We start from the raw sequence: 57,671 nt of genomic DNA, 5'->3' as shown, positions 1-57,671 counted from the left end.
CCGAGTCCGGCGACGATCCGCTCCACCCGCCCCTGGTGGTCACCGAGGGCGATGTCGGTGACCGCGTCGATGTCCGTGGAGAAGAAGACCACCGGGACCGTGCCGTCGTCGTCGAGATGCGCCGACAGGCCGAGCACCCGGTCCGCGAGCGCCTGCACACTGCCGTCGCGGTAGTACGGCTTCATCGACCCGGAGTGGTCGACCACCAGGTACACGGCGGCCCGTTGCCCCTCCAGCCCGTGCCGGGCGAGGGAGACACCGGCGCTCTTGTACAGACTGACCAGCGCGGGCGCGGTCTCCTCCACCTTGCTGAGGCTGATCCCGGGCACACGGGCTCCTTCGGCGCTTGGGTACTTCGGTACGGGTTCGGTGCGTCGAGCTGGGTGGGAGTGACGAGGGTACGTCACCACGACCGACCCCTGCCGTCCCACCCGTACACCCACGTTCGCTATTTTGTTCGCCGCCGACCCCACCGGCTCGCCCTTCCCTCCCGCATGTCCGTACCGCCAAGGAGCCGGCCGTGGAATCCGAGTCCGCCGCGTCCACCCCACCCGTCACGTCGGCCGGGCCCGCCGGGCCGCCCGCCACCACCTGCTACCGCCACCCCAAGGTGGAGTCGTACGTGCGCTGCACCCGGTGCGACCGCTACATCTGCCCCGCCTGTATGCGCGAGGCGGCCGTCGGCCACCAGTGCGTGGAGTGCGTGAAGGAGGGCGCCCGGTCCGTCCGGCAGGCCCGCACCGCGTTCGGCGGACGCATCACGGCGGTGCCCGTGGTCACGTACGTCCTGATCGCGCTGAACGTACTGGCGTACGTGGGCGAGGTGGTGCGCCCGGCGGTCGTCGACCGCTTCGCGATGCTGGGCGCGAGGCTGGTCGCACCGGACGGCGGGCACTACCTCTGGCAGTCACCGCACCCCGCGGTCCTCCGGCCGGAGGGCGTGGCCGGCGGGGAGTGGTACCGGATGCTGACCGGCGCGTTCCTCCATCTCCCGCCCACCGAGGGCACGTTCGGGATCACGCACCTCGTGATGAACATGCTCGTGCTGTGGAATCTGGGCCGGATGGTGGAGGTCCAGCTCGGCAGGGTCCGGTACGTCGCCCTGTACCTGCTGTCGGCGCTCGGCGGGTCCGTCCTGGTACTGCTGGCCGCGCCGGACGACCTCACGCTGGGCGCGTCGGGCGCGATCTTCGGACTGGGCGCCGCGTACTGGGTCATGGGCCGCCGACTGGGCGCGGACATGAACGGCGTCAACCGGTTCATGGCGGGCCTGCTGCTGTGGATGCTGATCTCGGCGGCCCTCACCTCCTGGGAGGCGCATCTCGGCGGGCTGCTGGCCGGCGGTGTGGTCACCCTCGCCTACGCCTACGCGCCCCGAGACGGGCGGCGCGCCCTGGTCCAAGGCGCCGCCTGCGCGGGCCTGTTGGTGCTGCTGGTCGGGCTGGCCGTCGCGAAGACCGTCGCACTGCGGAACGGAGCGGCCTGAGGAAGGACCCCCGCGCACGCCGGACGGACTCCCCCACCCGATTCATCCGCCACCTCTCACCACCCGTCACCTGCCCCCGCCCGTCACCTCTCGGCCCCGGCCCACACCTTCCAGCCCGTCCGGCGCTTGAGGACGAGGCCGTCCAGGCCGATGCGGGCGCTGGGGCGATGCGGGGTCTGGGGCGACAGCCCTGCGGGGGCGCGGGCCCGGTCCGGCCGACGGAGCGCGCCGCAGCCGTCGACCGTCCGGGCGCCGGAGCGGGCCCGCTCCGGCCCGCCCCTACGCTGAGGACATGAAACGCGCACGCCTCCTTCTCCTCGCGGTCCTCCCCCTGACCGCGGCGGCGCTCTGGTTCGCCGTCCCGGGGTTCCTCGGCGCGGACGAGGCGGCCGGGTCCCCGGGCCGGGAGGCCACCCGGCGCACGGAAGGCCCCGGCCTCGCCGCGCCGGACAGGAAGGAGCTGGCCCAGGAGCTCGTGGCGAGCGCCGAGAACTCCACGCTGAACTGGCGCGGCGCGTACGGCTACATCGAGGACATCGGCGACGGCCAGGGGTACACGGCGGGGCTCATCGGCTTCTGCACCGGCACCCACGATCTGCTCTCGCTGGTCGAGCGCTACACGAGGGACCACCCGGGCAACGGCCTGGCCCGCTATCTGCCCGCGCTGCGCCGGGTCGACGGCACCGACTCCCACGCGGGGCTCGACCCGGGGTTCCCGGAGGCCTGGCGCGAGGAGGCGAAGGCGGCCGCCTTCCGCGAGGCCCAGGACGCGGAGCGCGACCGTGTCTACTTCGACCCCGCCGTCCACCGTGCCGAGCTCGACGGCCTCGGCACACTGGGGCAGTTCATCTACTACGACGCCATGGTGATGCACGGCCCCGGCAACGGCCCCGACGGCTTCTACGGGCTGCGCCGGCGCGCCCTGGCCGAGGCCGACACCCCCGCCGAGGGCGGCTCCGAGACGGTCTGGCTCGACATCTTCCTGGACGTCCGCCGCGCCGCGATGAAGCGGGAGCGCGCCCACCACGACACGTCCCGCATCGACACGGCCCAGCGGACGTTCCTCGACGACGGCAACCTCGGCCTGGACACACCGCTGGAATGGAAGGTGTACGGGGAGACGTACCGGGTCGCGCGGTAGCGGCGGCCGGGCCGGGACGCACCACGGCGCCCACCACCGTCCGGTCGGGGACAAGGCGGGCGCCGCGTTCAGTTCCGTACGCCTTTGTACGGGACGTCTGTTGGGGTGGAGCGTCAGACCATCAGGGAGCGGTCCGTGGGACGGATCGGGGCCGGCAGTCCGCTGGCGCCCGTCAGGAAGCGGTCGACCCCGCGGGCGGCCGAGCGGCCCTCCGCGATGGCCCACACGATCAGGGACTGGCCGCGGCCCGCGTCACCGGCGACGTACACGCCGGGCACGTTGGTCGCGAAGTCGGCGTCGCGGGCGATGTTGCCGCGGGCGTCGAGCTCCAGGCCGAACTGGGCGACCACGCCGTTCTCGACGTCGGTGCCGGTGAACCCCATGGCCAGGGTGACCAGTTGGGCGGGGATCCGGCGCTCGGTGCCGGGCTTCTGGTTGAGCCGGCCGTCGACGAACTCGACCTCGGCGAGGTGCAGCCACTGGACGTTGCCGTCCTCGTCGCCCTCGAAGTGGGTGGTGGAGACCGAGTAGACGCGGTCGCCGCCCTCCTCGTGCGCGGAGGTCACCTTGTAGAGCATGGGGAACGTCGGCCAGGGCTGGCCGGGGTTCCGCTCCTCGCCGGGGCGGGGCATGATCTCCAGCTGCGTGACCGACGCCGCGCCCTGGCGGTGGGCGGTGCCCACGCAGTCCGCGCCGGTGTCGCCGCCGCCGATGACGACGACGTGCTTGCCCTCGGCCGTGATCGGGGGCGCCACGTAGTCGCCCTCCTGGACCTTGTTGGCCAGCGGCAGGTACTCCATGGCCTGGTGGATGCCCTTGAGTTCACGGCCGGGGACCGGGAGGTCGCGCGCCGTCGTGGCACCGGCGGCGATGACCACGGCGTCGTACCGCCTGCGCAGGTCGGTCGCCTTGAGGTCGCGGCCGATCTCGATGCCGGTGCGGAAGCGGGTGCCCTCCGCGCGCATCTGCTCGATACGGCGGTTGATGTGCCGCTTCTCCATCTTGAACTCGGGGATGCCGTAGCGCAGCAGGCCGCCGACGCGGTCGGCACGCTCGTACACGGCGACGGTGTGGCCGGCCCGGGTCAGCTGCTGGGCGGCGGCCAGGCCCGCGGGGCCCGAGCCGATGACCGCGACGGTCTTGCCCGACAGGCGCTGGGGGATCTGCGGGGCGACGTCCCCGTTGTCCCACGCCTTGTCGATGATCGAGACCTCGACGTTCTTGATGGTCACGGCGGGCTGGTTGATGCCGAGCACGCACGCCGACTCGCACGGGGCGGGGCACAGCCGGCCCGTGAACTCCGGGAAGTTGTTCGTGGCGTGCAGACGCTCGGACGCGGCCTGCCAGTCCTCGCGGTAGGCGTAGTCGTTCCACTCGGGGATCAGGTTCCCCAGCGGACAGCCGTTGTGGCAGAACGGGATGCCGCAGTCCATGCAGCGGCCGGCCTGCTTGGAGATGATCGGGAGGAGCGAGCCCGGGACGTAGACCTCGTTCCAGTCCTTGACGCGTTCCTCGACGGGGCGGGTCGTGGCGACCTCGCGGCCGTGGTTCAGGAAGCCCTTGGGATCAGCCATTGGTCGCCGCCTCCATCATCTTCTCGGTGATCTCGGACTCGTCGAGTCCGGCTCGCTCGGCGGCGTCCTTGGCGGCGAGCACTGCCTTGTACGTGCTGGGGATGATCTTGCTGAAGCGGTCGACGGCGGTGTCCCACTCGGCCAGGAGCTTCCCGGCGACCGTCGAGCCGGTCTCCTCCTGGTGGCGGCGCACCACGTCGCGCAGCCACTGTCGGTCGGCGTCGTCGAGCGCCTCGACGGCGTCCAGGTTGCCCGCGTTGACGTTGTCGCGGTCGAGGTCGACGACGTAGGCGATGCCGCCGGACATGCCGGCCGCGAAGTTGCGTCCGGTCTCGCCGAGGACGACGGCGTGGCCGCCGGTCATGTACTCGCAACCGTGGTCGCCCACGCCCTCGGAGACGACCGTCGCGCCGGAGTTGCGGACGCAGAAGCGCTCGCCGGTGCGGCCGCGCAGGAAGAGTTCGCCGCCGGTCGCGCCGTACGCGATGGTGTTGCCCGCGATGGTCGAGTACTCGGCGAGGTGGTCGGCGCCCCGGTCGGGGCGGACGACGATCCGGCCGCCGGAGAGACCCTTGCCGACGTAGTCGTTGGCGTCGCCCTCCAGGCGCAGGGTGACTCCGCGCGGGAGGAAGGCGCCGAAGGACTGGCCCGCCGACCCCGTGAAGGTGATGTCGATGGTGTCCTCGGGCAGTCCCGCGCCGCCGAACTTCTTCGTCACCTCGTGGCCGAGCATGGTGCCGACCGTGCGGTTGATGTTGCGGATCGCGACCTGGGCGCGGACCGGCTGGGCGTCGGCCTGGGAGTTCGCGGCCAGCGCGTCGGCGGCGAGCTTGATCAGCTCGTTGTCGAGCGCCTTCTCCAGACCGTGGTCCTGGGCGACGACCCGGTGGCGCACCGCGCCCTCGGGCAGCTCGGGCACGTGGAAGAGCGGGGACAGGTCGAGGCCCTGTGCCTTCCAGTGGTCGACGGCCCGGGTGACGTCGAGGTGCTCGGCGTGGCCGACGGCCTCCTCGACGGTGCGGAAGCCGAGCTCGGCGAGGATCTCGCGGACCTCTTCGGCGATGAACTTGAAGAAGTTCACGATGTACTCGGCCTTGCCGGCGAACCGCTCGCGCAGCACCGGGTTCTGGGTGGCGATGCCTACCGGGCAGGTGTCCAGGTGGCAGACGCGCATCATGACGCAGCCGGAGACGACGAGCGGCGCGGTCGCGAAACCGAACTCCTCGGCGCCGAGGAGGGCGGCGATGACGACGTCGCGGCCGGTCTTGAGCTGGCCGTCGGTCTGGACGACGATGCGGTCGCGCAGGCCGTTGAGCAGCAGGGTCTGCTGGGTCTCGGCGAGACCGAGCTCCCAGGGGCCGCCCGCGTGCTTGAGCGAGGTGAGCGGGGAGGCGCCGGTGCCTCCGTCGTGGCCGGAGATGAGGACCACGTCCGCGTGCGCCTTGGAGACGCCCGCGGCGACCGTGCCGACGCCGACCTCGGAGACCAGCTTCACGTGGATGCGGGCCTGCGGGTTGGCGTTCTTGAGGTCGTGGATCAGCTGGGCCAGGTCCTCGATGGAGTAGATGTCGTGGTGCGGCGGCGGGGAGATCAGGCCGACGCCGGGGGTGCTGTGCCGGGTCTTGGCGACCCAGGGGTACACCTTGTGACCGGGGAGCTGGCCGCCCTCGCCGGGCTTGGCGCCCTGCGCCATCTTGATCTGGATGTCGTCGGCGTTGACCAGGTACTCCGAGGTCACGCCGAAGCGGCCGGAGGCGACCTGCTTGATCGACGAGCGGCGCGCCGGGTCGTAGAGCCGGTCCGCGTCCTCGCCGCCCTCACCGGTGTTGGACTTGCCGCCCAGCTGGTTCATGGCGATGGCGAGGGTCTCGTGCGCCTCCTTGGAGATGGAGCCGTACGACATGGCGCCGGTGGAGAAGCGCTTGACGATCTCGCTGACGGGTTCGACCTCGTCGATCGGGATCGACGGGCGGTCGGAGGTGAAGCCGAACAGGCCGCGGAGCGTCATCAGGCGCTCGGACTGCTCGTTCACCCGGTCCGTGTACTTCTTGAAGATGTCGTAGCTGCCGGAGCGCGTCGAGTGCTGGAGGCGGAAGACCGTCTCCGGGTCGAACAGGTGCGGCTCGCCCTCGCGGCGCCACTGGTACTCGCCGCCTATGTCGAGGGCGCGGTGGGCGGGCGCGATGCCGGAGGCCGGGTAGGCCTTGGCGTGCCGGGCGGCGACCTCCTTGGCGATGACGTCGAGTCCGGCGCCGCCGATCTTGGTCGCGGTGCCGCTGAAGTACCGGGCGACGAACTCCTCGTCCAGTCCGACGGCCTCGAAGACCTGGGCGCCGCGGTAGGAGGCGACGGTGGAGATGCCCATCTTGGACATGACCTTGAGGACGCCCTTGCCGAGCGCGTAGATCAGGTTGCGGATGGCCTGCTCGGCCTCGATGCCCTGCAGGAAGGTGCCGGCGCGGACCAGGTCCTCGACCGACTCCATCGCGAGGTAGGGGTTGACCGCCGCGGCGCCGAAGCCGATGAGGAGGGCCACGTGGTGGACCTCGCGGACGTCGCCCGCCTCGACCAGCAGGCCCACCTGGGTGCGCTGCTTGGTGCGGATGAGGTGGTGGTGGACGGCCGCGGTGAGCAGCAGCGAGGGGATCGGCGCGTGCTCGGCGTCGGAGTGACGGTCCGACAGGACGATCAGCCGGGCGCCGTTCTCGATGGCGGTGTCGACCTCGACGCAGATGTCGTCGATCCGGGCGGCGAGCGAGTCGCCGGCGCCGGAGACGCGGTAGAGGCCGGAGAGGGTCGCGGCCTTCATCCCGGGCATGTCGCCGTCGGCGTTGATGTGGATGAGCTTGGCCAGCTCGTCGTTGTCGATCACCGGGAAGGGCAGGGTGACGCTACGACAGGAGGCGGCCGTCGGTTCGAGGATGTTGCCCTGCGGACCGAGGGAGGAGCGCAGGGAGGTGACCAGCTCTTCACGGATCGCGTCCAGCGGCGGGTTGGTGACCTGCGCGAAGAGCTGGGTGAAGTAGTCGAAGAGCAGGCGCGGGCGCTGCGAGAGCGCGGCGATCGGCGTGTCCGTGCCCATCGAGCCGATCGGCTCGGCGCCGGCCTTGGCCATCGGCGCGAGGATGATCCGCAGCTCCTCCTCGGTGTAGCCGAAGGTCTGCTGGCGGCGGGTGACCGAGGCGTGGGTGTGCACGATGTGCTCGCGCTCGGGCAGGTCGGAGAGCTCGATCTCGCCGGCTTCCAGCCACTCCGCGTAGGGCAGGTCGGCGGCGAGGCCGGCCTTGATCTCGTCGTCCTCGATGATGCGGTGCTCGGCGGTGTCGACGAGGAACATGCGGCCGGGCTGCAGGCGGCCCTTGCGGACGACCCGGGCGGGGTCGATGTCGAGGACGCCGACCTCGGAGCCGAGGACGACGAGGCCGTCGTCGGTGACCCAGTAGCGGCCGGGGCGCAGACCGTTGCGGTCGAGGACCGCGCCGACCTGGGTGCCGTCGGTGAAGGTGACGCAGGCCGGGCCGTCCCAGGGTTCCATCATCGTGGAGTGGAACTGGTAGAAGGCGCGGCGGGCCGGGTCCATGGAGCCGTGGTTCTCCCAGGCCTCCGGGATCATCATCAGCACGGAGTGCGGGAGCGAGCGGCCGCCGAGGTGGAGGAGTTCGAGGACCTCGTCGAAGGAGGCCGAGTCGGAGGCGTCCGGCGTGCAGACGGGGAAGATCCGCTCCAGGCCCTTGTCGCCGAACAGGTCGGAGACGAGCTGGGACTCGCGGGCCTTCATCCAGTTGCGGTTGCCCTTGACCGTGTTGATCTCGCCGTTGTGCGCGACGAAGCGGTACGGGTGGGCGAGCGGCCAGCTCGGGAAGGTGTTGGTGGAGAACCGGGAGTGCACGAGCGCGATCGCGGAGGCGAAGCGGCGGTCGGACAGGTCCGGGAAGAAGGGTTCGAGCTGGCCGGTGGTCAGCATGCCCTTGTAGACGATGGTGCGCGCGGAGAGGGACGGGAAGTAGACGCCGGCCTCGCGTTCGGCGCGCTTGCGCAGCACGAACGCCTTGCGGTCCAGGTCGATGCCGGTCGAGACGCCGTCCGCGACGAAGATCTGGCGGAAGACGGGCATCGTGGAGCGGGCGGTGGCGCCGAGGAGCTCGGGGGCGACGGGCACCTCGCGCCAGCCGAGGACGGTCAGGTCCTCGTCGGCGGCGATCGTCTCGATCCGTGAGACGGCGTCCTCGGTGCCGTCGCCGGGCAGGAAGGCGATGCCGACGGCGTAGGCGCCGGCCTCGGGCAGCTGGAATCCGGCCACCTCGCGGAGGAACGCGTCCGGGACCTGGGAGAGGATGCCCGCGCCGTCGCCCGAGTCGGGCTCGGCGCCGGTGGCACCGCGGTGTTCCAGGTTGCGCAGCACGGTGAGCGCCTGCTCGACCAGCGCGTAGCTCGCCTCGCCGGTGAGGGTCGCGACGAAGCCGACGCCGCAGGCGTCGTGTTCGTTGCGGGGGTCGTACATACCCTGAGCAGCAGGGCGAGCATCCATGAAGGACCAGTTCTGGCCATGCGTGGAGTGCTGGGACGGCTGGCGCGGCGAACGCATCGGCTCTCCCGTCGTCGTCGTGGCTGGGGGCACCTCCCAGCGCTTTCGAAGGCGTCTGGGGGAGCGTGTGCCGAGGGACGACGTTGGCCCTCTGCTGGGGGGATGCAAAATTTCGTGCAGGTTACATGATGGAGCCGTTCCCGGGAACCGGATACTGCGTTCCAACATGCGGACACCGGGGGGCGCGGCGTGGGTACGGCGCGCGTCACTGGAGTGAAAGGGGACCCAGGCGGACAGATCGGTGTCCGTGGGGCCGGGGCGCGGCAGGCAACGTCGCCCGCCGCGGTGGTGCGGAACAGGCCTCATTGCCCGCAGCGCTTACGGCTCATGCCCAGTGGTTAAGTATTCGAAACCAGCGAGTAACGGCTACTTATGCAGTCCCTTGCATAGCTCCGCGCCTACCCTCATCCTACGGCGGTACCGAACAGGCTGCCCAGGGCGTACGTCACACCCGCGGCGGCGCCTCCGAGCGCGAGCTGCCGGATTCCGCTGTACCACCAGGAGCGCGCCGTCACGCGGGCCACCACGGCACCGCAGCCGAAGAGCCCGACGAGCGCGAGCAGCAGCGCGGGCCACAGGACGGTCGCGCCGAGCAGGTACGGGAGCAGCGGGAGGAGCGCGCCGAGGGCGAAGGAGCCGAAGCTCGACACGGCGGCGACGGCGGGCGAGGGCAGGTCGCCGGGGTCTATGCCCAGCTCCTCGCGCGCGTGGATCTCCAGGGCCTGCTCGGGGTCGCGGGACAGCTGCCGGGCGACCTCGCGGGCCAGCGCGGGCTCGACGCCGCGGGTCTCGTAGAGCGCGGCGAGCTCACGCTCCTCGTCCTTCGGGTGCTTCCTCAGCTCCCGGCGCTCCACGTCCAGCTCGGCCTCGACGAGTTCGCGCTGCGAGGCGACGGAGGTGTACTCGCCCGCGGCCATGGAGAAGGCGCCCGCGGCCAGGCCGGCGAGGCCGGTGATGACGAGCGTCCGGTGGGACACGTCGCCGCCGGCGACGCCGGTCATCAGGGCCAGGTTGGACACGAGCCCGTCCATCGCGCCGAACACCGCCGGGCGCAGCCAGCCGCCGTTCACATCGCGGTGGGTGTGGTTGTCCCGGTGCGCCTCGTGCAGCGCGGCTTCGGTCTCGATGATGGACATACCGGTCCCCCAGAACATGCGATTGGACTGCTTCTACTTTTCGACAACAGCAAAAGTACGCCTGGAATTTCCTGGCCGCCAGCAAGGAAAGGCTCGGCTAACCTGCGGCTTTACCCTTTCTTGCTCATTCGTGAGCAGGTCCGCACAGATGTCGACCGGGTGAATACGGGACCGTACGAGGCTCCGCCTGCCCCCTCCGGTGGGACACATCCCCAAAGGGCTCTGGGCCCTGAGAGGAGTGGCACCGAATGGCTTCCATCGCCTGCATCCCCTCCGTCCCTGCGCCCGGGGACGCCACCGGTCCGCGCGAACGGGCACGCGGCGCGCTGCTCGGCCTCGCCGTCGGGGACGCGCTGGGCGCGCCCGCCGAGAACATGCGGCCGTCGGAGATCCGCGCGAAGTGGGGCCGGATCACGGGCTACGTCGCCGAACACCCCGCGGGTACGGACGACACGGAGTACGCGATCTTCTCCGGACTGCTGCTGGCCCGGCACGGCTCGGCGCTCACCGTGGCGCACGTCGAATCGGCCTGGCACCAGTGGATCGCGGACCGTGACGAGGGTCCGTTCCGCGGCGCCGGCTTCAGCGAGCGCGGCACCCTGGAGAACCTGCGCCGGGGGCTGGCCGCCCCCATCTCGGCCCAGCACCGGCACGCGTGGAGCGACGGTCTGGCGATGCGCGCGGCTCCCTTCGGCGTGTTCGCGGCGGGGCGGCCCGCGGAGGCCGCGCGACTGGTGGCGATCGACGGTTCGGTGAGCCATGACGGTGAGGGCATCTACGGTGGCCAGGCGGTCGCGGCGGGTGTCGCGGCGGCGATGGCGGGGGCCTCGACCATCGCTGTCGCCGCCTCCGCGCTCGCGGTGATCCCGGACGACTCCTGGACGGCCCGCTCGCTGCGCCGCGCGATCGCGGTCGCGCACCGCGGCGAACGCGCGGTGCGCTCGGCGGTCGTCATCGGCGGCTACCCCTGGACGGACCTGGCGCCGGAAGCCGTCGCCCTGGCCTTCGGCGCGTACGCCGCCGCCGACGGCGACTTCACCGAGTCCGTCCTCACCGCCGTCAACATGGGCCGCGACGCCGACACCACCGCGGCGGTGGCGGGCGCGCTGGCCGGGGCCACCCGGGGCGACCACGCGATCCCGGCCGAATGGGCGGCGGCCATCGGCCCGGCACGCGGCAGCTGCCTGCCGTCGATGGAGGGCCATCACGTGCTGGACGTGGCGGAACTGCTGACCCCCGGGGACGACAGGAAGTGGCGCCCGGGCACCGCGCGGGAGCCGGTCCCGGACGACGGCCCGCACGCGCGGGACCGAAGACGGCCCGCACGCGGCCCGGACCCCACGCCCCCGCCTCCGGAACCCCACCCCGCCCCGGACCGCCGCCCTCTGCCCACGAGCCCCGCCCACACCCCGGCCCGGACCCGCACCGCCACCGGCCCCCGCCCGGCCACGGCCGTCCTCTCCGCCGCCGACAAGGAGGTACGTCCATGAGTCCCGGACTCGTGGGGGACGAGACCGGCGTCGGAGCGGTCTCGGCGCCCGACGTCCTCGTCACGGAGGCCGACGGCCCGGCGCCCGGCCCGCGCCCGCGCCGTATCGAGGGCCTCCTGCTCGGCCTCGCCGCGGGCGACGCCGCCGGCTGGCCCGCGGCCCGGCACCGTGCGGCCCGGATGCCCGAGTGGACCCGGCGGCTGACCAGGGAACTGGACACGTTCGCCGAACAGAACGCGACGACGACCCTGCCGGTGCCCATCGCCCTGAACCAGCCGCCCGAGCCCCTGCGGCTCGGCCCTTCGGACGACGCCGAGTGGGCGGCGTTCGCCGCCGAGGCCCTGCTGCGCGCCGAGGACGCCGGCGCGCTCGGCGACCTCGGCCGGGCGCGGCGGATGCGGGCGTCCATCGACCTGTCCTGGAACGCCGTCGCCAGCGAGGTCGCCGCGGCGGCCGAACGCGCCCCCGAGGTCGAGTCCGCGCTGCTGCCGCTGCGCGCCCGGATCTCCGTACGGGCCGGACTCGGCAACCTCGCCACCGGTCTGCGCCCGCCCGCCACCGGCCACGACAACCCGCACTACTTCGACGACGCGGCCTGTGTCCGCGCCTGCGTGCTCGCCGTCGCCCACCCGGGCGACGCCCGGCTCGCCGCGGAGCTGGCCGAGTTCGACGCCCGCTACACCCAGGACGGCGACGGTGTGCACGGCGCCCGCGCCATGGCCGCGGCCCTGGCGCTCGCCCTGGCCGGGGCCGACGTCGACACCTGCGCGGACGCCGCGCTCGCCGAGCTGCCCGAGGAGACGGAGATCGGCCGCAACGCGCGCCACGCGCTGCGGCTCGCCCGCGACAGCGAGGGCACCTTCGCCCTGGTCCCCCTCCTGGAGCACCAGATCGTCGACCACGTCTACAGCTACGGCGTCGCGGCGGCGGAGACCGTCCCGGTCGCCCTGGCCCTCGCCACCGTGGCGCGCGGCCGGATCGCGGAGGCGGTGCCCGCCGCCGCCTGTCTCTCCCGGGTCGCCGACTCGGCCCCGGCCCTGGCGGGCGCCCTGACCGGTGCGCTCGGCGGCGGCGCCGCGATCCCGGCCACCTGGCGCGACGCCTGCCGGGTCCTGTCGGGCTGCGCGCTTCCCCGGCTCTCCGGCACGGACCTCGTCGGACTCGCCGATCTGCTCGAAGCGACGGAACTGGCCCTCCCAGAGGGATGATTCGGGCATGACGCCCAAAAGAGTAGAAATGAGAACCCTCGACGAACGGATCACGGGAGCCCTCGTCGGGGCCGCCGTCGGCGACGCGCTCGGCGGCCCCGTCGAGGGCTACACCCCCGAGCAGATCACCGAACGGCACCGCGGCCGCGTGCACGGCGTCGTCGGCCCCTGGAACGGCGACGCCTGGCGCACCGCCCGCCCCATCGCCCCGTACCACAAGGGCGACGGGCACGTCACCGACGACACCCTGATGACCCACGCGCTGATCCGCGTGTACACCACGGTCCGTGACCACCTCGACGCCTACGCCGTCGCCGGACACCTGGTCCCCGACCTGATGACAGCCCCCCGCTGGATCCCCGAACTGGAGACGGAGGCGCTCCCGCTCCAGCGGATCTTCCTCGCCGAGAAGTGGCTGGTCGCCCGGCTCCACTACGGTCATGTCGACCCGCGCGAGGCGGGCGTCGGCAACATCGTCAACTGCGGCGCGGCGATGTACATGGCGCCGGTGGGACTCGTGAACGCGGGCAACCCGGCGGGCGCCTACGCCGAGGCGCTGGACGTCGCCGGCGCGCACCAGTCCTCGTACGGCAGGGAGGCGGCGGGCGTGCTGGCGGCGGGCGTCGCGGCGGCCTGCGCGCCGGGGGCGACCCCGGACTCGGTGGTCACGGAATGTCTGGCCCTGGCGAAGGACGGCACCCGGGAGGCGATCGACGCGGTCTGCGAAGTCGCCGTCCGGTACTCGGACTTCGAGTCCGCGCTGCGCCCGCTGCGGGAGGCGGTGGCCCCCTACGACACGGTCGGCCCGGACTACCGCGCCCCGTCGCTCGGCGCCCGCCGGCCCTCCCGGCTGCACTCCATCGAGGAACTCCCGGTCGCGCTCGGCATGCTGGTGGTCTCCGGCGGCGACTTCCGGCACGCGGTCCTCGGCGCGGTGAACTACGGGCGGGACTGCGACTCCATCGCCACCATGGCCGGGGCCCTGGCCGGCGCGCTCGGCTCCGAGATCCCGCACGACTGGGCCAAGACGGTCGGGGAGGCCAGCCGTCTCGACCTGCACGCCCCGGCGACGGCCCTCGCGGCGGTGACCCGCGAGATCTTCGACCGGGACGTACGGCGCCGACGGGCGCACGAGACGGCCTACGCCGAGCTTGCGGGGCTCTCGTGCTCCGACTGACCTGGGTCCAGCCCGAGGACCTCCTCGGGCACGAGCTCCACCAGGCCGCCCAGGACGGCCGCGACGCCGAACCGATCGCGGCGCGCTGGCGCGCGGCCGGCGGCGCACCGGCCCCCCTCCGGGCCGGTGCCTCCCCCACTCCCGCCGCACCCCACCTGCGGGTCCTGGCCGGCGATCTGCTGGACGAACTCGCCGACCTGCCCGGCGGGCCGGCGGATCACGAACCGACGGAACTGGCCTCCGTCATGGACCTCTGCCCGGACTGGCCCGCGCGGCGGCCGGACCCGCCAGCGGACGGCGACCGCACATCCTCCGCCGCCCCCGTGGCCCCGCCCGCCGCCACGCTCCCGGCCGCCGCCCCGGCCGTCGCCGTGCCCCGCCTGGAAGCCGCCTGGCTGGGCCGCGCCGTGGGCTGTCTGCTGGGCAAACCCGTCGAGAAGATCCCCCTGCGGGGCATCCGCGCCCTGGCGAGGGCCACCGGGAACTGGCCTCTCCACACCTGGTTCACGGCCCGCGGTCTGACCCCCGAACTGACCGCCGCGTACCCCTGGAACAGGCGCTCGGCGGCCACCTCGCTCGCCGAGAACATCGACGGGATGCCCGAGGACGACGACCTCAACTACCCCCTCCTCAACCTCCTGTTGCTCCAGCGCCACGGCAGGGGGTTCACCACCGCGGACGTGGCCCGCCTGTGGCTCGACGAACTCCCCGCGGGGCGTACCTTCACCGCGGAACGCGTCGCCTACCGCAACCTCCTCGCCGGCGTGGAACCCCCGCGCACGGCCCGCCACCACAACCCCTTCCGCGAATGGATCGGCGCTCTCATCCGCGCGGACGTGCACGGCTGGACGAACCCCGGCGACCCGGCCGCCGCGGCCGCGCAGGCCCACCGCGACGCCACCCTCACCCACACCGCGAACGGCGTGTACGCGGCCATGTTCACCGCCGCCACCATCGCCGAGGCGGCCACCGGCCGCAGCGACATCCACGCCTGCCTGCGCACCGGCCTGACCGTCGTACCGCCCGCCTCCCGGCTGGCGAAGGCGGTCCACCACGCCGTCCGGCTCGCCCACTCGACCGTGGAGTTCGAGAAGGTCGTCGACATCCTGCACACCACCTACGGCGACCACCACTGGGTGCACTCCCTGCCCAACACGGCCCTCATCGCCGCGGCCCTCACCCACGCGGACGGCGACTTCACCGGATCGATCTGCCGCGCGGTGTCCGGCGGCTGGGACACCGACTCCAACGGCGCCACGGCGGGCAGCGTCGCGGGCCTGCTCGCCGGCACCCCCGCCGCCCTGCCGGAGCGCTGGACCACGCCCCTCAAGAACCGCCTGGCCACCTCCCTCGCCGACTTCAACGGGATCGGCTTCGACACCCTCGCCCAGCTCACGTACCGGGAGACCCGTCACCCATGACCCACATCGCCGTGCTCGGCAGCACGAACATGGACCTCGTCACGTACGTCGCCAAGGCCCCGCAGCGCGGAGAGACCGTGACGGGACGGGAGTTCCGTACGATTCCCGGCGGCAAGGGCGCCAACCAGGCGGTCGCCGCGGCCCACGCCGGTGCCGACGTCACGCTGATCGGCGCCGTCGGCGTCGACTCGTTCGGCTCCCAGCTCCGCTCCGCGCTGGAGCACTCCGGGGTGGACACCGACCATCTGCGCACCACCGAAGGCCCCTCCGGCACCGCGCACATCGTGGTGGACGACGAGGGCGGCAACGCGATCGTCGTCATCCCCGGCGCCAACGGCACCGTCGACCACCTCGCCCCCGGCGACGAGGGCCTCATCACCACCACGGACGCGCTGCTGCTCCAGCTGGAGATCCCGCTCGCCGCCGTCGTCGCCGGCGCCGAGGCGGCCCGCCGGCACGGCGTCCGCACCATCCTGACCCCCTCCCCCGCCCAGCCCCTCTCCCGTCAGCTCCTCTCCTCCATCGACCTGCTCGTGCCCAACGAGTACGAGGCGGCCGCGCTGACCGGCACCCCCGACCCCCGCGAGGCGGCCACCGCGCTGCTCGACCGGGTGCCGGAGGTCGTCATCACCCTGGGCGCCGCCGGCAGCCTGTACGCGGCCCGGGGCGCCGCCCCGCTCACGGTCCCCGCGCCCCGCGTCACCGCTGTGGACTCGACCGGCGCGGGCGACACCTTCGTCGGCACCCTCGCGGTCGCGCTCGCCGAGGGCCGGCCGATGCCCGAGGCGCTCGTCTGGGCGTCGGCCGCCGCCGCCCTGTCGGTGCAGCGCAGCGGAGCCACGTCCTCGATGCCGTACCGCGCCGAGATCGACGCCCAGGCCTCGCTGGACCCGCACCCCGCGCAGTCCACGTCATGACCGCGCGTCCGGGGCCCGGCCCGCTCGACGGCCTGCGCGTCCTCGACCTCGCCACCCTCTTCGCCGGCCCGCTCGCCGCCACCCTGCTCGGCGACTTCGGCGCCGAGGTCGTCAAGGTCGAACACCCCGCGAAGCCCGACCCGTCCCGGGGCCACGGCCCCTCGAAGAACGGCATCGGCCTGTGGTGGAAACTCCTCGGCCGCAACAAGCGCACGATCACCCTCGACCTGTCGAAACCCGGCGGCCGCGCCACCCTGCTGCGGCTGGCCGCCGGGACCGACGTGATCATCGAGAACTTCCGCCCCGGCACCCTGGAGAAGTGGGACCTGGGCTGGGAGGAACTGTCGGCCGTCAACCCCCGGCTCGTCCTCGCCCGGGTCACCGCCTTCGGCCAGTTCGGCCCCTCCGCCCACCGCCCGGGCTTCGGCACGCTCGCGGAGGCCATGAGCGGCTTCGCGGCGATCACCGGCGAACCGGACTCACCCCCCGTCCTGCCCCCCTTCGGCCTGGCCGACTCGATCGCCGGCCTGACGACGGCGTACGCCGTGATGACCGCCCTGCGCGCCCGCGAGACCTCGGGCCTCGGCCAGGTCGTCGACATGGCGATCATCGAACCGATCCTCACCGTGCTGGGCCCGCAGCCCCTCTGGTACGACCAGCTCGGCCATGTCCAGCCCCGCACCGGCAACCGCTCCGCGAACAACGCGCCACGCAACACCTACCGCACCGCGGACGGCTCGTGGGTCGCCGTCTCGACCTCGGCGCAGTCGATCGCCGAGCGGGTGATGCGGCTGGTCGGACGCCCGGACCTGATCGACGAGCCGTGGTTCGCGACCGGGGCGGACCGTGCCCTGCACACGGACGTCCTCGACGAGGCGGTCGGTGCGTGGATCGCCCGCCGCGACCGCGCCGAGGTGCTGGAGGCCTTCGAGAAGGCGGAGGCCGCGGTGGCCCCGATCCAGGACGTCGCCGAGGTGATGGAGGACGCCCAGTACGAGGCACTGGACACCATCACCACCGTCGCCGACCCGGAACTCGGCCCCCTGCGCATGCAGAACGTCCTGTTCCGGCTCTCGTCCACCCCCGGCGCGATCCGCTGGGCGGGCCGTCCGCACGGCGCCGACACGGACGCGGTTCTCACCGAACTCGGACTCTCCACCACCGAGATCACGACCCTCAGAACGGAAGGCGCCCTGTGACGGTCCCGGCCTTCCCGCTCACCTGGCTGTACGCCCCCGGAGACCGGCCGGACGTGGTGGTCAAGGCCCTTGCCTCGGGCGCGGACATCGTCCTGGTCGACCTGGAGGACGCGGTCGCCCCGGACCGCAAGGAGTACGCCCGCGACGCCACCGCGGAACTGCTCTCGGACCCTCCCCCCGTCCCCGTCCACGTCCGGGTGAACACACTGGACGGGCCCCTGGCGGAGGCCGACCTCAAGACGCTCTCCGCGCTCCGGGGCCTGTCCGGTCTGCGGCTGCCCAAGGTGGCCTCGCCCACGGACGTCACCCACGTCGCCCGGCACGCCGCACCCGCCGAGGGCGACGGCATCCCGCTCTACGCCCTGCTGGAGACGGCCCTGGGCGTCGAACACGCCTTCGCCATCGCCTCGGCCCACCCGTCCGTGCGGGGCATCGGGCTCGGCGAGGCGGACCTCCGGGCCGACCTGGGTGTACGCGAGGACGCCGGCCTCGACTGGGCCCGCGCCCGGATCGTGCTCGCCGCCCGCGCCGCCGGACTCTCGCCCCCCGCGCAGTCCATCCACCCGGACATCCGCGACCTGGAGGGGCTGGCGGCCTCCTGCGCCCACGGGCGCACCCTCGGCTTCCTCGGCCGTGCGGCCATCCACCCCCGTCAGCTCCCGGTGATCGAACGCGCCTACCTGCCGACCCCGGCCGAGGTCGAGAGCGCCGAGGCCGTCGTGGAGGCGGCCGGCATCGAGCCGGGGGCCCAGGCCCTGCCCGACGGCCGTTTCGTGGACGCGGCGGTCGTGGCGTGCGCCCGACGCACCCTGGCGCTGGCCCGCCGCGAGGCGCTGACCGCATGAACGAGGGGGCGCCGCGTCGTCGGACGCGGCGCCCCCTCGGCGTACTCGTGCGGTCAGCCCTTGTTGGCGGACTCCGCCTCGCTCCTCAGGGCGCCGTCGGCGTCCTCGGGGCCGTCCGCGGCTCCCTCGGACTCCGGCGCGGACTTCCCGCCGCCGGACGTCACCGGCTTCCCGCCGTCGGCCTCGCCGCCCGGCCCTCCGGTCCGGTCGTCCGCCTTGTCGTCCTTCTTGTCGTCCGCCTTGTCGGCGGACGCGCCGTCGGTCTTCCCGGCCGGCTTCCCGTCGGACGTCTTGTCGGCCTTCTCGCCGGTCTTCTCGTCAGTCTTCTCGTCGGTCTTCTTGCCGAGGCCCACCGAAGCCTCGGTGCCCCCCTCGCCCTCGTCCTCGCCGGAGGCGTCCGCGCCCGGCTCGACGATCTCCTCGCGTCCGGGCCGCAGCCGCGCGGACACCACGATGTAGGCCACCGCCAGAACGAAGACCACCATCGCGGTCCAGTCGTTGAGGCGCAGACCGAGGACGTGGTGCGCGTCGTCGACACGCATGTACTCGATCCAGCCGCGGCCCACGCAGTAGGCGGCGACGTACAGCGCGAACGCCCGGCCGTGACCCAGGGTGAAGCGGCGGTCCGCCCAGATGACGAGGAATCCGACGCCGACGCACCACAGCGACTCGTACAGGAAGGTCGGGTGGTAGTACCCCGGCACCCGCCCGTCCGTGGCGGACGTGATGTGCAGCGCCCAGGGAAGGTCGGTCGCCCTGCCGTACAGCTCCTGGTTGAACCAGTTGCCCCAGCGTCCGATGGCCTGCGCGAAGACGATGCCGGGCGCGAGGGCGTCGGCCCAGGCGGGCAGCGGGATGCCGCGGCGGCGGCAGCCGATCCACGCGCCCAGCGCACCGAGCGCGATCGCGCCCCAGATGCCGAGGCCGCCCTGCCACACCTTGAAGGCGTCCACCCAGTCGCGGCCCTCGCTGAAGTACAGCTCGTAGTCCGTGATCACGTGGTAGAGCCGGCCGCCGACGAGACCGAACGGCACGGCCCACACCGCGATGTCGGCCACCGTGCCGGCCCGCCCTCCCCGGGCGATCCAGCGCTTGTTGCCGAGCCAGACGGCTACGAAGACGCCGATGATGATGCAGAACGCGTAGCCGCGCAGCGGAATGGGGCCGAGGTGCAGCACACCGTGCGACGGGCTGGGAATGTAGGCAGTTTCCATGGCAGGGTCGACGCTACCGTGCCGGACGGGACCCGCGGCGGGTGCCCCGGCAACGGGTCCATAACGGGCACCGCCCCCGGACCCTTCGCAGGCCGGGGGCGTCACGGGTCGCGGGCACCGCGGACCGGGGGCTCAGCCCTTGTTCTCCGCCTGCACCAGTTGCTTGAGCTTGGCGGGGGTCATGCTCTGGTCCGCGTAGATGTTCTTGCCGCCCAGCAGCACCGTCGGGGTGCCGGAGAAGCCGCTCTTCTGGAAGGCGGCGTTCGACTTCGTCACCCAGCTGTCGTGCCGGCCGTCGTCGACGCACGAGCGGAAGCCCGGGGTGACGAGACCGTCCACCTTGCCCGCCAGATCGATGAGCTTGCCGTTGTCCGCGAACGTGTCCTGCGTCTCCTTGGGCTGGTTCGCGTACAGCACGTCGTGGTACGCGGCGAACTTGCCCGCGTCCTGGGCGCAGCCCGCCGCGTTGGCCGCGTGCCGGGAGCCGCTGCCTCCCATGTTCCCGTCGATCAGCGTGACCAGGTGGTATTCGACCTTCAGCTGACCGGCGTCCACCAGCTGGCGGATGGTCGGGCGGTACACCGTCTCGAAGGACTCGCAGGCCGGGCAGCGGAAGTCCTCCCAGACCGTGAGCGTCGACTTGGCGCTGTCCTTGCCGACCGGGATCGCGAGACCGTCCTTGCCGGTCGCTCCCGAGGGCGCCACGGCCGGTCCCGCCGCGGTGTTCTTCTTGTCCTTGCCCGCGCCGGCGGCCAGCACGCCCACCACCGCCGCGAGGGCGAGAACGCACACCACCGACCCGCCCACGATCAGCGCCCGGCGGCGCTTCTCCGCGCCCTTCTGCTTCTGTCGCTCGGCCGCCAGCCGCTCACGGGCGGTGGTCTTTCCCTCACGGTTCTTCTCGCTCACATCCGGCAGAACGAACCGGGGAGGCGCAGCGCGCCTCCCCGGTCCCAGGTCCACCCGTTCGAGTGAGCGGATCGTCCCCCGCGCGTCGGCGCCTACGTGCCGGCGCCGCCGTCCGTCACGGCGTTCCGCGCACGCCCTTCGCGAGGTCGGCGGCGAGCGCCCGGACGGCCTCCAGGCCCGCCGCGTCGTCCGGCGCGTCCAGCATCCGCTTCACGAAGGCCGAACCGACGATCACTCCGTCGGCGAAGCCGGCCACCTCGGCGGCCTGCGCGGCGTCGGAGACACCGAGTCCGACACAGACCGGCAGCGCGGTGGTGGCCTTGGTGCGCCGCACCAGGTCCTGGGCCTGCGCCCCCACCGACTCCCGGGTACCGGTGACGCCCATCAGCGAGGCCGCGTAGACGAAGCCGGAGCCCGCCGCGGTGATCTCGGCGAGCCGGGCGTCCTTGCTGCTGGGCGCGACGACGAAGACGGTCGCGAGACCGTGCTTCTCGGCGTGCTCCCGCCACAGCGCCGACTCCTGCACGGGCAGGTCGGGCAGGATGCAGCCCGCGCCGCCGGCCTCCGCCAGCTCGGCGGTGAAGCGCTCGACGCCGTAGCGGTCGATGGGGTTCCAGTACGTCATCACCAACACGGGCTTCCCGGTCGCCTCGAAGGCCTCCCGGACCGTCCGCATGACGTCGGCGATCTTGACTCCGCCACGCAGGGCGATGTCGTCCGCGGTCTGGATGACGGGGCCGTCGAGGACCGGGTCGCTGTGCGGCAGACCGACCTCGACGACGTCCGCGCCGCCCTCGAAGGCGGCCTTGACCGCCGCGATGCCGCCGTCGATGCTCGGAAAGCCGGCCGGCAGGTAGGCGATGAGCGCGGACCGCCCCTCCGCCCGGGCACCGGCGAGGGTGTCGCTCAACAGCTGGATGTTGCCGCTCACTTCGCGTCCCCCTCGATCTCGGCGTGCTCGCTGTCGGCGTCCGCGGGGACGGCCGCGTCGGCGCCCTCGTCGTACAGGCCGAAGTAGCGGGCGGCCGTGTCCATGTCCTTGTCGCCGCGACCGGACAGGTTGACGACGATCAGCCCGTCCCTGCCCAGTTCCCTGCCGACCTCCAGCGCCCCGGCGAGCGCGTGGGCGCTCTCGATCGCCGGGATGATGCCCTCGGTGCGGGAGAGCAGGCGCAGTGCCTGCATGGCCGCGTCGTCGGTGACCGCGCGGTACTCGCCGCGGCCGCTGTCCTTGAGGTAGGCGTGCTCGGGACCGATGCCCGGGTAGTCCAGACCGGCCGAGATGGAGTACGGCTCGGTGATCTGTCCCTCCTCGTCCTGCAGGACGTAGGACCGCGAGCCGTGCAGGATGCCGGGCTCACCGGCGGTCAGCGTCGCGGCGTGCTCACCTGTCTCGACTCCGTGGCCCGCGGGTTCGCAGCCGATGAGACGCACCCCGGCGTCCGGGATGAAGGCGTGGAAGAGGCCGATGGCGTTGGAGCCGCCGCCGACGCACGCGACGGCCGCGTCCGGGAGACGGCCGGCGCGCTCCAGGATCTGCCGCCGGGTCTCGACCCCGATCACCCGGTGGAAGTCGCGGACCATGGCCGGGAAGGGATGCGGACCCGCGACGGTCCCGAACAGGTAGTGGGTGTGGTCGACGTTGGCGACCCAGTCCCGGAACGCCTCGTTGATGGCGTCCTTGAGGGTGCGGCTGCCCGACTTCACGGCGATGACCTCGGCGCCGAGCATGCGCATCCGGGCGACGTTGAGAGCCTGCCGCCGGGTGTCGATCTCACCCATGTAGATGGTGCATTCAAGGCCGAACAGCGCGCAGGCGGTGGCCGTGGCCACCCCGTGCTGCCCCGCCCCGGTCTCGGCGATGACACGCGTCTTGCCCATCCGTCTGGTGAGGAGGGCCTGGCCGAGCACGTTGTTGATCTTGTGGGAGCCGGTGTGGTTGAGGTCCTCGCGCTTGAGGAACACCCGGGCGCCGCCGGCGTGTTCGGCGAAGCGCGCCACCTCGGTCAGCGCGCTCGGCCGTCCGGTGTAGTGGACGAGGAGATCGTCGAGTTCACGCGCGAACTCGGGATCCGCCTTCGCCTTGTCGTACTCGACGGCGACCTCGTCCACGGCGGCGACCAGCGCCTCCGGGATGAACTTGCCGCCGAACGCGCCGAAGTATCCCTCGGCGCTGGGAACCTGACCCTCGGGGTCGGGAATGAAGAACTCGCTGGGCATGCGGTTACCTCGCAGGGGCGAACGCCCCGGTTGAAGGTCGGACATGGATTCACGTCAGCCATGCACGCACGCACACACACCGTCACCCGGGAGGCCCGCCGGGCCTGGACCGGCACGATCGGCGATCCGTCCGGGAGCGGTCCCCGCGTCGGCCGCGGGAGGCCGCGACGGCCCCGGGTGCCCCGGTGGGGGACCTGGTGCCGCTCCGGGATCTCCGGATGTCCGGGACGGGTCCCGAGCGGTCCTCACGGTGCCGGGACGGCCTCCCGGGCACCTTCGCGGGCGCCGGGAAAGACCCGAACGCTCCTCGGGGTGCCGGGACGGTCGCGGCCCTCGACGGGACCGGCGGGCCGGAACGGTTCCAGCCCGGGGGCGGGAGGCCGCCGCCTGGTGACCGGCGGTCCGGACCCGGTCAGTCCGTCCGCGCGGCGGAGCCGAGCGGGGACGACGGGCGTGCGTGCGCGCCGGGGCGCCATCGCATGCCGTTGACCTGGCCCGGCTCGTCGCCGATGACATAGCGGACCCGGCGTCCGTGGACGCGTCGGGCCGGCGCCCGGCAGCCGCGCGGACGGCAGCCGCGGGCGAGTCCGGCGTAGGGGTCCCGGGCCGCCGAGGCGGACGGGAGCGGCACGGCGGGCCGCGCGCCGGACGGGCCCGCGGTCACGCCGTGGGCGGTGCCGGGAGCGAACGGCCGCGCGGACGGGCCGGGAGTGACCGACCGCACGCGCGCCGGACCGCCGTCCGGGCACGGGCCCGGACGGGGGGCGGCGGGGGCGTGGGTCGTGGCGGCCACCGGTCGGTCAGCTCCGTCCGTGCCGGAGCGCGGGGTGGGCCCCGGCCGCGACGAGGTCGGAGACCGCCGTCCGCGGGTCGCGCCCGGTGACGAGGGACTCGCCCACCAGGACGGCGTCGGCGCCCGCGTTGGCGTACGCGATGAGGTCGTGCGGGCCGCGGACGCCGGACTCGGCGACCTTGACGACACCCGCGGGGATCTCGGGGGCGACCCGCTCGAAGGTGGAGCGGTCCACCTTGAGGGTCTTCAGATTGCGCGCGTTGACCCCGATGACCTTCGCGCCGGCGTCCACCGCCCGCTCGGCCTCGTCCTCGTCGTGCACCTCGACGAGCGGCGTGAGTCCGATGGACTCGGCACGCTCGATGAGGGACTCGAGGGCGGACTGTTCGAGGGCGGCCACGATCAGCAGCGCGAGGTCGGCGCCGTACGCGCGCGCCTCCCAGAGCTGGTACGACGTGACGATGAAGTCCTTGCGCAGCACGGGGATGTCGACCTTGGCGCGGACGGCCTCCAGGTCGGCCAGCGAGCCGCCGAAACGACGCTGCTCGGTCAGGACCGAGATGACGGACGCGCCGCCCGCCTCGTAGTCCGCGGCCAGTCCGGCCGGGTCGGCGATCGCGGCGAGCGCGCCTTTGGAGGGGCTGGAGCGCTTGACCTCGCAGATGACCTTGACGCCGTCACCCCGCAGGGCCGCCACGCCGTCCTTGGCCGCAGGAGCCTTCGCCGCGCGCTCCTTGAGCTCGTCGAGGCTGACGCGCGCCTGCCGCTCCGCGAGGTCGGCACGGACTCCGTCGATGATCTCGTCGAGCACACTCACGCGAGCGGCCCCCTTCCCTGACGGTGAACGGTTGAAGCGGTTGAGCCTGTCGACCCGGCACCGCCGTCGCCGACGGCCTTGACGGGTCACTCCGATGGTATCCGGAGGAAGAGCCAGGCCTCACATCCGGTTGACGCCGGTCCCACTACCTGGACATTTGTCATTTGATCAAGGGTGCAGCCAGCCACCGAGGGGCAGGTTCCGGACAACCGTGAAAACCAGCACCAGAGCGCCGACGCTCCACAGGTGCACGGGACCCAGGTCGATCCGCGACGGCCGGCCGCGTGCCGAACGGACCACCCAGACGGTCCACACCAGCGCGAAGGCGGCGTAGCCCACGACGGCGAGCGCGTTGTCCGTGAGGGCCGTCGCGAGATCCCCGTGGACGAAGGCGTGCGCACTGCGCAGACCGCCGCAGCCGGGGCAGTACAGGCCCGTGAAGCGCAGCAGCGGGCAGACGGGGTAGTGCCCGGGCTGGTTGGGGTCCACGGCCCCGACGTACGCGAAGGCCGCCACGACGCACGCGAGCACGCCGGCGGGGACGCCGAGCCGCCGCAGTGCCGGCGGGGCGGCCGTGCGCGAAGCCCTCCGCGTCGGTGAGTTCACGTGTCGCATTGTGCCCCTCCCGCGCGCGGTGCGCGCGGCGCGGACACGCGAGAGGCGGCCCCCGTCACGGGGACCGCCTCCGGGAAAAGTCTCCGCGGGTCAGCTCTCGGCGCCGACGGCCTCGCGGACGGGCGCGTGGGTGACCGACGCGCTCCTGGTCTTCGGCTGGCCCAGGCCCGCCGCCCGCATCGCCATGCCGACGACACCGCCGAGCAGGACGATGACCATGCCGGCCCAGAAGCCCAGCGGGTTCGCCATCACCATGAAGGCACCGGAGACGCAGAAACCGATGAAGGCGATGATGACACCGGTCCAGGCGGCCGGGGTGTGACCGTGGCTGCTGCCCGCCATGACTTGCTCCTCGTTGCTGGGGTTGCTGGGGTTGCTGTGGTTGCTGTCGTTGCTGTGTGCGTGGGTGAGTCGGACGCTCACCGTCCATTGTCCCGTACCCGGGCGTCCGGAGTGAGCGCGGGGGGCGCTCGTCACACGTCTGATGCGTCACGTCGTGACGGGAGCCCCGTTCGCGCAGTCCGCGGCAGGGACTAGGTCCCGGTCGCCGGGTCCGGTCCGGTGGGGTCCTCGCCGCGGTCGAGGGCCTTCCAGAGGTCCTCGGGCCGGTCGGGGTCGACGGGTGCGGCCTTGCGCGGCCGGGGCGTCCCGTCGCGCTCGTAGCGTCCCGACATCGCGGGCCACAGCCGCCCGTAGCGCAGCGCGAGCAGGCCGGCCAGGAGGATGAGGGCGCCGCCCGCCGCGGCGACGTACGGCCACGCGGTGTGGCTGAGGGCGTCCGCGGTGGCGGCGGTGTCACCGGAGGCGGCCGCGGCCTTCTCGTCGAGCGCGGAGTCGTCGCCCGCGCCGAGGACGGCGGCGACGACCGTGCCCGCTCCGGAGAGCGCGAGCAGGGCGGAGACCAGCAGACGTCCGGAGCGGCGGACGGCGAAGACGGCGACGAGCGCGGCGAGGCCCACCACGGCGAGCGCCGCGGGGACGCCCGTGACGTCGCTGCCCCTGGCGGTCAGCGGGAAGGCGCCGCCGGCGACCGTGGCCGTGCCCTGCGACCAGTTCTGCCGGGTGGAGAGCAGCGCCACTGCCGCGCCGAGGGCGCCGCAGAACAGGGCGACGCCAAGGCTGCGGCGGCCGGCCCGGGCGGGGCCGGCGGCTTCGGATCGGGGGTGAGGTACGGCAGTCACGTACTCCACTATCGCCTGAACCCCGGGCGAACCGTCACCCGGGGTTCACGTGACCCTCGTCCTACTGCCCGAGCCGGTTGGCCGTGTGCACCGCGCGCAGCACGGCGGCGGCCTTGTTGCGGCACTCGTCGTCCTCGGCGACGGGGTCCGAGTCCGCGACGATCCCGGCGCCCGCCTGCACGTACGCGGTGCCGTCGCGCAGCAGGGCGGTGCGGATGGCGATGGCCGTGTCGGAGTCGCCCGCGAAGTCGAGGTAGCCGACGCAGCCGCCGTACAGACCGCGGCGGGACGGCTCCAGTTCGTCGATGATCTGCATCGCGCGCGGTTTGGGGGCGCCGGACAGGGTGCCCGCCGGGAAGCAGGCGGTGAGCACGTCGAACGCCGTGCGGCCCGCGGCGACCCGGCCGGTGACGGTGGAGACGATGTGCATCACGTGCGAGTACCGCTCGATGGACATGAAGTCGACGACCTCGACCGAGCCGGGCTCGCAGACCCGTCCGAGGTCGTTGCGTCCGAGGTCGACGAGCATCAGGTGCTCGGCGCGCTCCTTGGGGTCGGCGATCAGCTCGTCGGCGAGGGCCTGGTCCTCCTGGACGGTGGCGCCGCGCGGCCGGGTGCCCGCGATGGGGTGCACCATCGCCTGTCCGTCCTCGACCTTGACGAGGGCCTCGGGGGACGACCCGACGACGTCGAACCCCTCGAAGCGGAAGAGGTACATGTACGGGGACGGGTTGGTGGCCCGCAGCACCCGGTACACGTCCAGCGCGGTGGCGGCGCACGGTGTCTCGAAGCGCTGGGACGGGACCACCTGGAAGGCCTCGCCGGCCCGGATGCGCTCCTTGACGTCCTCGACGGCGTCCTGGAAGTCGGGGCCGCCCCACAGCGCGGTGTACTCGGGCAGTTCGGAGGGCGGCAGCGCGGCGGGGGGCTGCGAGACGGCGCGCGAGAGGTCGGCCTCCATGGCGTCGAGGCGGGCGATCGCGTCGGCCCAGGCCTCGTCGACGCCGGTGTCGAGGTCGTTGTGGTTGATCGCGTTCGCGATGAGCTGGACCGAGCCGTCCCAGTGGTCCATGACCGCGAGGTCACTGGTGAGCAGCATGGTCAGCTCGGGGAGCTTCAGATCGTCGCGCTCGCCGGGCCCGATCTTCTCCAGCCGGCGGACGATGTCGTAGCCCAGGTAGCCGACCATGCCGCCGGTGAACGGGGGCAGGCCCTCGCCGCGCGGGGTGTGGAGCGCCTCGATGGTGGCGCGCAGGGCGGCGAGCGGATCGCCCCCGACGGGGACGCCGACGGGCGGGGTGCCGAGCCAGTGGGCCTGCCCGTCGCGCTCCGTGAGGGTGGCGTGGCTGCGGACGCCGACGAAGGAGTAGCGGGACCAGGCGAAGGAGGCGCGGCCGTTCTCCGCGGACTCCAGGAGGAAGGTGCCGGGACGCTCGGCGGCCAGCTTGCGGTAGAGCGCGACCGGCGTGTCGCCGTCCGCGAGGAGCTTGCGACTGACGGGGATGACACGGCGGTCGGTGGCCAGCTTGCGGAAGGTCTCGAGGTCCATGGCGGATGACCTTACTGACCTGCGGCAGCGGCGTCGGCGAGCAGTACGCCGGCGTCGAAGCAGGTGCGCTCGCCGGTGTGGCAGGCGGCGCCGACCTGGTCGACCCTGACGAGGAGGGTGTCGGCGTCGCAGTCGAGCGCCACCGACTTCACCCACTGGAAGTGGCCGGAGGTGTCGCCCTTCACCCAGTACTCCCCGCGGCTGCGCGACCAGTACGTGCAGCGGCCGGTGGTGAGCGTGCGGTGCAGTGCCTCGTCGTCCATCCAGCCGAGCATCAGCACCTCACCGGTGTCGTACTGCTGGGCGATGGCGGGGACGAGTCCGTCGGCGCTGCGCTTGAGGCGCGCGGCGATCTCGGGGTCGAGGCTGCTGGGCCCGCTGGGCGGGGGCGTGCTGGTCATGGGAACCATTGTGCCGCGCGGGTGGCGGGGGTCCGGCGGTTGTCCACGGGCCGGACCCGGTTTGGTCCCGCGTCCCCGGGATGCCCGTGTCCGCTGGGCGCGCTGCCGGTACGGTCGTAGGCTTGCCGCCATGTCGACCCATGCCAAGCGTGAACGGCTTCTGCTCGCCGACCTGTTGGAGACCGCGGGCCCGGACGCCCCCACCCTGTGCGAGGGCTGGAACGCCCGTGACCTCGCCGCGCACGTGGTGGTGCGCGAGCGGCGCGCCGACGCGGCGGGCGGACTGCTGATCAAGCAGCTCGCGCCGCGTCTGGAGCGGGTCCAGGCGGAATTCACCGAGAAGCCCTACGAGGAGCTGATCCAGCTGATCCGTACGGGACCGCCGCGCCTGTCGCCGTTCTCGCTGAAGCAGATCGACGAGGCGTCGAACACCGTGGAGTTCTACGTCCACACCGAGGACGTGCGGCGGGCGCGGCCGGACTGGGTGCCGCGTGAGCTGGACCCGGTCTTCCAGGACGCCCTGTGGTCCCGGCTGGAGCGCACGGCGCGGCTGGCCGGCCGGGGTGCCCCGACCGGGCTGGTGCTGCGCCGCCCGGACGGCCAGACGGCGGTGGCCCACAAGGGCACGCCGGTCGTGACGGTCACCGGTGAGCCCTCGGAACTGCTGATGTTCGCGCTCGGGCGGCAGAAGGCCGCCGACGTGGAGCTCGACGGCGACAAGGACGCGATCGCGAAGCTGCACGGGTCGAAGCAGCTCGGGATCTGACCGCGGGAACGGCCAGGGGGCACGGCCCCGGCGTGCGTGCCCCCGGCGTGCGGCTCGCTCGCCGGGGTGACACAGGCCGGCCCCCGCGCCTCCCCCGGGACAGCCGCTCGACGGGCTCCACGGCCCGACGCGCCGGAACCCGGGGCACCTGACCGCCGGAGGACCGACGGGCGAATTCACGGCGCACCCGGTGTGCACCGGGGCCGATGCCGGGCCCGGACCGCCCGACCCCGACCCGGCCGACCCGGTGGGCACCGGGTGCGGTACCGGGTCCACGGACAGCGGGTCCGCGGGTCCGCCGGGTCAGCAGGTCCGCGGGTCCGCCGGGTCAGCGGACGGGATGGCCCGCGTCGCGGAGCGTCTCCTTCACCTCGCCGATCCGCAGGTCGCCGAAGTGGAAGACGGACGCGGCGAGCACCGCGTCGGCGCCCGCGGCGACGGCGGGCGGGAAGTCGGCGAGCCGGCCCGCGCCGCCGCTGGCGATCAGCGGCACGGTGACGTGCTTGCGGACGGCCCGGATCATCTCCATGTCGTAGCCGTCCTTCGTCCCGTCCGCGTCCATCGAGTTGAGCAGGATCTCGCCCGCGCCCAGCTCGGCGGCCCGGTGGGCCCACTCGACGGCGTCGATGCCGGTCCCCTTGCGGCCGCCGTGGGTGGTGACCTCGAAGGAACCGCCCTCCGTGCGCCGCGCGTCCACCGACAGCACGAGGACCTGCCGGCCGAAACGCTCGGCGATCTCACGGATGAGGTCGGGCCGGGCGATCGCGGCCGTGTTGACCCCGACCTTGTCCGCGCCCGCGCGCAGCAGCTTGTCCACGTCCTCGGCGGTGCGCACCCCGCCGCCCACGGTGAGCGGGATGAAGACCTGCTCGGCGGTGCGCCGCACCACGTCGTACGTGGTCTCGCGGTTGCCGGAGGAGGCGGTGATGTCCAGGAACGTCAGTTCGTCGGCGCCCTCGGCGTCGTACACCTTGGCCATCTCGACCGGGTCGCCCGCGTCCCGCAGGTTCTGGAAGTTGACGCCCTTGACGACCCGGCCGTTGTCCACGTCCAGGCAGGGGATGACTCGTACCGCCAGGGTCATGACCGCTCTCCGTCCCGGTACGCCTCGACCTCGACCTCGACCACCAGTCGCGGGTCCACCAGGCCGGCCACGATGACCATCGTCGCGGCGGGGCGGGCGGCGTCGAAGAGCTCCTTGTGGGCGCGGCCCACCTCCTCCACGTCCCGGGCGTGGGTCAGGTACATACGGGTCCGCACCACGTCGTCGCGGCCGAGCCCGAGCTCCCGGAGCGCGGTGAGCGCGACGCCGAAGGAGGTGACGGCCTGTTCGTACGGGCCGCCGTCGACGATCGTGCCGTCGACCACCGAGGTGCAGCCGGAGACCAGCACCAGACCGCCCGGCAGTTCCACGGCTCGGGAGTACCCGAAGGTCTCCTCCCAGGGCGCGCCGCTCGTGAGGCGTCGGACGCCGCTCACCGGGCCACCGCCTCCAGGGCCTCTTCCAGGGTGAACGCCTTCGCGTACAGGGCCTTTCCGACGATCGAGCCCTCGACGCCGAGGGGGACGAGCTCGGCGATGGCGCGCAGGTCGTCGAGGGAGGAGACCCCGCCGGAGGCGACCACGGGGCGGTCCGTGACGGCGCAGACGTTCCTGAGCAGCTCCAGGTTCGGGCCCTGGAGCGTGCCGTCCTTGGCGATGTCGGTGACCACGTAACGCGCGCAGCCCTCGGAGTCGAGGCGCGCCAGCGTCTCGTAGAGGTCGCCGCCGTCGCGGGTCCAGCCGCGCCCGCGCAGGGTCGTGCCGCGGACGTCGAGGCCGACGGCGATCCTGTCGCCGTGCTCGCCGATGACCTTGGCGACCCACTCGGGGGTCTCCAGGGCGGCGGTGCCGAGATTGACCCGGGTGCAGCCGGTGGCGAGGGCGGCGGCGAGCGTGTCGTCGTCGCGGATGCCGCCGGACAGTTCGACCTTGATGTCCATGGCGCCGGCGACCTCGGCGATCAGGCCGCGGTTGTCACCGGTCCCGAAGGCGGCGTCCAGGTCGACCAGGTGCAGCCACTCGGCGCCCGCACGCTGCCAGGCGAGGGCGGCCTCCAGAGGGGAGCCGTAAGAAGTTTCCGTCCCCGACTCGCCGTGCACGAGGCGGACGGCCTGGCCGTCGCGGACGTCGACGGCGGGGAGGAGTTCGAGCTTGCTCACAGTGTTCCGATCCAGTTGGTGAGGAGCTGGGCTCCGGCGTCGCCGGACTTCTCGGGGTGGAACTGGGTGGCCCACAGGGCGCCGTTCTCGACGGCCGCCACGAAGGGTTCGCCGTGCGTCGCCCAGGTGACCAGGGGCGCGCGCATCGCCGGGTTCGTGACGTCCAGGGACCAGTCGTGGACGGCGTACGAGTGGACGAAGTAGAAGCGCGCGTCGGCGTCGAGTCCCGCGAAGAGCCGCGAGCCCGCCGGTGCCTCGACGGTGTTCCAGCCCATGTGGGGCACGATGTCGGCCCGCAGCGGCTCGACCGCGCCCGGCCACTCGTCGAGGCCCTCGGTCTCCACGCCGTGCTCGATGCCGCGCGCGAAGAGGATCTGCATGCCCACGCAGATGCCCATCACGGGGCGTCCGCCCGCCAGCCGGCGGCCGATGATCCAGTCGCCGCGGGCCCCCCGGAGGCCCTTCATGCAGGCGGCGAACGCGCCGACGCCGGGCACCAGCAGCCCGTCCGCGTTCATCGCCGTGTCGTAGTCACGGGTGATCTCGACCTCCGCGCCGGCGCGGGCGAGGGCGCGCTCGGCGGAGCGCACGTTCCCGAAGCCGTAGTCGAAGACGACGACCTTCCTGGCGCCGCTCAATTCCACACCTCCAGCCTCATGACCCCCGCGACCAGGCACATCGCCGCGCCGATGGAGAGCAGCACGATGAGGCTCTTGGGCATCTCCTGCTTGACGAAGGAGTAGATGCCGCCGAGGAGGAAGAGTCCGACGACGATCAGGATGCTCGACAGGCCGGTCACAGTGTCTTTCCGTTCGCTTCTGCGCCCGGGCGGCAGGGTGCCGCGGGCATCGTCGTCCGCGGCGCGCCGGCCGCGCGGGCGGCGCTCACAGCGCGCCCTTGGTGGAGGGGAGGATGCCGACGGCGCGCGGGTCGCGCTCGGAGGCGTAGCGCAGCGCCCGGGCCAGCGCCTTGAACTGGCACTCCACGATGTGGTGCGCGTTGCGTCCGTAAGGCACGTGGACGTGCAGGGCGATCTGGGCCTGGGCGACGAAGGACTCCAGGATGTGCCGGGTCATCGTCGTGTCGTACTCGCCGATCATCGGCGCCATGTTCTCGGGCTCGGTGTGCACGAGGTAGGGGCGGCCGGACAGGTCGACGGTGACCTGGGCGAGGGACTCGTCCAGCGGGACCGTGCAGTTGCCGAAGCGGTAGATGCCGACCTTGTCGCCGAGCGCCTGCTTGAAGGCGGCACCCAGGGCGAGGGCGGTGTCCTCGATGGTGTGGTGCGAGTCGATGTGCAGGTCGCCCTCGGTCTTCACGGTCAGGTCGAACAGACCGTGCCGGCCGAGCTGGTCGAGCATGTGGTCGTAGAAGCCGACGCCCGTCGACACCTCGACCCGGCCGGACCCGTCGAGGTCGATCTCGACGAGGACCGACGTCTCCTTGGTGGTGCGCTCCACTCTTCCGACGCGGCTCATGCGCTCTGCTCCTTCTTCAACTCACGGACCGCGTCCAGGAACGCGTCGTTCTCGGCCGGGGTGCCCGCGGAGACCCGCAGTCGGCCCGGTACGCCGTTGTCTCTGACCAGGACGCCCCGGTCGAGGATCCTCCGCCACGCGTCGTGGGCGTCCGCGAAGCGGCCGAACTGCACGAAGTTGGCGTCCGACTCGGTCACCTCGTACCCGATCGCGCGCAGTTCGGTGACCAGCCGGTCCCGCTCGGCCTTCAGCCGCTCCACGTACGCGAGCAGGGTGTCGGTGTGCTCCAGGGCGGCCAGGGCCGTGGCCTGGGTGACGGCCGACAGGTGGTAGGGCAGCCGTACGAGCTGTACGGCGTCGACGACCGCCGGGTGCGCGGCGAGGTAGCCCAGGCGCAGCCCGGCCGCGCCGAACGCCTTCGACATCGTCCGCGAGACGACGAGATTCGGCCGTCCTTCGAGCAGCGGCAGCAGCGACGCGCCGTGGCTGAACTCGACGTAGGCCTCGTCCACGATCACCATCGACGGCTTGGCCGCCTGCGCGGCCTCGTACAGCGCGAGGACCGTGTCGCTCGGCAGGGCGTTGCCGGTGGGGTTGTTGGGGGTGGTGAGGAAGACGACGTCGGGGCGGTGCTCCGCGACGGCCCGCTCGGCGGCGACGGGGTCGATGGTGAAGTCCTCGTCGCGCGGGCCCGCGATCCAGCCCGTGCCGGTGCCGCGCGCGATCAGCGCGTGCATCGAGTACGAGGGCTCGAAGCCGATAGCCGTCCGGCCGGGGCCGCCGAAGGTCTGCAGCAGCTGCTGGATGACCTCGTTGGAGCCGTTGGCCGCCCAGACGTTCTCGACGCCGACGTGGTGGCCGCCGGTCCTCGTGAGATAGCGGGCCAGTTCGGTGCGCAGCTGCACCGCGTCCCGGTCGGGGTAGCGGTTGAGGTCGCGGGCGGCCTCACGCACCCGCTCGGCGATCCGCTCGACGAGGGGTTCGGGCAGCGGGTAGGGGTTCTCGTTGGTGTTCAGCCGTACGGCGACGTCGAGCTGGGGCGCGCCGTAGGGGGACTTGCCGCGCAGCTCGTCCCGTACGGGGAGGTCGTCGATGCCGGTCACTCGCCCTCGGCCGCCTTCCAGCCGCGCGAGACTCGTTCGTCTCCGGCGAAACGTGCTTTGACCGCCGCGCCGTGCGCGGGCAGGTCCTCCGCCTCCGCGAGGGTCACCACGTGGTGCGCGACGTCGGCGAGCGCGTCGCGCGTGTAGTCGACGATGTGGATGCCGCGCAGGAACGACTGCACGGACAGGCCCGAGGAGTGGCAGGCGCAGCCGCCGGTGGGCAGGACGTGGTTGGAGCCCGCCGCGTAGTCGCCGAGGGAGACGGGCGCCCAGGGGCCGACGAAGATCGCTCCGGCGTTCCTGACCCGGTCGGCGACCGCCGCCGCGTCGGCCGTCTGGATCTCCAGGTGTTCGGCTCCGTAGGCGTCGACGACGCGCAGGCCCTCGTCGACGCCGTCGACCAGGACGATCGCGGACTGCCGGCCCGTCAGGGCGGGGACGATCCGGTCGTCGATGTGCTTGGTGGCCGCGATCTGCGGTTCCAGTTCCTTCTCGACCGCGTCCGCGAGGGCCGGCGAGTCGGTGACCAGGACGGCCGCGGCCAGCGGGTCGTGCTCGGCCTGGCTGATCAGGTCGGCGGCGACGTGCACCGGGTCGGCGGTCTCGTCGGCGAGGACGGCGATCTCGGTGGGTCCCGCCTCGGTGTCGATGCCGATCCGGCCGGTGAAGTACCGCTTGGCGGCGGCGACCCAGATGTTGCCGGGGCCGGTGACCATGGTGGCCGGCGCGCAGGACTCGGTGCCGTACGCGAACATCGCGACGGCCTGGGCGCCGCCCGCCGCGTACACCTCGTCGATGCCGAGGAGGGCGCAGGCGGCGAGGATCGTCGGGTGGGGGAGGCCGTCGAACTCGCTCTGCGGCGGGGAGGCGAGCGCCATGGAGGGCACGCCGGCCTCCTGCGCCGGGACCGCGTTCATGATCACGGACGAGGGGTATACGGACCGGCCGCCGGGCGCGTAGAGACCGACGCGGTCGACGGGCACCCACTTCTCGGTGACCGAGCCGCCCTGGACGACCTGGGTGGTGTGCGAGGTGCGGCGCTGCGCGCGGTGGACGAGACGGGCCCGGCGGATGGACTCCTCCAGGGCCGCGCGGACGGCCGGGTCGAGGCGCTCCAGGGCGTCCGTGAGGGCCTGCGCCGGGACCCGCACGGCTTCCAGCCGAACGCCGTCGAACTTCTCCGCATAGTCGATCAGCGCCGCGTCCCCCCGATGATGCACGGCCTCGCAGATCGGTCGCACCTTCTCCAGGGCGGCCGATACGTCGAAGTCGGCTCGGGGCAGCAGGTCGCGCAGGGCGGTGCCCTCGGGGAGGGCGTCGCCGCGCAGATCGATTCGGGAGATCACGTGGGCAATTCTCTCAGACCGAGATAAGGCGCCGGTCGCCCGTATCAATGACTGATACAAGCCACCGGTGTCTCCCCCGGTACATCGTCGTCACCAGTAGCGTTCGGCCTGTCACACAGCGGGCATGAACGGTTGTACGAAACCCGCGAGTAGCTGGGGAGGAAGGGAAGCACCGTGACCGAGGGTGCCGGCCTCCGCGCCGGGGACCTGCCGGACGAACTGACCGCCGCCGAGGCCGGGATGTGGCAGGCCTTCCGCAACGGCAGCGTGTACGACCTGCGCGACGGGGACACCGCCGTGGACGATCCGCACGGCGGCCACCCCTGGGGTCCCGAGCGCAGCGTGCGGGCACGGATCGTGGCGTGGCTGCTGCTCGACGGGCCGCCGGCCCTGCAGGGCCGGGTCGCCTCGCTGAAGCTGACCGGCGTCCGGATCCGCGACGTCCTGGATCTCGCGGGCGGCACCGTGGTGCCGTACGTCGAGCTGAAGGGCTGCCGGTTCGAGAAGGAGGTCCTGCTGCCGGAGGCCCGCTTCACGACCGTGCGCCTGGTCGACTGCTCGGTGCCGCGCCTGGAGGCGGCCCGGGTGCACACGGAGGGCGACCTGCATCTGCCGCGCTGCCGCTTCCACAACGGCGTACGGCTGACCGACGCGCACATCGGCACCGACCTGATGCTCAACCAGGCCGTGGTCTACCGGGACCGGCGCGGCCGCTCGATCACCGGCGACGGGATGACGGTGGGGCAGGACCTGCAGGCGGAGATGCTGGAGTCGCACGGCGAGCTGAGCCTGCGCGGCGCGACCGTCGGCGTCTCCCTCAGCCTGCGCGGCAGCAGGCTGAGCAATCCGTACACCCGGCTCGCCCTGAACGCGCCCCAGCTGACCGTCAACCGCACGCTGTACATGACACCCGCGGCGGTCGGAGCGCCCTGGCTGACCAGCGGCACCACCCCGGCGCGCGGCACGCTGGTGCAGCGGTTCGAGTGCCGGGGCGGGATACGGCTGGACGACGGGCGGTTCGGAGACGCGGTCGACTTCGAGCGGGCCCGCTTCACCTTCGACGACGACCAGGAGCTGTCGCTGCTGCGGGTGCAGACACCGGAACTGCGCTTTCTCGGGGAGCGGCCCGAGCGGGGCAAGGTCGTCCTGTCCGGCGCGCGGATCGTCAATCTGGTCGACCGGGCGGACAGCTGGCCCCGGCCGGGCAATCTGCACATGGGCGGCTTCAGCTACGAGAACCTCGTGCCCCAGGGCGCGTTCCCGCTGACGCGGCGGCTGGAGTGGGTGGCGGCGGCGACCGCCGAGTACAGCCCGGAGCCGTACGAGCGGCTGGCCACCGTGCTGCGCGACTCCGGCGAGGACGAGGACGCCCGCGAGGTGCTGCTCGCCAAGCAGCGCCGCCGCCGCGAGACGCTGCCGCTCGCGGCCAAGCTGTGGGGGTACGCGCAGGACTGGACGGTCGCCTACGGCTACCGGCCCGGCCGTGCGGCCCTGTGGATGGCGGTGCTGTGGGCGGCGACGTCGATCGCGTTCTCGCACGCGAGCCATCCGCCGGTCGACGACGGCGGACATCCGCCCTGGAACGCGGCGCTGTTCGCCCTGGACCTGCTGCTGCCCGTGATCGACCTCGGACAGGTGGGCGTCTGGCAGCTGCGCGGCGGCTGGCAGTGGCTGGCCGCCGTGGTGATCCTGCTCGGCTGGATCCTGGCGACGACGGTGGCGGCCGGGGCGACACGGCTGCTGAGGCGCAGCTGACCGCATCGCGGCCAACCTGGCCGGGGCCGGGGCCGGGGGCCGCTCCTGTTGACCAGGGTTCAATAGCCGGGAAACGGGCATTATTTGCCCATTCTTGAATGTTCGGCGTACAACCAATCAGCGGTTACGAAAGCTTCACCGCGCCCCCTCTGGCACAGCTCCGACCTGCGTCTTTCAATGGTCGACACCATGGCACTGCTGCGCGCGCTCATCCGCACGGCCCGGATGGCCCGGAACTCCCCCCGTCTCGCCTCCGGCCTGCCCGCCGACGACGAGGTGCTGCTGGACGCCCCCGACGACCGGCTCGGCCCGGCCCTGGTCGGCGCGGGCCGCGGCGAGTACGGCACCACGGCCAAGCTGCTCGCGACCACCCGCGAGGCCGCCGAGTGGGAGAACCGCGACCGGTACACGATGCGGCTCGCCGCCTTCGCGCGGTGTCGTGGCGAGTGGCTGGAGAAGTGGCAGAGCGACTCCCCGCACGACCCGGACGCGCTCCTGGTCAAGGCGGAACTCGCGGTGCGCCGCTGGTGGGAGTCGCCCGCGCGGGCCGAGCTGCTGCGGCAGGTCGGCCCGCTCATCACGTCCGCGGCCGAGGGCGACCCGCACGACCCGGTGCCGTGGCGGATCGCGCTCGACCACGCCCGGGGGACCAACGCCGGACACACCGAGTTCGAGAAGTTGTGGGGCGAGGCCGTACGCCGCTCCCCCCACCACTACGGATGCCACGTCGCCGCCCTGAAGTACCTCTCGGCCGCCTGGTACGGCTCGCACCGCGAGTGCTTCGACTTCGCCGAACGGGCAGCCCAGGACGCGCTGCCGGGCTCCCTGGTGCAGGCCCTGCCGGTGCGCGCCGCCTTCGCGTTCCTCACCGAGGGCGGCGGGGCCGTGGTGCGGCGCGAACGGCTCGACGCGGCGGCCGACCTCGCCATCGCGGTCTCGGCGGCCTACGGACCCGCCGATCCGTGGCCCGCCGAGGTCCGCAATCTGCTCACCTACGTCCTGATCAGGCTGGAACGCTGGACGGACGCCCTGGAACAGCTCCGTCTGATCGGCCCCTACGCCACCTCGTTCCCCTGGGACCGGGTCTCGGACGACCCCCTCGGCCAGTTCCTGGAACTGCGCGACGGGGTCCGTCTGGAGGTCGCGTCCCGCATGCCCGTACATCCACGGAGTGAGCACGGCGGACGCGCTCCCTCCGGCGACCATTAGGCTTGCCCGTCGTGACCACCGTCCGGCTCCCCCTCTTCCCGCTGAACTCGGTACTGTTCCCGGGGCTCGTGCTTCCTCTGAACATCTTCGAGGAGCGCTATCGCGCCATGATGCGCGATCTGTTGAAGACCCCCGAGGACGAACCGCGCCGGTTCGCCGTCGTCGCGATCCGCGACGGGCACGAGGTCGCGACGAGCGGCCCCGGCATGCCGGACCAGACCGCCGTACCCGACCGCGGACCCGCGGCCGGCTTCGGCGACAACCCCTTCCTCGCCTTCCACGAGGTGGGCTGCATCGCGGACGCCGCGACCATCCGGGAGCGCGCCGACGGCAGCTTCGAGGTGCTGGCCACCGGCACCACCCGGGTCCGCCTGCTGTCCGTCGAGGCCTCCGGGGCGTTCCTCACGGCCGAGCTGGAGGAACTGCCGGAGGACCCCGGTGAGGAGGCGGGCGCACTCGCCGAGGGCGTGCTCCGCGCCTTCCGCCAGTATCAGAAGCGGCTCGCGGGCGCCCGCGAACGGTCCCTGTCCACGGGCGCCGACCTCCCGGACGAACCGGCGGTCGTCTCGTACCTGGTGGCGGCCGCCGCGATGCTCGACATCCCGGCCAAACAGCAGCTGCTCCAGGCCTCCGACACGGCCTCCCGCCTCCGCGAGGAGCTGAAACTCCTGCGCGCGGAGACCGCGATCATCCGTAACCTGCCGTCGTTGCCGGCGTCGGACCTGACGCGCGGCCCCACGAGCCTGAACTGACACCCCTCGCGCATCCGGGAAGGCCGATGGCCAAGAAGCCGAAGAAACAGCAGCAGTCCGGCGGCACGCCCGCGACCGTCGCCCTGACGGCGGCGGGCGTCCCGTACACCGTGCACGCCTACGAGCACGACCCCGCGCACCCCTCCTACGGCGAGGAGGCGGCCGAGGCGATGGGCGTCTCCCCCGACCGGGTCTTCAAGACCCTCGTCGCGGACGTGGACGGCGCCCTCGTCGTCGCGGTGGTCCCGGTCGCCGGCTCCCTGGACCTGAAGGCCCTGGCCACCGCGGTGGGCGGCAAGCGGGCCGCGATGGCCGACCCGGCGGCCGCCGAACGCACCACGGGGTACGTCCGAGGCGGCATCTCACCCCTCGGCCAGCGCAAGCGGCTCCGTACGGTGCTGGACGCGTCCGCGCGGCTGCACGAGACGATCTGTGTCTCGGCGGGACGGCGCGGCCTGGAGGTCGAACTGGCCCCCGACGACCTCGCCGCACTCACGAACGCGGTCCGCGCACCGGTCGCACGGGACTGAACCGGCCCCGTCCGCATCCCGGGGCCTGATGCGCGAGGGCGCGCATCTCCAGCCCGTCCGGCGTTCGAGGACGAGCCCTTCGGGCGATGCGGGGGTCCAGGGGGCGCAGCGCCCCTGGCGGGGTCCGGGGCGGAGCCCCGGGGGACGGGACGGGTAGGGGCGGCGGGGGCGAAAACCCCCGCCCGGCGGAGGCCGTCAGCTCGCCGGAGGCCCCGCCGGGAACCCCGGGTACGGACTCTCGTACGGATCCGGATCCCGCGGCCCGAACAACGCGGTCAACCCGAGATGCACCACCAGCGCCCCCAACGACCAGGCCAGCAACGCCCCCTTCGCCCCCAGCTTCAACGGCGCCGAGAACGTCACCCCCTTGCCCACGGCCTTCGCATGGGCGACCACGTTCTGCGTGGGCCCCAGATACACCCCGAGCCGCCACGCGAGCACCGACCCGAGCAGCCCCCCGACCGCGAGCCCGACGACCAGCGGCACACCCCCACGCCGCCGCACCAGGAACACCACGGCCGCGCTGACCACCCCGAACGCGAGCGCCAGCAGCGTGAACGTCCCGTCCACCCCGATGGCCTGCTCCCCCTCGGTGTCCTTCAGGTACACCGCGGTGTCGTCCGCGACCAGCGGCACGTGCGGCGCCAGCCACCACCACAGCACCCCGAGCAGCACCCCCGCGAGCGCCACCGCCACCGTGACGACGGCGGCCTCCAGCAGTTCGGCCCTCGTCCCGGGCCCGTCCTTCCCGTACCCGGCGGGCCCGGCGGCGCCACCGGCGGGCGGCGCCTGCCACCCGTGGGCGTCGTCCGAGGGCTGGTGGTGCGGCGGCGGAGGCGGAGTCAGCGGTGCGGTCACCCTGACATCGTGCCAGGCCCGGCCGCGGGCCGCGTCACCGGACGGCCGCCCGGCGGTACGCCCAGGTCGCCACGGCCAGCGAGGCGACCCCGACACCGGCGCAGACGGCGAGATCACCGAGGACGAAGGTCCAGTCCGGATGCGGCCCGAACGTGCGCGCGAACGCCTCGACGCCGTACGTCGAGGGCAGCAGGTCACGCCCGTACTGCACGACCGTCGGCAGCCGGTCGGCCGGCAGCACCCCCAGCAGCAGCGCGGCGGACATGCCGAGCTGCCCGAGCAGCGTCGCGAGTTCGGGCCGCGGCGCGAGCAGCCCGAGGGCCGCCCCCAGCCCGGCGAGCGCCGCGCCGGCCAGCGGGATCACCGCGACGAGCACCCACAGATGGGCCATCGGGAGCCCGAAGAGCACACAGCCGAAGACGGCGGTGGCGACGGTCCCGGGCACGGTGAAGGACGCGTACGCGCCCGCCGCGCCGAGGACCACGGCCGCCGGGGGCACCGGCAGCGTGGCGTAGTGGTCGAGGCCGCCGCCGGCCCGCAGGTGCCCGAAGTACTGGGCGAGGAGGTTCAGCGCGACGAAGGCGACCACCAGGACCGACGCCCCGGCCACCACGGCCCGTGCCTCGCCCCCGCCGTCCACCACGCCCCGCATCAGGATCATGATCCCGACGGACTGGAAGGTGGCCACGAACAGCAGCGGGATCCGGGCCACCCGTGCCCGGGACAGCTGCGCCCGGTACACGGCGGCGAGGGAGGGCCACAGCCGGGCCCTCGGCCCCAGTTCCACGGCGTCACCGATCTCCTCGGCCACGGACAGCGCGCTGCCCGGCAGCACCTCGGCGGGTACGACACTCACGTCGAGCTGCTCCTCTTCACTCCGGCAGCCGTCCTGTCCCCGACATCTCCGTCGCCCTTGTCGCCCCTGTCGCGCACGCCCATGACGCCCCTCCCCGTCCGTACGGACTCCCCTACGGATTCCAGGCCCCTCGTGCTCATGCCTTCACCAGTCCCTGCGTGTCGCCGCCGAGCGCCAGGTACACGTCCTCCAGGCTCGGCGTGGCCAGGGTGAAGTCGTCGAGGGCGGCGAAGGCGGCGCCGCCGGTGACCGTGGCGACCGCCGCCCGGGCCTCCTCGGGGGCGAGCCGCAGGGTCCAGCGGCGGCCCGACTCGACGGCCCGGGAGCGCAGCGCGGCGACCTCGGGCACGTGCAGCGGGGCGTTCTCCCGCCAGACGAGTTCGACCCGGACCTCGCCCGCGACCCGCTCCTTCAGGCCGGCCGGGGTGTCGCAGGCGATGACGCGGCCGTGGTCGAGGACGGCGACCCGGTCGAGGACGGTCTCGGCCTCGATGACGTTGTGGGTGACCAGCAGCACGGTCGTGCCGCGCTCGGCCCGGCGCCGGTCGACGGCGGCCCACACGGCCCGCCGGGCGACGGGGTCCATGCCGGTGGTCGGCTCGTCGAGGACCAGCAGCGGCCGCTCCCCGACCAGGGCGGTGGCGACACAGGCCAGCCGGCGCTGTCCGCCCGACAGCTTCTTCAGGGGGCGGGAGGCCAGCGGGGTCAGGCCCAGCTCGTCGAGGACGGCGTCCCGCTCGGCCCGTGCGTCACGCAGCTCCAGCCCGCGCAGCCGCGCGGTCGTCTCCGCAGCCAGCGACACGGTCAGCTCGTCGAGCGCCGTGGACTCCTGTCCGAGGTAGGCGAGGATCCGCGCCGCCCGCTCGGGATGGCGCACGATGTCGTGCCCGAGGATCTCCACGCTGCCCTTGTCGGGCCGCATGAGCCCGGTGAGCTGGCGTACCAGGGTGGACTTGCCGGCACCGTTCGGTCCGAGCAGTCCGAAGATCTCGCCGCGCCGGATGTCCAGCCGCACCCCGTCCGTGGCCCGCACCTCGGGCGTGCCGGGGGCGCCCCGCCGTCCGCGGACGGCGGGGTACGTCTTGGTCAGCCCGCGCACGGCGCACACGAGACCGCCCCCGTGTCCGTTCCGGACTGCCTGTGCCGTGCGCGTACTCACGAAGGACGAGCCTACGGGGTCCGATGCCCCGTTATGCGTTCGGGTCCCTCGCCTCAGCCCGGTCCCGAGCGGTGCTGGACCGGGTCTCGAGCCCGACGTGCACGTGACCGGCTCCGCCACGGGCGCGGACCCGGCGGCCTCCCGGCGGGGTGCGGGCCACCCGGTGACCCGTCCCCGCGCACCCGCGGCGGCGGGGCGGGCGGAGGGCCGGCGGACGCCCGGCGGGGTTGCGGCGGCTTCCCGGTTCACTCCCCGGCGGAAGCGTGCTCCGCGGCCGTGCGCACGTCGATCTCGCGCCAGAAACCGGCCCGGATGGCATACCGGTCGTGCTCGTCGATCTGGTCGTCCTTGTGCGCGAGCAGGCCGAACCGCGCGGCGTAGCGCAGCAGCTCGCCGTCGACGCGGTGCGGGACGCGCGGATACATCGCGGACAGCTTCTGCAGATGGCTCTGGTCCGTGAGCCGCCCCATCCAGCGGCGCGCGAAGACCTGTCCGACCTCGTACGGGTCGCCGCCGACGGTGGTGATGTCCTCCTCCCGGTCGGCCCAGCGCTGCTCGGCGGAGGTGAGCTGGGCGAGCGTGGGCAGCGCGGCGGCCTCGGCGGACTCCGCGGTGCCGCCCGGCCGCTCGATCCACCCCTTGTCGGAGGACCAGCGCAGGGTGGCGCTGGTGGGGGGCTGGACGGCCTGGACACCGGGCGCGCGCAGTGCGGCGAGGTCCTTGGGGGTGGGGACGCCCTTGGGGGCGGGAACGCGCTCCTCAGCGCCGTTCTGCGACTCGGCGGCCGACCCGTGCTCCACGTCCTGGGCGGGGCGCTCGGCGGAGCCGGCCAGCGAGGGGTCGGGCAGCGGCGCGGAGAGGATCGCCGCGATCTCGGGACGCGGCGCGGGCGGCGGGGCGCAGATCCCGCCGATCTCCTTGGCCCGGACGGCCTTGGTGATCCAGGCCCGGTCCAGCACGCGGCGCTCGTCGGCCTCGGCGACCAGGTCCTCGGACTGGTTGTAGTCCCCGTCCGCGGCCTGCACGGCCCACAGGTGCACGGCGACCCCGTGCTCCTTGGCGGCCATCATGCCCGGCAGCAGATCCCCGTCGCCGGTCACCAGGACCACGTCGGAGCAGGCGCGGTTGCGGGCGAGCTCGGTGAGCTCGGCGTGCATGGCGGCGTCGACGCCCTTCTGTGCCCAGCGCCCGTCACTGCGGGTGAGCGCGCCGAGGCGTACCGTCACCCGGGGCATCACCCTGAGCCTGCGGTGCTCCGGCTGCGGTACGCGGTCGGGGGCGCCGTCGAACCAGTAGATGCGCAGCAGGGGCCGCTCCGTGTCGGATTCGGCCCGCTCGCGCAGCCCCTGGATGAGGGCGCCGTGGTCGACGGTGATCCGGGATCTCGAGGGCTCCCCGGCCAGGAGGCTGGCGGCAGCACCGAGCAGATACCCGGCGTCCACCAAGACGATGCAGCGGTCCACGGGGTCCACCCTCTTTCCGGTTTCCGGGAGGTTTGCTTCGGGCTTCCTTCGAGTCTGCCCGACGCCGCGGAGGTTAACGGCCCGAACTCGATCTTCGGCGTGGCGTCTCGGGGGACAACGTTCCGACAGGGCTTATTACGCACGGTAATTCTCCGAAATGCACTGCTTGTCAGGCTATGTGAATCTGGTTCCGGCCCTGACCCCTCGGGCCCCACAGGAGGCAATCACCATGGCCAAGAACAAGAACCGCAAGCAGGGCAGCCAGCAGGACCGTTCCTCCCAGGCCGAACGCGCGCAGGAGCAGGCGCAGCGTTCCTCGACGGAGGCGCACACGCCGATGTCGCAGGGCCAGGGCAGTCCCGCGGACGTAGCCCGCAAGCACCAGAAGCGTTTCGGCCACAACTGAGGCCGCGCGTAAGGGCCGTTGAGGCCCCGGCACACACCGAGGGGCGCATCCGTTCGTGGATGCGCCCCTCGCGTACCTCTGTCCCCGCCGGCCGTCCCGCCGGTCTCAGCCCGCCAGGCAGGACGGGCCCAACAGGACCTTCAGGTCGCCGAAGAGGGCGGGGTCGGGCTTCACCCGGTGCCGGTCGAGCCGCAGGACGGTGGTCTTGCGCGGGCCCTGGAGGCGGATGCGCACCTCGCTCTCGCCCTTGTGGTGGCTGAGGATCTCCCCGAGCCTGCTGACCATCGGCGGAGTGACCTTCAGGGCCGGGATGGTCAGGATCACCGGCGCGTTGGTGCCGGCGTTGGACAGGTCCGGGACCTGCAGCTCCATCGCGACCAGACGCGGCACGTCCTCGCGCTTGTCGAGGCGTCCCTTGACGAAGACGACCGCGTCCTCGACGAGTTGGGTCGACACCAGCTGGTAGGTCGCAGGGAAGAACATGCACTCGATGGAGCCCGCGAGATCCTCCACGGTGGCGATCGCCCAGGCGTTGCCCTGCTTGGTCATCTTGCGCTGCAGGCCGGAGATGATGCCGCCGATGGTGACCACGGCGCCGTCCGCGTGCTCGCCGCCGGTGAGCTGGGAGATGCCCGCGTCGGCCTTGTCGGAGAGCACGTGCTCCAGACCGAAGAGCGGGTGGTCGGAGACGTACAGGCCGAGCATCTCCCGCTCCTGGGCGAGCAGGTAGGCCTTGTCCCACTCGTCGGTGGTGAACTCGACGTCGAGTCCGAAGCCGGGCTCGCCGGCGTCCTCGTCGCCCATGCCGCCGAAGAGGTCGAACTGGCCCTCGGCCTCCTTGCGCTTGACCTGCACCACGTTGTCGATCATCGGCTCGAACTGCGCGGTGAGCCCCTTGCGGGTGTGCCCCATGGTGTCGAACGCGCCGGCCTTGATCAGCGATTCCGTGGTGCGCTTGTTGCAGGCGACGGCCTCGACCTTGTCGAGGTAGTCGGGGAAGGAGGCGTACTTCCCCTTGGCCTTGCGGCTCTTGATGATCGACTCGACGACGTTCGTGCCGACGTTGCGCACGGCGGAGAGGCCGAAGAGGATCACGTCGTCGCCCTGGGCGGCGAAGTTCTGCTCGGACTCGTTGACGTTGGGCGGGAGCACCTTGATGCCCATGCGCCGGCACTCGTTGAGGTAGATCGCGGACTTGTCCTTGTCGTCCTTGACCGAGGTGAGCAGACCGGCCATGTACTCGGCCGGGTGGTTCGCCTTCAGGTAGGCGGTCCAGTAGGAGACCAGGCCGTACGCGGCGGAGTGCGCCTTGTTGAACGCGTAGCCGGCGAAGGGGACCAGCACGTCCCACAGGGCCTGGATCGCCTCGTCGCTGTAGCCCTTGTCCCGGGCGCCCTTCTGGAACAGCACGAAGTTCTTCGCCAGTTCGTCGGGCTTCTTCTTGCCCATGACGCGGCGCAGGATGTCGGCCTCGCCGAGCGAGTACCCCGCGATGATCTGGGCCGCCTTCTGCACCTGCTCCTGGTAGACGATCAGGCCGTAGGTGACCGCCAGGACCTCCTGGAGGGGCTCCTCCAGCTCCTTGTGGATCGGGGTGATCTCCTGGAGCTTGTTCTTGCGGAGCGCGTAGTTCGTGTGCGAGTCCATGCCCATCGGGCCGGGACGGTAGAGCGCCGAGACGGCGGAGATGTCCTCGAAGTTGTCCGGCTTCATCAGGCGCAGCAGGGAGCGCATGGGGCCGCCGTCGAACTGGAAGACGCCGAGGGTCTCGCCGCGCTGGAGCAGTTCGAAGGTCTTCGGGTCGTCGAGCGGGAGCGCCAGCAGGTCCAGGTCGACGCCCTTGTTGGACTTCACCATCTTGACGGCGTCGTCCATGATCGTCAGGTTGCGCAGGCCGAGGAAGTCCATCTTCAGCAGGCCGAGCGACTCGCACTGCGGGTAGTCCCACTGCGTGATGGTCACGCCGTCCGTGTGCCGCACCCAGACCGGCGCGTGGTCGACGATGGGCTCGCTGGACATGATGACGCCGGCGGCGTGCACGCCCATCTGCCGGACCAGTCCCTCGACGCCCTTGGCGGTGTCGATGACCTTCTTCACGTCCGGCTCGTTCTCGTACATCGCCCGGATCTCGCCCGCCTCGCTGTAGCGCGGGTGCGAGGAGTCGGTGATGCCGTTCAGGTCGATGCCCTTGCCGAGGACGTCGGCGGGCATCGCCTTGGTGAGGCGGTCGCCCATCGCGTACGGGTAGCCCAGCACGCGCGCGGAGTCCTTGATGGCGTTCTTCGCCTTGATCTTGCCGTAGGTGCCGATCATGGCGACCTTGTCGGCGCCGTACTTCTCGGTCACGTACCTGATCACCTCGACGCGCCGACGCTCGTCGAAGTCGATGTCGACGTCGGGCATGGAGACGCGCTCGGGGTTGAGGAACCGCTCGAAGATCAGTCCGTGCGGGATCGGGTCGAGGTCCGTGATGCCCATGGCGTAGGCGACGATCGAGCCGGCCGCGGAGCCACGGCCCGGGCCCACCGCGATGCCCTGCTTCTTGGCCCACATGATGAAGTCGGCGACGACGAGGAAGTACCCCGGGAACCCCATCTGGATGATGACGTCCATCTCGTACTCGGCCTGCTTCTGGCGGTCGTCGGGGACACCGCCCGGGAAGCGGCGCTCCATGCCGAGGCGGACCTCCTCCTGGAACCAGGTGACCTCGGTGAAGCCGTCGGGGATGTCGAACTTCGGCATGAGGTTCTTCGCCTCGAACATGCCGGTCGTGTCGATCTGCTCGGCCACCAGGAGGGTGTTGGCGCAGCCCTCCTGCCAGGCGTCCGAGGAGTCGACGGCGTACATCTCGTCCGTCGTCTTCAGGTAGTAGCCGGTGCCGTCGAAGCGGAAGCGGTCCGGGTCGGAGAGGTTCTTGCCGGTCTGGATGCAGAGCAGGGCGTCGTGCGCGGTGGCCTCGTGCGCGTACGTGTAGTGCGAGTCGTTCGTCACCAGGGGCGGGATGCCGAGCTTCTTGCCGATCTCCAGGAGACCGTCGCGGACCCGGCGCTCGATCTCGATGCCGTGGTCCATCAGCTCCAGGAAGTAGCGGTCCTTGCCGAAGATGTCCTGGTACTCCGCGGCCGACTTCAGGGCCTCGTCGAACTGGCCGAGACGCAGCCGGGTCTGGAGCTCGCCGGAGGGGCAGCCGGTGGAGGCGATGAGCCCCTCCGACCACTGGGAGATGGTCTCCTTGTCCATCCGGGGCCACTTCTGGAGCCAGCCCTCCGCGTACGCGTCCGAGGAGAGCTTGAAGAGGTTGTGCAGTCCCGTCCGGTTCGCCGCCCAGATCGTCTTGTGGGTGTAACCGCCGGACCCGGAGACGTCGTCGCGCTTCTGGTGCGGCTGGCCCCACTGGATCTTGCGCTTGTTGCGCCGGGACTCCGGGGCGACGTACGCCTCGATGCCGATGATCGGCGTGACGCCCGCCTTCTTCGCCGTGTGGAAGAAGTCGTAGGCCCCGTGCAGGTTGCCGTGGTCGCTCATGGCGATGTGCGTCATGCCCATCTCGTTGCAGGCGTCGAACATGTCCTTGAGCCGCGCGGCACCGTCCAGCAGCGAGTACTGGGTGTGGACGTGCAGGTGCGTGAACGGCGGCTTCGACACGGCTTCGGCCTCCAAGAAGAACGATCGGTGACAGTCCGGGGGACAGCGACGAAGTCTATGACGCGCGACTGACACCCGGGACGGACACCGCGGCGCGAGGGGTCCGGGGGCGGCGGCGGCCGGGTGACGGGCGGCCGGATCGGCCGTACCTTCGTGCGGGGAACGCGGGCACTCCCGCGTACCTTCGTCCGTTGGGAGGACGAAGGCGTCCGTCCCGGGTGGACGGCCCTGTCGTCCTTCTCTCATGCCACTCTCATGTCACGCATCACCTGCACCAGGAGGCACCCAGCGATGTCGGTCCCGCAGCTCAGCGCCGAGCAACGCGGCGAGCAGATCCTCGCCGTCTTCGACACCGCCTTCGGCGAGCTCCTGGCCGCCGACCCGGCCGCGTTCCGCGTGAAGTTCCGGAAGATGGCGGCCTCCGCCTTCGCGTTCTACCGGGGCACGGCGGGGCTCTTCTACCACGACCTGGAGGCCGACCGGCGGGGCGGCCCGTACCTGGACGAGCGGACCTCCCGGGTGTGGATCCACGGCGACCTGCACGCGGAGAACTTCGGCACCTACATGGACGCCCAGGGCCGCCTGATCTTCAACGTGAACGACTTCGACGAGGCCTACGTCGGCCCCTTCACCTGGGACCTCAAGCGCTTCGCCGCCTCCGTGGCGCTCATCGGGTACGCCAAGGCGCTCAGTGACGACCAGATCACCGAGCTGGTCACGGTGTACGCGACCGCCTACCGCGAGCGCATCCGCTCCCTGGCCACCGGCGCCAAGAGCGACGAGGTGCCGCCCTTCACGCTGGACACCGCCGAGGGCCCGCTGCTGGACGCGTTGCGCGACGCGCGCTCGCTGACCCGCTTCGGGTTGCTCGACTCGATGACCGAGATCCGTGACTTCGAGCGCCGCTTCGCCCCCGGCGGCGGCTCCATCGAGCTGGACGCGGCCACCCGCTACAAGGTGCTCGCCGCCTTCGACGGCTACCTGGAGACGCTCCCCGAGTCCTCCCTCACCCGCCCGGACTCGTACCGCGTGAAGGACGTCGTCGGCCGCCGCGGCATCGGCATCGGCTCGGCCGGTCTGCCCTCGTACAACATCCTGCTGGAGGGCAACAGCGACGCGCTGGAGAACGACGTCGTGATCTACATCAAGCAGGCCCAGACCCCCGCCGTCTCCCGGCACATCACGGACTCCTCGATCCGCGACTACTTCCAGCACGAGGGCCACCGCACGGTGATCTCCCAGCGCGCGCTGCAGGCGCACGCCGACCCGTGGCTGGGCTGGACCGAGCTGGACGGCGCCGGGCAGCTCGTCGCCGAGGTCTCGCCGTACGCGGTGGACCTGGACTGGAGCGACATCGACGACCCCGAGGAGATCGCCTCGGTCGTCGCGGACCTCGGCCGGGCCACGGCCGCGATGCACGCGGCGGCGGACGACGAGAGCGGCCACTCGGAGCTGGTGCCGTTCTCCACCGAGCGGGCCATCGACGCGGCGATCGCGGCCGACGAGGAGGGCTTCGCCGCCCTCCTGGTCGACTTCGCGCACGGTTACGGCGCCCGCGCGCGCGGCGACCACCAGATCTTCGTGGACCTGTTCCGCAACGGCCGGATCCCCGGCCTGTAGGCACACCCGACGGCGGACTCACAACGCTCCCGTAACGCATAGGGACCCTTTAGGGGGCTCTTACGGGAGTGCGTGGGACACTCGGCTCCGCAATGGACATATCCGGGACCCAGCTCAGAGCCGTGCGCGCGGCACTGTTCACGGCTGTCGTCGTGACGCTCTCCGCCGCGTCGCACGTGCTGCTGTCCCGGGTCGCGCTGCCGCTGGGCACCGTGGCCGCGATCACCACCGCCGTCTTCGTCATCGCCTACACACTGGCGGGCCGCGAACGCGGCTTCGGGCGGATCGCGGCCCTGCTCATCCCGCTGGAGCTGGCCGCCGACACGGTGTTCACCACGGGCCAGCACGTCTGTTACGGCAGGGCGGGCGGCCCGGTCGCCGGCCCGCTGCGCGCCGTCGGCCTCGACGTCCTGTGCGGCGGTGGCGTGGGCGCCCCCCTGGCCCGGGTGACCGGCGGCGACGACCGCGCCGCAGCCCTGCTCGTGCACACCGACCCGGCCGCCGCCTGGCTGCTGCTCGCCGCCCACGTCGGCGTCGGACTCCTCGCCGCCGCCTGGCTGCGCCGCGGCGAGCGTGCGCTGGACCAGCTGCTGCGCGCCGTGGCCGCGTCCACCTTCCGGCCGCTGCTCATCGCCGTAGCCGCGGTGTCGGTGCGGCTCACCCCGGTACGCCGGCTCCCGCGCCCCGCGCGCCGGAGCACCGCTGCCCGTACCCGCCTGTTCGTGCACTCCCTGGGACGGCGTGGCCCGCCCCGCTCGGCCGCTCTCGTCTGAGCGGCTGCGTCCGAGCACCAGCGGTCCCCCTTCACGTATTCCGCGTACGACGCGTACGCGCCCCCATGGAGATCACCAACATGAGCAAGCGGAACAGCCAGACGGCCAAGTCGGCGGCGCGCGAGAGGCTGCGCATCGAGCGCGAGCGCCAGGCCAGGCGCGACAAGGTCAAGCGCCAGGTCATCGTCGCCGGCGGGATCGTCGCCGTCCTCGCGATAGCGGGCGGCGTCGGCTACGCGGTCGTGCAGAACAACAAGCCCGGGTACTGGGAGGCCGCGAAGGACGACAAGCTCGTCAAGCCGGCCAACACCACCGGCGCCGACGGCACCACCGTCGTGCTCGGCAAGAGCACCGCGAAGAAGACCCTGGTGATGTACGAGGACCCGCGCTGCCCGATCTGCGCCCAGTTCGAGCAGACCGTCGGCAGCACCGTCAAGAAGGACTACGACGACGGCAAGTTCAAGATCGAGTACGTCGGGGCCACCTTCATCGACAACGGCAGCCCCGGCGAGGGCTCGAAGAACGCCCTCAGCGCCATGGGCGCCGCGCTGAACGTGAGCCCCGAGGCCTTCCTCGAGTACAAGACCGCGCTGTACTCGGCGAAGTACCACCCGGAGGAGACGGACGACAAGTTCAAGAGCGACGACTACCTGATCAAGGTCGCGGACACGGTCTCCGCCCTCAAGGGCAACGCGGCCTTCCAGAAGGCCGTGAAGGACGGCACCTACGACAAGTGGGCGCTCGACATGTCCGAGAAGTTCAACAAGAGCGGCGTCCAGGGCACCCCGACCCTGAAGATGGACGGCAAGACGCTGACGGGCTCCGACGGCAAGAACGCCCCGATGACCGTTGCCGACTTCACGACGGCCATCGACAAGGCGCTCGCCGCCTGACCCTCGGGCCGACCGGCCGGAACGCCGCCCCCAGCGGGTCGCCAGGCCGAAATGGTCCAACAGCCGAAGAGCGGGCGAACTTTCTCGGTTCGCCCGCTCTTTGTGCGTACCGGTCGGTAACCTGACCGCTCGTGACCAGTCGTCTCAGCTCATCCGACCCCATGGGCGCCGCCAACTCCCGCGCCCCACGCCGCCGTACGGTCGTCAAGGCCGCGGCCGCCACCGCCGTCCTCGCCGCTCCGCTCGCGGCCGCCCTGCCGGCCCGCGCGGCCGAGGCTCCCGCCTTCCTGCACGGCGTCGCCTCCGGCGACCCGCTCCCGGACGGCATCCTGCTGTGGACCCGGGTGACCCCCACCTCCGCGGCGACCCCCGGCTCCGGACTCGGACCGGACACCGAGGTCTCCTGGACCGTCGCGAAGGACAAGGCGTTCACCACGATCGTCGCCAAGGGCTCCCTCACCGCGACGGCCGCCGCCGACCACACCGTCAAGGCCGACATCCGCGGCCTGGAACCGGCCACCGACTACTGGTTCCGCTTCTCCGCGGGCGGCACCGACTCCCCCGTCGCCCGTACCCGCACCACGCCGGCCGCCGACGCCTCCGTGCCCGGTCTGCGCTTCGGCGTGGTCTCCTGCGCCAACTGGGAGGCCGGCTACTTCTCGGCCTACCGCCACCTCGCGGCCCGCGGCGACCTCGACGCCTGGCTGCACCTCGGTGACTACATCTACGAGTACAAGTCCGGCGAGTACGGGACGCGCGGCACGGTCGTACGGCCGCACTCCCCCGCGGGCGAGATCCTCACCCTCGCCGACTACCGCACCCGGCACGGCCGTTACAAGACCGACCCCGATCTCCAGGCCCTCCACCACCGGGCTCCGGTCGTGGCGATCTGGGACGACCACGAGTTCGCCGACAACGCGTGGTCGGGCGGCGCGGTCAACCACACCGAGGGCGCCGAGGGCACCTGGACCGCCCGCCAGGCCGCCGCGAAGCAGGCCTACTTCGAGTGGATGCCGGTCCGCCCCGCGATCGAGGGCACCACCTACCGCCGGCTGCGCTTCGGCAAGCTCGCCGACCTCTCCCTGCTCGACCTGCGCTCCTTCCGGTCCCAGCAGGCGTCCACGGCCAGCGGCTCGGTCGACGACCCGGACCGTACGATCACCGGACGCGCGCAGCTCGACTGGCTGAAGTCCGGGCTCAAGACCTCGGACACCACCTGGCGGCTGGTCGGCAACTCGGTGATGATCTCGCCGTTCGCCGTGGGATCCCTCTCCGCCGACCTGCTCAAGCCGCTCGCCAAGCTGCTCGGCCTGCCCCAGGAGGGCATCGCCCTCAACACGGACCAGTGGGACGGCTACACCGACGACCGCCGCGAACTCCTCGCGCACCTGCGCTCCAACGCCATCCGCAACACGGTCTTCCTGACCGGCGACATCCACATGGCGTGGGCCAACGACGTGCCGGTGGACGCCGGGACCTATCCGCTGTCCGCCTCCGCCGCCACCGAGTTCGTGGTCACCTCGATGACCTCCGACAACCTCGACGACATCGTCAAGGTCCCCGAGGGCGTCGTGTCGGCGATCGCCTCCCCCGTGATACGCGCGGCGAACCGGCACGTCCACTGGGTCGACACCGACCGCCACGGCTACGGCGTGCTGGACGTCACCCCGACCCGGGCACAGATGGACTACTACGTGATCTCCGACCGCGCGAACCCGAACGCGACCTCGTCCTGGTCCCGTTCGTACCGCACGCTGACCGGATCGCAGACCGTGGAGCGGACCTACGACCCGGTGTAGTCGCTACGGCTACGGCTACAGGCTGTCGAGGAAGCCGAGCGCCACCTTCCAGGTGGCCTCGGCCGCCTCGGCGTCGTGGTCGGGCAGCCCGGGGTCGGTGTAGAGGTGGCCGGCGCCCGCGTACCGGTAGATCTCCACCTCGGCGCCCGCTCTGCGCATCTGCAGATACCAGGCACCGAGCCAGTCCTCCGTCTCGAACTGGTCCGGCTCGGCGACATGGAGCTGGACCGGCAGCTCGTCCACCGAGGCGTTCTCGGCGATGTCCGACGTGCCGTGCAGCAGGAGCAGCCCGCGGGCCTTCTCGTCGCCGAGGGCCAGGGTCTGCGCGAGGGAGGCACCGAGGGAGAACCCCGCGTACACCAGACCGCGGTCCGAGTAGGGCGCCGCGGACAGGACCGCGCGCTTGAGCAGCTCGACCTTGCCGATCTCGTCCTTGCAGGCCATGCCCTCCTCCACGGTCTCGAAGGTGCGCCCCTCGAAGAGGTCGGGCGTCCACACCTCGTGTCCCGCGGCCCGCAGCCGGTCCGCCGCCGCGCGCACCGCGGGCCGCAGACCGTACGTCGAGTGGAAGAGCATGATGTTCATGCCTCCCATGGTGCCAGCCGGCACCGACAGTGACGGGCGCGGGGCCCGGGCGACGGACGCGGGGCGTACCCCGTTCCCTCGCGAGAACACATGTTCATCGCGGCCCGCGGCCGGTTACGTTCTCTGTCATGGAGAACGTACTGCGCCCGGTGATCGTCGTCGGCGGCTCGGTCGTGCTCGCACTGCTCATCGGGTGGTCCGTGGACCGCCTGTTGCGTCGGGTGGACGACCGTCACAGCGAGACCTCCCTGTGGGGTCTGCTCCGCCGCGGCCGCATCCCCTTCCAGCTGGTCCTGTTCGCGGCTCTGCTCAGAGGGTCGTACGACGAGGCGGAACTGCTCGTGGAGCACCGGATCGGCATCGGCAGGACGCTGACCCTGATCCTGATCGGCGCCGCCGCCTGGCTGGTGGTGAGCATCGCGACGGCCGTCGTCGACACCTCGTACTCCCGCTACGCGAACGCCCACCGCGATCCGGCGCGGGTGCGCCGGGTGCGCACCCAGGTCGCGCTGATCCAGCGGGTGGTCACCGCGGTCGTCGGTGTCGTCGCGATCGCCGCGATGCTGCTCACCTTCCCGGCGATGCGCGCGGCCGGCGCCTCACTGCTCGCCTCGGCCGGCATCCTCGGCATCGTCGCCGGTGTCGCCGCCCAGTCCACGCTCGCGAACCTCTTCGCCGGGCTGCAGATCGCCTTCGGCGACATGGTGCGGCTCGGGGACACGGTCGTCGTGGACGGCGAGTGGGGCACGGTCGAGGAGATCACCCTGACCTTCCTGACCGTCCGGACCTGGGACGAACGCCGGATCACCATGCCGGTCTCGTACTTCACCTCGAAGCCCTTCGAGAACTGGTCGCGCGGCACCCCGCAGATGACCGGCATCGTCTTCTTCCACCTCGACCACAGCGCTCCGGTGGAGGCCATGCGCGAGAAGCTGCGGGACATCGTGCGCGAGTGCCCGGCCTGGGACGGCCGTGATCACGGTCTGGCCGTCACGGACTCGACGCCCAACACCATCCAGGTACGCGCCCTGGTCACGGCCAAGGACGCGGACGACATCTGGACGGTCCGGGTCACGGTGCGCGAGCAGATGATCCGCTGGCTCACCGAGCAGCACCCCTACGCCCTCCCCCGCGTCAACACGGCGGAGGCGGTACTTCCACCGGGACAGCTCCCCGGCCCGACCCGCACGGAACCCGACGGCGCGGCGACCGCCCGCCACAACCACGCGCACACCTCCGGGCCCCCGCGCACCGGTCCGGGCCGCGGCTGACCCGTCGACCGGCCACGACCACGCCCCCTCCCGCCTGGCATCCGCCGACCACCGACCGCCCACCGACCGCCGACAACCGGCCACCGGCCACCGGCCACCGGCCGTCCCAGCGTCCTGGACGCAGCCTGCGCTGAGGGCGCGCGTCCTGGACGCGCGCCCTCAGCGCAGGCTGCGCACGTCGAGATGCCGCAGCACCCGGTCCACGATCTCCGGGTCCGCCCCCGGCTCACTGCGCGCCGACAGCACCTCGTGCCGGGCCGCGCTCATCATCTCCGCCTGGATGCGCCGGACCCGCTTGAGCCGCCGCGCCCGCTGCTCGTACGCCTCGCGCCGTTCCTCGTCACCCAGGTCCGGACTGATCCGCGTCCCGATGTCGAAGGCCCGCCGCAGCAGCTGTTCGGAGACCTCCTCCGACAGCTCCTCGACCTCCTCGATCTCCTTCAGCCTCCGCTTCGCCGCCTTGGCGGCCCGGACCGCGAGCTCCTTCTCGAAGGCCTTCTCGACGTCCTCGTCGGCCCGCACCCCGAGCCGCCTGACGAGCCAGGGCAGCGTGAGCCCCTGCAGCACGAGCGTCGCCATGATCACACCGAACGCGATGAACACGATCTCGTCCCGGTCGGGGAAGGGAGATCCGTCGTCCATCTTCAGGGGAACCGCCAGCGCGAGGGCCACCGAGGCGACCCCGCGCATCCCGGACCACCACATCACCACCGTCTCCCGCCACGACGTGGGGATCTCCTCGTCGTAGTCCCGCTTCGCGTGCAGCCGCTTCGTCAGCCACGTCGCCGGCAGCAGCCACGCGAGGCGTACGAGCACGACGACCGCGACGATCGCGGCCGCCCACCCGAGCATCTCGCCCCACCGTCCGGCCGCCGTCCGGATCGCGTTGTGCAGCTCCAGCCCGATCAGTCCGAACGCGACGCCGGTGACGAGCGTGTCCACCACGTCCCAGAACGTGTGCCCGGCGAGCCGGGTCAGGACGTCGTCGGCGTCGGTGGCGTACTCCGCGAGGAAGAGCGCGGTGGTGAGCACGGCGAGCACCCCGGAGCCGTGCAGCTCCTCCGCCAGCACGTACGCCGCGTAGGGCACCAGCAGGGTCAGCCCGACCTGCAGCGTGGCGTCACCGAGCAGGTCCATCAGCCGGTTCGCGGCCCACCCCAGGCCCACCCCCACCGCGACCGCGACGACGGCGGACAGCACCAGGTCGAGCCCGGCCCGCCACGGCGAGAACGATCCGCTCACGACCGCGGCGATCGCGACGTGGTAGAGCACGATGGCCGTCACGTCGTTGAAGAGACCCTCGCCCTCCAGGATCGAGACCAGCCGGCGGGGCAGCCCGAGCTGTCCCGCGACCGCGGTCGCGGCGACCGGGTCCGGCGGCGCGACCAGCGCTCCCAGCGCCACCGCGGCGGCGAGCGGCAGCCCCGGCACCACCGTGTTGGCGACGACCGCCACCGCCGCCGTGGTGAGGAACACCAGGGCCACGGCGAGCAGGAAGATCGGCCGCTTGTTCGCGGTGAACTGCCGCCACGAGGTCCGCCGCACCGACGCGTACAGCAGCGGAGGCAGCAGCAGGGGCAGGATCAGGTCCGGCCGGATGTCCACGTTGGGCACGAAGTCCGGCACGGCCAGCGCGATCCCGAGGAGCGTCATCAGCACCGGCGCCGGCAGCCCGAAACGGTCCCCCACCGGGACGCTCAGCACGGCCCCGAGCAGCAGCATGAACAACAGGGCCAACTGATCCACGGTCAGCGCTCCGCGAGGTCTAGGCGATCAAGGAGGGGCCGGCCCCAAGCCTGCCACGCCGCCCCGCCGATGCCCTCTCCCGGCAGGGCCCTCCCACCGATGCCCTCTCCCGGCCGACCCCGTCCGCCGGAGTGCTCACAGGGTCTTGCGCATCGCCCGGTGGTCGATCCCCGCGTCGAGGAACTCCTCGCCGTACGCCACGTAGCCGAGCCGCTCGTAGAAGCCCAGCGCATGCGTCTGCGCGTGGAGGTCCACGGAGGTGAGCCCGCGCGCGCGGGCCGCGTCCTCGATGGCCCCGACCAGCGCGACCCCCACGCCGAGCCCGCGCGCCTCCTTGATCACGGCGAGTCGTCCCAGCGAACCGACGCCCGGGTCGCCGCCGGTCTTCGCCGCGGCGTCCGCGCCGTGCAGCAGCCGCCCGGTGCCCAGCGGCGTGCCGTCGTCCCGGACCGCCAGCACGTGCAGCGCGGCCCCGGCGTCGTACGCGTCGTACTCGATGTCCTCGCTGACGCCCTGCTCGCCGACGAAGACCTCCTTGCGCACCGCGAAGCACGCCTCGCGGTCGGCGGCGTCCTCCGCCGTCCGCAGTGTGTACGGGACGGTCATGCGTTGCTCTCCTCGCGCACCTTGTCGAGGGCCTTCTGCAGGTCCTCGGGATAGTCGCTCGCGAACTCCGCCCACTGCCCGTCGCCCGGGTGCTCGAAGCCGAGCCGGACCGCGTGGAGCCACTGACGGGTGATGCCGAGCCGCTTGGCGAGCGTGGGGTCGGCGCCGTAGGTCAGGTCGCCGACGCACGGGTGGCGGTGCGCCGACATGTGGACGCGGATCTGGTGGGTGCGCCCGGTCTCCAGCTTGATGTCGAGCAGGGAGGCCGCGCGGAACGCCTCCACCAGGTCGTAGTGGGTCACCGACGGCTTGCCCTCGGCCGTGACCGCCCACTTGTAGTCGTGGTTCGGATGCCGGCCGATCGGGGCGTCGATGGTGCCGCTCGTCGGGTCCGGGTGGCCCTGCACCAAGGCGTGGTAGCGCTTGTCGACCGTGCGCTCCTTGAACTGGCGCTTGAGCGACGTGTACGCGTACTCGGACTTCGCGACCACCATCAGGCCCGACGTGCCGACGTCGAGGCGGTGCACGATGCCCTGGCGCTCGGAGGCGCCCGAGGTGGAGATGCGGTACCCGGCGGCCGCGAGACCGCCGATCACGGTCGGTCCCGACCAGCCGGGGCTGGGGTGCGCGGCGACGCCGACCGGCTTGACGATCACGACCACGTCGTCGTCGTCGTGCACGATCTCCATGCCCTCGACGGGCTCGGCGACGATCTGGACCGGCGCGGGTGCCTGCGGCATCTCCACTTCCAGCCAGGCGCCGCCGTGCAACCGCTCGGACTTGCCGACCACCGAACCGTCGACCGTGACCTTCCCCGCCGCGGCGAGCTCGGCGGCCTTCGTGCGGGAGAAGCCGAACATCCGGGAGATGACGGCGTCGACGCGCTCGCCCTCCAGGCCGTCGGGCACGGGCAGGGTACGGATCTCGGGAATCGTGCTCACCCGTCGAGTATGCCGGACCGGCCGGACACCCC

Annotated in this window: 52 protein-coding genes (1 of these 52 only partly in view); 20 read left to right on the top strand and 32 right to left on the bottom strand. The window is 72.4% G+C overall.

Annotated elements, in window-relative coordinates:
- Positions 1-329, bottom strand: the 5' end (the start) of a protein-coding gene (locus OG776_RS30175; RefSeq protein WP_329322834.1) for a vWA domain-containing protein. Its footprint begins 391 nt before the window's first position; 329 of the gene's 720 nt are visible here — the first part of the coding sequence; its start codon is at positions 327-329; its stop codon lies beyond the left edge, outside the window.
- 191 nt (positions 330-520) lie between these two features.
- Between OG776_RS30175 and OG776_RS30170 the strand changes: the two genes are divergently transcribed.
- Entirely contained in the window at positions 521-1,486 is a 966-nt protein-coding gene (locus tag OG776_RS30170; protein WP_187285982.1) for a rhomboid family intramembrane serine protease, read from the top strand.
- Between the two features lie 292 nt (positions 1,487-1,778).
- On the top strand, positions 1,779-2,627 hold the full coding sequence (locus tag OG776_RS30165) for a chitosanase (protein ID WP_148013523.1): 849 nt from the start codon (positions 1,779-1,781) through the stop codon (positions 2,625-2,627).
- 113 nt (positions 2,628-2,740) lie between these two features.
- Here the strand turns inward: OG776_RS30165 and OG776_RS30160 are convergent, their stop codons facing one another.
- From OG776_RS30160 to OG776_RS30150, 3 genes are all read right to left on the bottom strand, one after another.
- Complete coding sequence (locus OG776_RS30160; RefSeq protein ID WP_148013524.1) at positions 2,741-4,201, bottom strand: glutamate synthase subunit beta; 1,461 nt, start codon at positions 4,199-4,201, stop codon at positions 2,741-2,743.
- Positions 4,194-8,786 (bottom strand): glutamate synthase large subunit, encoded by a 4,593-nt coding sequence (gene gltB, locus OG776_RS30155; protein WP_148013525.1) that lies wholly within the window; start codon positions 8,784-8,786, stop codon positions 4,194-4,196. The genes OG776_RS30160 and gltB overlap by 8 nt, the downstream gene beginning before the upstream one ends.
- Positions 8,787-9,190: 404 nt before the next feature.
- Positions 9,191-9,922, bottom strand: coding sequence for a VIT1/CCC1 transporter family protein (locus tag OG776_RS30150; RefSeq protein WP_148013526.1), 732 nt, complete (start codon positions 9,920-9,922; stop codon positions 9,191-9,193).
- Between the two features lie 248 nt (positions 9,923-10,170).
- Between OG776_RS30150 and OG776_RS30145 the strand changes: the two genes are divergently transcribed.
- The 7 genes from OG776_RS30145 to OG776_RS30115 are packed head-to-tail and all read left to right on the top strand — an operon-like array spanning position 10,171 to position 18,179.
- Positions 10,171-11,412 carry an ADP-ribosylglycohydrolase family protein gene (locus OG776_RS30145; protein WP_329322833.1) on the top strand — a complete coding sequence of 414 codons (1,242 nt, stop codon included), beginning with the start codon at positions 10,171-10,173 and terminating at the stop codon, positions 11,410-11,412.
- Positions 11,409-12,620: an ADP-ribosylglycohydrolase family protein gene (locus OG776_RS30140; protein ID WP_329322832.1), complete on the top strand. Its 1,212-nt coding sequence runs from the start codon at positions 11,409-11,411 to the stop codon at positions 12,618-12,620. Before OG776_RS30145 ends, OG776_RS30140 begins: the two co-directional genes overlap by 4 nt.
- 7 nt (positions 12,621-12,627) lie before the next feature.
- On the top strand, positions 12,628-13,797 hold the full coding sequence (locus OG776_RS30135; protein ID WP_148013527.1) for an ADP-ribosylglycohydrolase family protein: 1,170 nt from the start codon (positions 12,628-12,630) through the stop codon (positions 13,795-13,797).
- A complete protein-coding gene (locus tag OG776_RS30130; RefSeq protein ID WP_329322831.1) occupies positions 13,785-15,218 on the top strand; it encodes an ADP-ribosylglycohydrolase family protein in 1,434 nt (477 codons plus the stop codon). Before OG776_RS30135 ends, OG776_RS30130 begins: the two co-directional genes overlap by 13 nt.
- The gene (gene rbsK / locus OG776_RS30125; protein WP_329322830.1) at positions 15,215-16,135 is read left to right on the top strand and encodes a ribokinase; all 921 of its coding nucleotides are present in this window, start codon (positions 15,215-15,217) and stop codon (positions 16,133-16,135) included. The genes OG776_RS30130 and rbsK overlap by 4 nt, the downstream gene beginning before the upstream one ends.
- A complete protein-coding gene (locus OG776_RS30120) occupies positions 16,132-17,334 on the top strand; it encodes a CaiB/BaiF CoA transferase family protein (RefSeq protein ID WP_329322829.1) in 1,203 nt (400 codons plus the stop codon). The genes rbsK and OG776_RS30120 overlap by 4 nt, the downstream gene beginning before the upstream one ends.
- On the top strand, positions 17,331-18,179 hold the full coding sequence (locus tag OG776_RS30115) for an HpcH/HpaI aldolase/citrate lyase family protein (RefSeq protein ID WP_148013528.1): 849 nt from the start codon (positions 17,331-17,333) through the stop codon (positions 18,177-18,179). Before OG776_RS30120 ends, OG776_RS30115 begins: the two co-directional genes overlap by 4 nt.
- 53 nt (positions 18,180-18,232) lie before the next feature.
- On the opposite strand, the gene lgt is transcribed toward OG776_RS30115, so the two are convergent.
- From lgt to hisI, 11 genes are all read right to left on the bottom strand, one after another.
- Positions 18,233-19,393 carry a prolipoprotein diacylglyceryl transferase gene (gene lgt / locus OG776_RS30110; RefSeq protein ID WP_329322828.1) on the bottom strand — a complete coding sequence of 387 codons (1,161 nt, stop codon included), beginning with the start codon at positions 19,391-19,393 and terminating at the stop codon, positions 18,233-18,235.
- 132 nt (positions 19,394-19,525) lie between these two features.
- The gene (locus OG776_RS30105; protein WP_329322827.1) at positions 19,526-20,302 is read right to left on the bottom strand and encodes a DsbA family protein; all 777 of its coding nucleotides are present in this window, start codon (positions 20,300-20,302) and stop codon (positions 19,526-19,528) included.
- Positions 20,303-20,417: 115 nt separating this feature from the next.
- Positions 20,418-21,233 carry a tryptophan synthase subunit alpha gene (gene trpA / locus OG776_RS30100; protein WP_329322826.1) on the bottom strand — a complete coding sequence of 272 codons (816 nt, stop codon included), beginning with the start codon at positions 21,231-21,233 and terminating at the stop codon, positions 20,418-20,420.
- A complete protein-coding gene (gene trpB, locus OG776_RS30095) occupies positions 21,230-22,522 on the bottom strand; it encodes a tryptophan synthase subunit beta (protein ID WP_148013532.1) in 1,293 nt (430 codons plus the stop codon). The genes trpA and trpB overlap by 4 nt, the downstream gene beginning before the upstream one ends.
- A 412-nt stretch (positions 22,523-22,934) precedes the next feature.
- Positions 22,935-23,153: a tryptophan biosynthesis modulator TrpM gene (gene trpM, locus OG776_RS30090; RefSeq protein ID WP_148014090.1), complete on the bottom strand. Its 219-nt coding sequence runs from the start codon at positions 23,151-23,153 to the stop codon at positions 22,935-22,937.
- A gap of 169 nt (positions 23,154-23,322) precedes the next feature.
- Positions 23,323-24,132 (bottom strand): indole-3-glycerol phosphate synthase TrpC, encoded by an 810-nt coding sequence (trpC, locus tag OG776_RS30085; RefSeq protein WP_148013533.1) that lies wholly within the window; start codon positions 24,130-24,132, stop codon positions 23,323-23,325.
- Positions 24,133-24,300: 168 nt separating this feature from the next.
- Positions 24,301-24,747, bottom strand: coding sequence for a DUF2752 domain-containing protein (locus OG776_RS30080; protein ID WP_148013534.1), 447 nt, complete (start codon positions 24,745-24,747; stop codon positions 24,301-24,303).
- A gap of 90 nt (positions 24,748-24,837) precedes the next feature.
- The gene (locus OG776_RS30075; protein WP_148014091.1) at positions 24,838-25,089 is read right to left on the bottom strand and encodes an HGxxPAAW family protein; all 252 of its coding nucleotides are present in this window, start codon (positions 25,087-25,089) and stop codon (positions 24,838-24,840) included.
- Between the two features lie 191 nt (positions 25,090-25,280).
- Complete coding sequence (locus OG776_RS30070) at positions 25,281-25,937, bottom strand: TIGR02234 family membrane protein (RefSeq protein ID WP_148013535.1); 657 nt, start codon at positions 25,935-25,937, stop codon at positions 25,281-25,283.
- A 52-nt stretch (positions 25,938-25,989) separates the two neighbouring features.
- Positions 25,990-27,477, bottom strand: coding sequence for an anthranilate synthase component I (locus OG776_RS30065; protein WP_148013536.1), 1,488 nt, complete (start codon positions 27,475-27,477; stop codon positions 25,990-25,992).
- A gap of 11 nt (positions 27,478-27,488) precedes the next feature.
- The gene (gene hisI, locus OG776_RS30060; RefSeq protein ID WP_329322825.1) at positions 27,489-27,878 is read right to left on the bottom strand and encodes a phosphoribosyl-AMP cyclohydrolase; all 390 of its coding nucleotides are present in this window, start codon (positions 27,876-27,878) and stop codon (positions 27,489-27,491) included.
- 130 nt (positions 27,879-28,008) lie between these two features.
- On the opposite strand from hisI, the gene OG776_RS30055 reads away from it, so the two are divergent.
- The gene (locus tag OG776_RS30055; RefSeq protein WP_329322824.1) at positions 28,009-28,644 is read left to right on the top strand and encodes a TIGR03085 family metal-binding protein; all 636 of its coding nucleotides are present in this window, start codon (positions 28,009-28,011) and stop codon (positions 28,642-28,644) included.
- Between the two features lie 328 nt (positions 28,645-28,972).
- Here the strand turns inward: OG776_RS30055 and hisF are convergent, their stop codons facing one another.
- The 8 genes from hisF to hisD all read right to left on the bottom strand — a co-directional run bounded on the left by hisF (position 28,973) and on the right by hisD (position 34,772).
- A complete protein-coding gene (gene hisF / locus OG776_RS30050; RefSeq protein WP_148013539.1) occupies positions 28,973-29,728 on the bottom strand; it encodes an imidazole glycerol phosphate synthase subunit HisF in 756 nt (251 codons plus the stop codon).
- Complete coding sequence (locus tag OG776_RS30045) at positions 29,725-30,123, bottom strand: RidA family protein (RefSeq protein ID WP_148013540.1); 399 nt, start codon at positions 30,121-30,123, stop codon at positions 29,725-29,727. The genes hisF and OG776_RS30045 overlap by 4 nt, the downstream gene beginning before the upstream one ends.
- Positions 30,120-30,845: a bifunctional 1-(5-phosphoribosyl)-5-((5-phosphoribosylamino)methylideneamino)imidazole-4-carboxamide isomerase/phosphoribosylanthranilate isomerase PriA gene (gene priA / locus OG776_RS30040; RefSeq protein WP_329322823.1), complete on the bottom strand. Its 726-nt coding sequence runs from the start codon at positions 30,843-30,845 to the stop codon at positions 30,120-30,122. The genes OG776_RS30045 and priA overlap by 4 nt, the downstream gene beginning before the upstream one ends.
- Positions 30,842-31,489, bottom strand: coding sequence for an imidazole glycerol phosphate synthase subunit HisH (gene hisH, locus OG776_RS30035; protein ID WP_148013542.1), 648 nt, complete (start codon positions 31,487-31,489; stop codon positions 30,842-30,844). The genes priA and hisH overlap by 4 nt, the downstream gene beginning before the upstream one ends.
- Positions 31,480-31,644 (bottom strand): hypothetical protein, encoded by a 165-nt coding sequence (locus OG776_RS30030; protein WP_187285985.1) that lies wholly within the window; start codon positions 31,642-31,644, stop codon positions 31,480-31,482. The genes hisH and OG776_RS30030 overlap by 10 nt, the downstream gene beginning before the upstream one ends.
- 85 nt (positions 31,645-31,729) lie before the next feature.
- The gene (gene hisB / locus OG776_RS30025) at positions 31,730-32,323 is read right to left on the bottom strand and encodes an imidazoleglycerol-phosphate dehydratase HisB (protein WP_148013543.1); all 594 of its coding nucleotides are present in this window, start codon (positions 32,321-32,323) and stop codon (positions 31,730-31,732) included.
- Complete coding sequence (locus tag OG776_RS30020; RefSeq protein ID WP_148013544.1) at positions 32,320-33,426, bottom strand: histidinol-phosphate transaminase; 1,107 nt, start codon at positions 33,424-33,426, stop codon at positions 32,320-32,322. Before OG776_RS30020 ends, hisB begins: the two co-directional genes overlap by 4 nt.
- A complete protein-coding gene (gene hisD / locus OG776_RS30015; protein ID WP_148013545.1) occupies positions 33,423-34,772 on the bottom strand; it encodes a histidinol dehydrogenase in 1,350 nt (449 codons plus the stop codon). The genes OG776_RS30020 and hisD overlap by 4 nt, the downstream gene beginning before the upstream one ends.
- 174 nt (positions 34,773-34,946) lie before the next feature.
- Here hisD and OG776_RS30010 point away from each other — a divergent pair, with 174 nt between their 5' ends.
- The 4 genes from OG776_RS30010 (at position 34,947) to ybaK (ending at position 39,018) form a co-directional block, all read left to right on the top strand.
- Complete coding sequence (locus tag OG776_RS30010) at positions 34,947-36,527, top strand: oxidoreductase (RefSeq protein WP_148013546.1); 1,581 nt, start codon at positions 34,947-34,949, stop codon at positions 36,525-36,527.
- Between the two features lie 189 nt (positions 36,528-36,716).
- The gene (locus OG776_RS30005) at positions 36,717-37,736 is read left to right on the top strand and encodes a hypothetical protein (RefSeq protein WP_148013547.1); all 1,020 of its coding nucleotides are present in this window, start codon (positions 36,717-36,719) and stop codon (positions 37,734-37,736) included.
- 11 nt (positions 37,737-37,747) lie between these two features.
- Positions 37,748-38,488, top strand: coding sequence for an LON peptidase substrate-binding domain-containing protein (locus tag OG776_RS30000; protein ID WP_148013548.1), 741 nt, complete (start codon positions 37,748-37,750; stop codon positions 38,486-38,488).
- 26 nt (positions 38,489-38,514) lie between these two features.
- Positions 38,515-39,018, top strand: a complete 504-nt coding sequence (gene ybaK, locus OG776_RS29995; RefSeq protein ID WP_148013549.1) for a Cys-tRNA(Pro) deacylase — start codon at positions 38,515-38,517, stop codon at positions 39,016-39,018.
- Positions 39,019-39,213: 195 nt separating this feature from the next.
- On the opposite strand, the gene OG776_RS29990 is transcribed toward ybaK, so the two are convergent.
- From OG776_RS29990 to OG776_RS29975, 4 genes are all read right to left on the bottom strand, one after another.
- On the bottom strand, positions 39,214-39,876 hold the full coding sequence (locus OG776_RS29990; protein WP_148013550.1) for an AAA family ATPase: 663 nt from the start codon (positions 39,874-39,876) through the stop codon (positions 39,214-39,216).
- Positions 39,877-39,910: 34 nt separating this feature from the next.
- Complete coding sequence (locus OG776_RS29985; protein WP_148013551.1) at positions 39,911-40,732, bottom strand: ABC transporter permease; 822 nt, start codon at positions 40,730-40,732, stop codon at positions 39,911-39,913.
- Between the two features lie 136 nt (positions 40,733-40,868).
- On the bottom strand, positions 40,869-41,840 hold the full coding sequence (locus tag OG776_RS29980; protein WP_148014092.1) for an ABC transporter ATP-binding protein: 972 nt from the start codon (positions 41,838-41,840) through the stop codon (positions 40,869-40,871).
- Between the two features lie 296 nt (positions 41,841-42,136).
- Positions 42,137-43,354, bottom strand: coding sequence for an NYN domain-containing protein (locus tag OG776_RS29975; protein ID WP_329322822.1), 1,218 nt, complete (start codon positions 43,352-43,354; stop codon positions 42,137-42,139).
- A 229-nt stretch (positions 43,355-43,583) separates the two neighbouring features.
- Here OG776_RS29975 and OG776_RS29970 point away from each other — a divergent pair, with 229 nt between their 5' ends.
- Positions 43,584-43,760: a hypothetical protein gene (locus OG776_RS29970; RefSeq protein WP_187285986.1), complete on the top strand. Its 177-nt coding sequence runs from the start codon at positions 43,584-43,586 to the stop codon at positions 43,758-43,760.
- 105 nt (positions 43,761-43,865) lie between these two features.
- On the opposite strand, the gene dnaE is transcribed toward OG776_RS29970, so the two are convergent.
- Positions 43,866-47,405 carry a DNA polymerase III subunit alpha gene (gene dnaE, locus OG776_RS29965; RefSeq protein ID WP_148013552.1) on the bottom strand — a complete coding sequence of 1,180 codons (3,540 nt, stop codon included), beginning with the start codon at positions 47,403-47,405 and terminating at the stop codon, positions 43,866-43,868.
- A gap of 291 nt (positions 47,406-47,696) precedes the next feature.
- Here dnaE and OG776_RS29960 point away from each other — a divergent pair, with 291 nt between their 5' ends.
- From OG776_RS29960 to OG776_RS29945, 4 genes are all read left to right on the top strand, one after another.
- Positions 47,697-49,025: a DUF2252 domain-containing protein gene (locus OG776_RS29960; protein ID WP_148013553.1), complete on the top strand. Its 1,329-nt coding sequence runs from the start codon at positions 47,697-47,699 to the stop codon at positions 49,023-49,025.
- 92 nt (positions 49,026-49,117) lie between these two features.
- The gene (locus OG776_RS29955) at positions 49,118-49,798 is read left to right on the top strand and encodes a hypothetical protein (protein WP_148013554.1); all 681 of its coding nucleotides are present in this window, start codon (positions 49,118-49,120) and stop codon (positions 49,796-49,798) included.
- A gap of 80 nt (positions 49,799-49,878) precedes the next feature.
- Positions 49,879-50,691, top strand: coding sequence for a DsbA family protein (locus OG776_RS29950; protein ID WP_148013555.1), 813 nt, complete (start codon positions 49,879-49,881; stop codon positions 50,689-50,691).
- A gap of 131 nt (positions 50,692-50,822) precedes the next feature.
- Positions 50,823-52,490, top strand: coding sequence for an alkaline phosphatase D family protein (locus OG776_RS29945; RefSeq protein WP_410093383.1), 1,668 nt, complete (start codon positions 50,823-50,825; stop codon positions 52,488-52,490).
- Between the two features lie 15 nt (positions 52,491-52,505).
- Here the strand turns inward: OG776_RS29945 and OG776_RS29940 are convergent, their stop codons facing one another.
- Positions 52,506-53,075, bottom strand: a complete 570-nt coding sequence (locus OG776_RS29940; protein WP_148013556.1) for a dienelactone hydrolase family protein — start codon at positions 53,073-53,075, stop codon at positions 52,506-52,508.
- A 128-nt stretch (positions 53,076-53,203) separates the two neighbouring features.
- On the opposite strand from OG776_RS29940, the gene OG776_RS29935 reads away from it, so the two are divergent.
- The gene (locus tag OG776_RS29935; RefSeq protein ID WP_148013557.1) at positions 53,204-54,346 is read left to right on the top strand and encodes a mechanosensitive ion channel family protein; all 1,143 of its coding nucleotides are present in this window, start codon (positions 53,204-53,206) and stop codon (positions 54,344-54,346) included.
- Positions 54,347-54,505: 159 nt separating this feature from the next.
- On the opposite strand, the gene OG776_RS29930 is transcribed toward OG776_RS29935, so the two are convergent.
- The 3 genes from OG776_RS29930 to OG776_RS29920 form a co-directional block, all read right to left on the bottom strand.
- On the bottom strand, positions 54,506-56,092 hold the full coding sequence (locus tag OG776_RS29930; RefSeq protein ID WP_148013558.1) for a Na+/H+ antiporter: 1,587 nt from the start codon (positions 56,090-56,092) through the stop codon (positions 54,506-54,508).
- Between the two features lie 135 nt (positions 56,093-56,227).
- Positions 56,228-56,698 carry a GNAT family N-acetyltransferase gene (locus tag OG776_RS29925; protein WP_329322819.1) on the bottom strand — a complete coding sequence of 157 codons (471 nt, stop codon included), beginning with the start codon at positions 56,696-56,698 and terminating at the stop codon, positions 56,228-56,230.
- Positions 56,695-57,639, bottom strand: a complete 945-nt coding sequence (locus tag OG776_RS29920; RefSeq protein ID WP_148013560.1) for an RluA family pseudouridine synthase — start codon at positions 57,637-57,639, stop codon at positions 56,695-56,697. Before OG776_RS29920 ends, OG776_RS29925 begins: the two co-directional genes overlap by 4 nt.
- Between the last annotated feature and the right edge of the window lie 32 nt (positions 57,640-57,671).

Origin of the sequence: Streptomyces sp. NBC_01689, from assembly GCF_036250675.1 — a bacterium.
Lineage (GTDB): Bacteria > Actinomycetota > Actinomycetes > Streptomycetales > Streptomycetaceae > Streptomyces.
This window is presented reverse-complemented; position numbering and strand designations above follow the sequence as displayed.

Bases quoted from the DNA above. Each gene is read 5' to 3' on its own strand.
- OG776_RS30165 (WP_148013523.1), top strand. From the start codon at position 1,779: ATGAAACGCGCACGCCTCCTTCTCCTCGCGGTCCTCCCCCTGACCGCG.
- OG776_RS30160 (WP_148013524.1), bottom strand. From the start codon at position 4,201: ATGGCTGATCCCAAGGGCTTCCTGAACCACGGCCGCGAGGTCGCCACG.
- gltB (WP_148013525.1), bottom strand. From the start codon at position 8,786: ATGCGTTCGCCGCGCCAGCCGTCCCAGCACTCCACGCATGGCCAGAAC.
- OG776_RS30150 (WP_148013526.1), bottom strand. From the start codon at position 9,922: ATGTCCATCATCGAGACCGAAGCCGCGCTGCACGAGGCGCACCGGGAC.
- OG776_RS30145 (WP_329322833.1), top strand. From the start codon at position 10,171: ATGGCTTCCATCGCCTGCATCCCCTCCGTCCCTGCGCCCGGGGACGCC.
- OG776_RS30140 (WP_329322832.1), top strand. From the start codon at position 11,409: ATGAGTCCCGGACTCGTGGGGGACGAGACCGGCGTCGGAGCGGTCTCG.
- OG776_RS30135 (WP_148013527.1), top strand. From the start codon at position 12,628: ATGACGCCCAAAAGAGTAGAAATGAGAACCCTCGACGAACGGATCACG.
- rbsK (WP_329322830.1), top strand. From the start codon at position 15,215: ATGACCCACATCGCCGTGCTCGGCAGCACGAACATGGACCTCGTCACG.
- OG776_RS30120 (WP_329322829.1), top strand. From the start codon at position 16,132: ATGACCGCGCGTCCGGGGCCCGGCCCGCTCGACGGCCTGCGCGTCCTC.
- lgt (WP_329322828.1), bottom strand. From the start codon at position 19,393: ATGGAAACTGCCTACATTCCCAGCCCGTCGCACGGTGTGCTGCACCTC.
- trpB (WP_148013532.1), bottom strand. From the start codon at position 22,522: ATGCCCAGCGAGTTCTTCATTCCCGACCCCGAGGGTCAGGTTCCCAGC.
- OG776_RS30080 (WP_148013534.1), bottom strand. From the start codon at position 24,747: ATGCGACACGTGAACTCACCGACGCGGAGGGCTTCGCGCACGGCCGCC.
- OG776_RS30075 (WP_148014091.1), bottom strand. From the start codon at position 25,089: ATGGCGGGCAGCAGCCACGGTCACACCCCGGCCGCCTGGACCGGTGTC.
- OG776_RS30065 (WP_148013536.1), bottom strand. From the start codon at position 27,477: ATGGACCTCGAGACCTTCCGCAAGCTGGCCACCGACCGCCGTGTCATC.
- hisI (WP_329322825.1), bottom strand. From the start codon at position 27,878: ATGACCAGCACGCCCCCGCCCAGCGGGCCCAGCAGCCTCGACCCCGAG.
- OG776_RS30055 (WP_329322824.1), top strand. From the start codon at position 28,009: ATGTCGACCCATGCCAAGCGTGAACGGCTTCTGCTCGCCGACCTGTTG.
- hisF (WP_148013539.1), bottom strand. From the start codon at position 29,728: ATGACCCTGGCGGTACGAGTCATCCCCTGCCTGGACGTGGACAACGGC.
- hisB (WP_148013543.1), bottom strand. From the start codon at position 32,323: ATGAGCCGCGTCGGAAGAGTGGAGCGCACCACCAAGGAGACGTCGGTC.
- OG776_RS30005 (WP_148013547.1), top strand. From the start codon at position 36,717: ATGGCACTGCTGCGCGCGCTCATCCGCACGGCCCGGATGGCCCGGAAC.
- ybaK (WP_148013549.1), top strand. From the start codon at position 38,515: ATGGCCAAGAAGCCGAAGAAACAGCAGCAGTCCGGCGGCACGCCCGCG.
- OG776_RS29970 (WP_187285986.1), top strand. From the start codon at position 43,584: ATGGCCAAGAACAAGAACCGCAAGCAGGGCAGCCAGCAGGACCGTTCC.
- OG776_RS29960 (WP_148013553.1), top strand. From the start codon at position 47,697: ATGTCGGTCCCGCAGCTCAGCGCCGAGCAACGCGGCGAGCAGATCCTC.
- OG776_RS29955 (WP_148013554.1), top strand. From the start codon at position 49,118: ATGGACATATCCGGGACCCAGCTCAGAGCCGTGCGCGCGGCACTGTTC.
- OG776_RS29950 (WP_148013555.1), top strand. From the start codon at position 49,879: ATGAGCAAGCGGAACAGCCAGACGGCCAAGTCGGCGGCGCGCGAGAGG.
- OG776_RS29940 (WP_148013556.1), bottom strand. From the start codon at position 53,075: ATGAACATCATGCTCTTCCACTCGACGTACGGTCTGCGGCCCGCGGTG.
- OG776_RS29935 (WP_148013557.1), top strand. From the start codon at position 53,204: ATGGAGAACGTACTGCGCCCGGTGATCGTCGTCGGCGGCTCGGTCGTG.
- OG776_RS29925 (WP_329322819.1), bottom strand. From the start codon at position 56,698: ATGACCGTCCCGTACACACTGCGGACGGCGGAGGACGCCGCCGACCGC.